This window comes from Peribacillus muralis (assembly GCF_001439925.1).
Taxonomy (GTDB): Bacteria; Bacillota; Bacilli; order Bacillales; family DSM-1321; genus Peribacillus; species Peribacillus muralis.
In genome coordinates, this window is the sequence record NZ_LMBV01000007.1 from 1 (window position 1) to 57,671 (window position 57,671).

At 39.1% G+C, this 57,671-nt stretch carries 56 protein-coding genes, 1 pseudogene and 1 riboswitch (1 of these 58 running past the window's edge); of the genes and pseudogenes, 41 read left to right on the plus strand and 16 right to left on the minus strand.

The annotated features are described in order from the left end of the window. Positions 1-1,076: 1,076 nt before the first annotated feature. Positions 1,077-2,309, minus strand: a complete 1,233-nt coding sequence (locus ASU00_RS10965) for a Gfo/Idh/MocA family protein (protein WP_057913516.1) — start codon at positions 2,307-2,309, stop codon at positions 1,077-1,079. 576 nt (positions 2,310-2,885) lie between these two features. On the opposite strand from ASU00_RS10965, the gene ASU00_RS10970 reads away from it, so the two are divergent. The 8 genes from ASU00_RS10970 to ASU00_RS11005 all read left to right on the plus strand — a co-directional run bounded on the left by ASU00_RS10970 (position 2,886) and on the right by ASU00_RS11005 (position 12,793). Next, positions 2,886-4,283, plus strand: a complete 1,398-nt coding sequence (locus ASU00_RS10970) for an MFS transporter (protein ID WP_057913517.1) — start codon at positions 2,886-2,888, stop codon at positions 4,281-4,283. Between the two features lie 247 nt (positions 4,284-4,530). After that, complete coding sequence (locus tag ASU00_RS10975) at positions 4,531-5,211, plus strand: transaldolase family protein (RefSeq protein WP_057913518.1); 681 nt, start codon at positions 4,531-4,533, stop codon at positions 5,209-5,211. A 75-nt stretch (positions 5,212-5,286) separates the two neighbouring features. Further along, positions 5,287-5,988 carry a DUF4867 family protein gene (locus ASU00_RS10980; protein ID WP_413783517.1) on the plus strand — a complete coding sequence of 234 codons (702 nt, stop codon included), beginning with the start codon at positions 5,287-5,289 and terminating at the stop codon, positions 5,986-5,988. A 321-nt stretch (positions 5,989-6,309) separates the two neighbouring features. Further along, positions 6,310-7,440: a DNA alkylation repair protein gene (locus ASU00_RS10985; RefSeq protein WP_057913520.1), complete on the plus strand. Its 1,131-nt coding sequence runs from the start codon at positions 6,310-6,312 to the stop codon at positions 7,438-7,440. Positions 7,441-7,640: 200 nt separating this feature from the next. Further along, the gene (gene treP, locus ASU00_RS10990; protein WP_057913521.1) at positions 7,641-9,092 is read left to right on the plus strand and encodes a PTS system trehalose-specific EIIBC component; all 1,452 of its coding nucleotides are present in this window, start codon (positions 7,641-7,643) and stop codon (positions 9,090-9,092) included. A 77-nt stretch (positions 9,093-9,169) separates the two neighbouring features. After that, positions 9,170-10,831 (plus strand): alpha,alpha-phosphotrehalase, encoded by a 1,662-nt coding sequence (gene treC / locus ASU00_RS10995; protein WP_057913522.1) that lies wholly within the window; start codon positions 9,170-9,172, stop codon positions 10,829-10,831. Positions 10,832-10,861: 30 nt separating this feature from the next. Continuing rightward, positions 10,862-11,575, plus strand: a complete 714-nt coding sequence (gene treR / locus ASU00_RS11000; RefSeq protein WP_057913523.1) for a trehalose operon repressor — start codon at positions 10,862-10,864, stop codon at positions 11,573-11,575. Between the two features lie 207 nt (positions 11,576-11,782). Continuing rightward, positions 11,783-12,793: a phosphotransferase family protein gene (locus ASU00_RS11005; protein WP_057913524.1), complete on the plus strand. Its 1,011-nt coding sequence runs from the start codon at positions 11,783-11,785 to the stop codon at positions 12,791-12,793. Between the two features lie 71 nt (positions 12,794-12,864). Here the strand turns inward: ASU00_RS11005 and ASU00_RS11010 are convergent, their stop codons facing one another. The 4 genes from ASU00_RS11010 to ASU00_RS11020 all read right to left on the minus strand — a co-directional run bounded on the left by ASU00_RS11010 (position 12,865) and on the right by ASU00_RS11020 (position 16,042). Beyond that, positions 12,865-13,212: a DMT family transporter gene (locus tag ASU00_RS11010; RefSeq protein ID WP_057913525.1), complete on the minus strand. Its 348-nt coding sequence runs from the start codon at positions 13,210-13,212 to the stop codon at positions 12,865-12,867. 25 nt (positions 13,213-13,237) lie between these two features. Continuing rightward, positions 13,238-13,567: a DMT family transporter gene (locus tag ASU00_RS11015; RefSeq protein ID WP_057913526.1), complete on the minus strand. Its 330-nt coding sequence runs from the start codon at positions 13,565-13,567 to the stop codon at positions 13,238-13,240. Positions 13,568-14,704: 1,137 nt separating this feature from the next. Next, positions 14,705-14,998, minus strand: coding sequence for a CotD family spore coat protein (locus ASU00_RS24455; protein WP_161809723.1), 294 nt, complete (start codon positions 14,996-14,998; stop codon positions 14,705-14,707). Positions 14,999-15,115: 117 nt separating this feature from the next. Continuing rightward, positions 15,116-16,042 carry a phosphotransferase family protein gene (locus ASU00_RS11020; protein WP_057913527.1) on the minus strand — a complete coding sequence of 309 codons (927 nt, stop codon included), beginning with the start codon at positions 16,040-16,042 and terminating at the stop codon, positions 15,116-15,118. Between the two features lie 368 nt (positions 16,043-16,410). Between ASU00_RS11020 and ASU00_RS11025 the strand changes: the two genes are divergently transcribed. Then, positions 16,411-17,100, plus strand: coding sequence for an N-acetylmuramoyl-L-alanine amidase (locus tag ASU00_RS11025; protein ID WP_057913698.1), 690 nt, complete (start codon positions 16,411-16,413; stop codon positions 17,098-17,100). A 1,353-nt stretch (positions 17,101-18,453) separates the two neighbouring features. Here the strand turns inward: ASU00_RS11025 and ASU00_RS11030 are convergent. Next, positions 18,454-19,092, minus strand: a complete 639-nt coding sequence (locus ASU00_RS11030; RefSeq protein ID WP_057913528.1) for a LexA family protein — start codon at positions 19,090-19,092, stop codon at positions 18,454-18,456. Positions 19,093-19,225: 133 nt separating this feature from the next. Between ASU00_RS11030 and ASU00_RS11035 the strand changes: the two genes are divergently transcribed. The 3 genes from ASU00_RS11035 to ASU00_RS11045 all read left to right on the plus strand — a co-directional run bounded on the left by ASU00_RS11035 (position 19,226) and on the right by ASU00_RS11045 (position 21,940). Further along, positions 19,226-19,450: a helix-turn-helix transcriptional regulator gene (locus tag ASU00_RS11035; RefSeq protein WP_057913529.1), complete on the plus strand. Its 225-nt coding sequence runs from the start codon at positions 19,226-19,228 to the stop codon at positions 19,448-19,450. A gap of 141 nt (positions 19,451-19,591) precedes the next feature. Beyond that, positions 19,592-19,798 carry a hypothetical protein gene (locus tag ASU00_RS11040; protein WP_152983735.1) on the plus strand — a complete coding sequence of 69 codons (207 nt, stop codon included), beginning with the start codon at positions 19,592-19,594 and terminating at the stop codon, positions 19,796-19,798. A gap of 606 nt (positions 19,799-20,404) precedes the next feature. Continuing rightward, a complete protein-coding gene (locus ASU00_RS11045) occupies positions 20,405-21,940 on the plus strand; it encodes an esterase/lipase family protein (RefSeq protein ID WP_413783520.1) in 1,536 nt (511 codons plus the stop codon). Between the two features lie 137 nt (positions 21,941-22,077). Here ASU00_RS11045 and ASU00_RS11050 read toward each other — a convergent pair. Then, positions 22,078-22,359, minus strand: a pseudogene (locus tag ASU00_RS11050) (hypothetical protein); the annotation flags it as partial. A gap of 307 nt (positions 22,360-22,666) precedes the next feature. Here ASU00_RS11050 and ASU00_RS11055 point away from each other — a divergent pair. Continuing rightward, a complete protein-coding gene (locus tag ASU00_RS11055; RefSeq protein WP_057913532.1) occupies positions 22,667-23,281 on the plus strand; it encodes a glucosaminidase domain-containing protein in 615 nt (204 codons plus the stop codon). 208 nt (positions 23,282-23,489) lie between these two features. Here ASU00_RS11055 and lexA read toward each other — a convergent pair whose 3' ends face one another. Beyond that, positions 23,490-24,113: a transcriptional repressor LexA gene (lexA, locus tag ASU00_RS11060; RefSeq protein ID WP_057913533.1), complete on the minus strand. Its 624-nt coding sequence runs from the start codon at positions 24,111-24,113 to the stop codon at positions 23,490-23,492. A 157-nt stretch (positions 24,114-24,270) separates the two neighbouring features. Between lexA and yneA the strand changes: the two genes are divergently transcribed. The 3 genes from yneA (at position 24,271) to ASU00_RS11075 (ending at position 28,397) form a co-directional block, all read left to right on the plus strand. Beyond that, positions 24,271-24,585, plus strand: a complete 315-nt coding sequence (gene yneA, locus ASU00_RS11065; protein WP_057913534.1) for a cell division suppressor protein YneA — start codon at positions 24,271-24,273, stop codon at positions 24,583-24,585. A gap of 80 nt (positions 24,586-24,665) precedes the next feature. Then, positions 24,666-25,325 carry a YneB family resolvase-like protein gene (locus ASU00_RS11070; RefSeq protein ID WP_057913535.1) on the plus strand — a complete coding sequence of 220 codons (660 nt, stop codon included), beginning with the start codon at positions 24,666-24,668 and terminating at the stop codon, positions 25,323-25,325. Positions 25,326-26,039: 714 nt separating this feature from the next. Next, positions 26,040-28,397, plus strand: coding sequence for a universal stress protein (locus tag ASU00_RS11075; RefSeq protein ID WP_057913536.1), 2,358 nt, complete (start codon positions 26,040-26,042; stop codon positions 28,395-28,397). Between the two features lie 546 nt (positions 28,398-28,943). Here the strand turns inward: ASU00_RS11075 and ASU00_RS11080 are convergent. Continuing rightward, positions 28,944-29,312, minus strand: coding sequence for a Na-translocating system protein MpsC family protein (locus tag ASU00_RS11080; RefSeq protein ID WP_057913537.1), 369 nt, complete (start codon positions 29,310-29,312; stop codon positions 28,944-28,946). A 662-nt stretch (positions 29,313-29,974) separates the two neighbouring features. Between ASU00_RS11080 and ASU00_RS11085 the strand changes: the two genes are divergently transcribed. The 13 genes from ASU00_RS11085 to ASU00_RS11140 all read left to right on the plus strand — a co-directional run bounded on the left by ASU00_RS11085 (position 29,975) and on the right by ASU00_RS11140 (position 42,029). Beyond that, positions 29,975-30,370, plus strand: a complete 396-nt coding sequence (locus ASU00_RS11085; protein WP_057913538.1) for a hypothetical protein — start codon at positions 29,975-29,977, stop codon at positions 30,368-30,370. 82 nt (positions 30,371-30,452) lie between these two features. After that, on the plus strand, positions 30,453-31,673 hold the full coding sequence (locus tag ASU00_RS11090; RefSeq protein ID WP_057913699.1) for an aspartate kinase: 1,221 nt from the start codon (positions 30,453-30,455) through the stop codon (positions 31,671-31,673). A 328-nt stretch (positions 31,674-32,001) separates the two neighbouring features. Next, a riboswitch (cyclic di-AMP (ydaO/yuaA leader) is annotated at positions 32,002-32,142 on the plus strand. Positions 32,143-32,537: 395 nt separating this feature from the next. Beyond that, on the plus strand, positions 32,538-32,918 hold the full coding sequence (locus tag ASU00_RS11100; protein WP_057913540.1) for a hypothetical protein: 381 nt from the start codon (positions 32,538-32,540) through the stop codon (positions 32,916-32,918). Between the two features lie 170 nt (positions 32,919-33,088). Further along, a complete protein-coding gene (locus ASU00_RS26895) occupies positions 33,089-33,163 on the plus strand; it encodes a potassium-transporting ATPase subunit F (protein WP_082630262.1) in 75 nt (24 codons plus the stop codon). 25 nt (positions 33,164-33,188) lie between these two features. Next, positions 33,189-34,862, plus strand: coding sequence for a potassium-transporting ATPase subunit KdpA (gene kdpA, locus ASU00_RS11105; protein WP_057913541.1), 1,674 nt, complete (start codon positions 33,189-33,191; stop codon positions 34,860-34,862). A 24-nt stretch (positions 34,863-34,886) separates the two neighbouring features. Continuing rightward, entirely contained in the window at positions 34,887-36,926 is a 2,040-nt protein-coding gene (kdpB, locus tag ASU00_RS11110) for a potassium-transporting ATPase subunit KdpB (protein WP_057913542.1), read from the plus strand. A 24-nt stretch (positions 36,927-36,950) separates the two neighbouring features. Then, a complete protein-coding gene (gene kdpC, locus ASU00_RS11115; RefSeq protein ID WP_057913543.1) occupies positions 36,951-37,508 on the plus strand; it encodes a potassium-transporting ATPase subunit KdpC in 558 nt (185 codons plus the stop codon). Positions 37,509-37,834: 326 nt separating this feature from the next. Next, positions 37,835-38,068: a DUF896 domain-containing protein gene (locus ASU00_RS11120; protein ID WP_057913544.1), complete on the plus strand. Its 234-nt coding sequence runs from the start codon at positions 37,835-37,837 to the stop codon at positions 38,066-38,068. 230 nt (positions 38,069-38,298) lie between these two features. Continuing rightward, positions 38,299-40,302 carry a transketolase gene (tkt, locus tag ASU00_RS11125; protein ID WP_057913545.1) on the plus strand — a complete coding sequence of 668 codons (2,004 nt, stop codon included), beginning with the start codon at positions 38,299-38,301 and terminating at the stop codon, positions 40,300-40,302. Between the two features lie 255 nt (positions 40,303-40,557). Continuing rightward, complete coding sequence (sirA, locus tag ASU00_RS11130) at positions 40,558-40,998, plus strand: sporulation inhibitor of replication protein SirA (RefSeq protein ID WP_057913546.1); 441 nt, start codon at positions 40,558-40,560, stop codon at positions 40,996-40,998. 84 nt (positions 40,999-41,082) lie between these two features. Continuing rightward, positions 41,083-41,298, plus strand: coding sequence for a YneF family protein (locus ASU00_RS11135; RefSeq protein WP_034312934.1), 216 nt, complete (start codon positions 41,083-41,085; stop codon positions 41,296-41,298). 169 nt (positions 41,299-41,467) lie between these two features. Then, positions 41,468-41,590, plus strand: coding sequence for a hypothetical protein (locus ASU00_RS26675; RefSeq protein ID WP_269085317.1), 123 nt, complete (start codon positions 41,468-41,470; stop codon positions 41,588-41,590). A 37-nt stretch (positions 41,591-41,627) separates the two neighbouring features. Continuing rightward, on the plus strand, positions 41,628-42,029 hold the full coding sequence (locus tag ASU00_RS11140) for an RDD family protein (RefSeq protein WP_057913547.1): 402 nt from the start codon (positions 41,628-41,630) through the stop codon (positions 42,027-42,029). A gap of 220 nt (positions 42,030-42,249) precedes the next feature. Here the strand turns inward: ASU00_RS11140 and ASU00_RS11145 are convergent, their stop codons facing one another. Continuing rightward, on the minus strand, positions 42,250-43,137 hold the full coding sequence (locus ASU00_RS11145) for a LysR family transcriptional regulator (RefSeq protein ID WP_057913548.1): 888 nt from the start codon (positions 43,135-43,137) through the stop codon (positions 42,250-42,252). A 156-nt stretch (positions 43,138-43,293) separates the two neighbouring features. Between ASU00_RS11145 and thrC the strand changes: the two genes are divergently transcribed. The 5 genes from thrC (at position 43,294) to ASU00_RS11170 (ending at position 47,587) form a co-directional block, all read left to right on the plus strand. Continuing rightward, positions 43,294-44,559 (plus strand): threonine synthase, encoded by a 1,266-nt coding sequence (gene thrC, locus ASU00_RS11150; RefSeq protein ID WP_057913549.1) that lies wholly within the window; start codon positions 43,294-43,296, stop codon positions 44,557-44,559. 598 nt (positions 44,560-45,157) lie between these two features. Next, complete coding sequence (locus tag ASU00_RS11155) at positions 45,158-45,577, plus strand: RrF2 family transcriptional regulator (RefSeq protein ID WP_057913550.1); 420 nt, start codon at positions 45,158-45,160, stop codon at positions 45,575-45,577. Positions 45,578-45,668: 91 nt separating this feature from the next. Next, a complete protein-coding gene (locus ASU00_RS11160) occupies positions 45,669-46,049 on the plus strand; it encodes an IDEAL domain-containing protein (RefSeq protein WP_057913551.1) in 381 nt (126 codons plus the stop codon). 32 nt (positions 46,050-46,081) lie between these two features. Then, positions 46,082-46,396 (plus strand): thioredoxin, encoded by a 315-nt coding sequence (trxA, locus tag ASU00_RS11165; protein WP_057913552.1) that lies wholly within the window; start codon positions 46,082-46,084, stop codon positions 46,394-46,396. A gap of 66 nt (positions 46,397-46,462) precedes the next feature. Further along, positions 46,463-47,587, plus strand: coding sequence for an NADH-dependent flavin oxidoreductase (locus tag ASU00_RS11170; protein ID WP_057913553.1), 1,125 nt, complete (start codon positions 46,463-46,465; stop codon positions 47,585-47,587). Positions 47,588-47,962: 375 nt separating this feature from the next. On the opposite strand, the gene ASU00_RS25400 is transcribed toward ASU00_RS11170, so the two are convergent. From ASU00_RS25400 to ASU00_RS11185, 5 genes are all read right to left on the minus strand, one after another. Continuing rightward, positions 47,963-48,130: a hypothetical protein gene (locus ASU00_RS25400; protein WP_161809724.1), complete on the minus strand. Its 168-nt coding sequence runs from the start codon at positions 48,128-48,130 to the stop codon at positions 47,963-47,965. Between the two features lie 522 nt (positions 48,131-48,652). Next, positions 48,653-49,051, minus strand: coding sequence for a DoxX family protein (locus tag ASU00_RS11175; RefSeq protein ID WP_057913554.1), 399 nt, complete (start codon positions 49,049-49,051; stop codon positions 48,653-48,655). 223 nt (positions 49,052-49,274) lie between these two features. Further along, positions 49,275-49,511 carry a polysaccharide deacetylase family protein gene (locus ASU00_RS26150; RefSeq protein WP_236712703.1) on the minus strand — a complete coding sequence of 79 codons (237 nt, stop codon included), beginning with the start codon at positions 49,509-49,511 and terminating at the stop codon, positions 49,275-49,277. Continuing rightward, on the minus strand, positions 49,496-49,684 hold the full coding sequence (locus ASU00_RS26155) for a polysaccharide deacetylase family protein (protein WP_057913555.1): 189 nt from the start codon (positions 49,682-49,684) through the stop codon (positions 49,496-49,498). Before ASU00_RS26155 ends, ASU00_RS26150 begins: the two co-directional genes overlap by 16 nt. A 183-nt stretch (positions 49,685-49,867) precedes the next feature. Further along, positions 49,868-50,230 carry a DUF4183 domain-containing protein gene (locus tag ASU00_RS11185; RefSeq protein ID WP_082630244.1) on the minus strand — a complete coding sequence of 121 codons (363 nt, stop codon included), beginning with the start codon at positions 50,228-50,230 and terminating at the stop codon, positions 49,868-49,870. A 137-nt stretch (positions 50,231-50,367) separates the two neighbouring features. Here ASU00_RS11185 and ASU00_RS11190 point away from each other — a divergent pair, with 137 nt between their 5' ends. Continuing rightward, the gene (locus ASU00_RS11190) at positions 50,368-50,748 is read left to right on the plus strand and encodes a DUF4183 domain-containing protein (protein WP_057913556.1); all 381 of its coding nucleotides are present in this window, start codon (positions 50,368-50,370) and stop codon (positions 50,746-50,748) included. A gap of 173 nt (positions 50,749-50,921) precedes the next feature. Here the strand turns inward: ASU00_RS11190 and ASU00_RS24465 are convergent, their stop codons facing one another. Then, positions 50,922-51,095, minus strand: coding sequence for an aspartyl-phosphate phosphatase Spo0E family protein (locus ASU00_RS24465; RefSeq protein WP_082630245.1), 174 nt, complete (start codon positions 51,093-51,095; stop codon positions 50,922-50,924). 645 nt (positions 51,096-51,740) lie between these two features. On the opposite strand from ASU00_RS24465, the gene ASU00_RS11195 reads away from it, so the two are divergent. The 6 genes from ASU00_RS11195 to ASU00_RS11220 form a co-directional block, all read left to right on the plus strand. Further along, a complete protein-coding gene (locus tag ASU00_RS11195) occupies positions 51,741-52,100 on the plus strand; it encodes a response regulator (RefSeq protein ID WP_057913557.1) in 360 nt (119 codons plus the stop codon). A 114-nt stretch (positions 52,101-52,214) separates the two neighbouring features. After that, complete coding sequence (locus ASU00_RS11200) at positions 52,215-52,676, plus strand: CcdC family protein (RefSeq protein WP_057913558.1); 462 nt, start codon at positions 52,215-52,217, stop codon at positions 52,674-52,676. Positions 52,677-52,903: 227 nt separating this feature from the next. After that, positions 52,904-53,209, plus strand: coding sequence for a DUF3219 family protein (locus ASU00_RS11205; RefSeq protein ID WP_057913559.1), 306 nt, complete (start codon positions 52,904-52,906; stop codon positions 53,207-53,209). A 77-nt stretch (positions 53,210-53,286) separates the two neighbouring features. Next, positions 53,287-53,715: a DUF2621 domain-containing protein gene (locus tag ASU00_RS11210; protein WP_057913560.1), complete on the plus strand. Its 429-nt coding sequence runs from the start codon at positions 53,287-53,289 to the stop codon at positions 53,713-53,715. A gap of 1,137 nt (positions 53,716-54,852) precedes the next feature. Next, positions 54,853-55,998, plus strand: coding sequence for an exonuclease SbcCD subunit D (locus tag ASU00_RS11215; RefSeq protein ID WP_057913561.1), 1,146 nt, complete (start codon positions 54,853-54,855; stop codon positions 55,996-55,998). Then, positions 55,995-57,671 carry the 5' portion of an AAA family ATPase gene (locus tag ASU00_RS11220; RefSeq protein WP_057913562.1) on the plus strand. Its footprint extends 1,455 nt past the window's final position, so 1,677 of the gene's 3,132 nt are visible here — the first part of the coding sequence; its start codon is at positions 55,995-55,997; the stop codon falls past the right edge of the window. The genes ASU00_RS11215 and ASU00_RS11220 overlap by 4 nt, the downstream gene beginning before the upstream one ends.

Sequence of the window (57,671 nt, forward strand, 5' to 3'; positions counted from 1 at the left end):
GGTCTCACGTAGACACGCATTTCCCGCAGGAGTCTCGTTGCCTTCCGTTTCAATCCACTCAGATTTAACCTTTAAATAGAACTCTAAAGTCTTTATTGTTTTAAAATGGCCGTTTTCTCATATACCAAAATTCGCTGATCACTTAAAGATTCATATATCTACAGCTTAATTAGAGACATACTATTAAACTTAATAGGAAGTCTAGGTTTAAATTAAAATTAAGGTATCGTTGAAAAGTGACGAACCTTTTTTTGTGAGTCTATGGATAAGTCGTGGAATTACTATCAGCAAATAAATAGACATCAAGTTCCCAGTGTTGGAATGTATGACTTTTCTTTACTTCAATTGGGTGTTAATTAATGGAGGTTCATACGCTCACGCCGAGGAGGCTCAACGCACGCCCTCTTGAAAGCTGTACATTGGAGGGGAAGATAACCACACGGCATTACTTAGCGAATAGCAACAAAGTATGCGAAAACAGCCTTAATTTTAGATAACGGACATAATAATACAATTCTTCATTATAAATGAAATTATCTCTAAGAATACAGTATTTTGGATCAACCATTTGGTTAGGAAATTAGAGGCTGCAATTGGTTTACATGTATGACTTGGTGAACGATAGGTATTCGGTAGGAAAACCTTTAGTTAAACTGACATCCATTCAAAAAAATTTTCGTCCCAAACACGTCCTCGAGTATAAGAAGGATTACTTAGCAAACGGTACTTTGTATGGAATGATCTTTAATTGTTTCCTTTGCTAAACGGGAGAGCTATTAAAGCACTTACAAGAATTAAAGGGGGAGTGTGATTCTCGTTCTTTAAAAAGAGGTTCGGAGCGTTAAATTCCGAACCCATTTTGTTTACGAGCTCTTTTATTAGTGCCAGGTTCCTTCTATAATAAAGTTGCTTGTCAGTGGCTTGCTATCTCAGAGTGATGAAAGGGATGGAAAGTGGGGGAAACCAAAATGAGGAGGTAACGGGCCAAGCTTTAAGTTCAATAGCAAGAAATATGAAAAAGGCGGCAATACCCGTAAAAAGGGGATTGCCGCCTTTTTCATGCTTCGCCGATTTAATTAATTTGAGACTGTCGCTTTTCCGTCATGGATGTTCTTTAACAATTCATCAATGTATACTACTTTTCCAGTTTTTATTGATTCTTCTGCTGCGATGCCGACGACAATAGACCAAAAACCTTCTTCTACAGTGGCAGTGGTGGTTGAAACGCCTTCAATATTATCAATAAAGTATTTGTGCTCATAATACGTTCCGCCATTATGTCCACTGCTTTGGATAACAGATGGATAACAAGGAGTGGAGATTCTTGTAGGTTTACTTTCACCACTTAGTACTTCCAAATGTGTATTAGGTCTATTCACTGGTAAAAAGTCATCGTTTTCATAAGCTCTAAGTCTTCCTTCATCTCCACATATCGTAATTTCTTCATAAAACATAGGAGAGAACATGCACAAATTAAAATTCGTGTTCACACCGTTTTCATAAACGATATTGACATTAGCATGATCGATTACATCAGATTTTTGATCTTTATATTCAAAATCGTTAAAATTGACAGCGCTTCCTCCAGTTGCATAAACGAAAGAAGGCTTAGATTGAGCAAATAAGTTTAAAAGGTCAAAATAATGACAACATTTTTCAACGAGAGTTCCGCCTGAATACTTAGAAAATTTATTCCACTGGTTCACTTTATCCAGGAATGGAATTCTATGTTCTACAATGCTAATGGTTTTAATATCACCAATTGATTTTCTCTCGATCGCCTCATGAATCGATTCGTTGTAAATCGCTTTGTAACGATATTGAAGGCCAATTTGAAAAATTCCTTCATAGCCATCAGCAAGTTCCTTAATTTCCAATGCATCTTGTAAATTTGTAGCCATAGGTTTTTCTAGTAAAATATGTTTTCCGGATTTGACAGCCTCTCTCACAATCTCAAGATGGGTATAATTCGGCGTACAAATAATTAGTCCATCTACTTGTGGGTCATGACAAGCATCCTTAAGAGTAGGATAGTCGACTAAATCATGTCCAGAGAAGTTTTCCGAGAACATTCTTTTCGTATTTTCGATACTTTTCTTATCCAAGTCATAAATACCATGAATGGTCGCTCTTCCCTCAAGCATGGTGACTTTAATATGCTCATGACCAATCATACCGGCACCAATCACGTTAAATTTATATTTTTGTTGTTCTTTTTTATAAATGTATTTATCTTCTTCAGATAAGTAATCAACATTTAAAAAGCCTGAGAAAAAATTACTGTTTATTTCTTTTCTTTTTGTACTCATTTCAATAACCTCCATGTAATTTGTTTTTGTCATGTTCCTTCTAAATCTCGATTGCATATCCATAAATATGGGGCTAGTAGTAACTATAGTAAACATAGTTACCTTTAAATAATAATCAGTACCTTTGTTCATTATAAGAATACGTTTACAAAATTACAAGTGAAGAATGAAAAAAACAAAAAAATCCTGAAAACTAAAGAATAGAAGATTACTTCAAAAAAAATCCAGGTGTTGCGAAAAAAGATGAAACGAAGTTTAATAAATGAAAAAATATTTTGAGGGTAAAGAAATTCACAACTAATAAAATTGAATTTTCAAAACAAATGAAAAAATATAAGGAAAAGGCTTGCTATTTTGTATGCGTTTTCATAATATAGTTAAAACATAATAACTTTTTCAAAAAGATAGTAATGTTAGGTGAAAGTATTTCTAAAGCGATGGTAGGAGGAGGTGTGATGATAGATTTTCACCTGTAAGAACGATCTTAGAGTGTGCATTTCTTATGAAGGATTATTGACAATTAGTTATATGGGATTTTCTTAAATTTTAAAATGGGAATTTAAAAGGAGAGAACTTATGGAACAATCAGTCATTCAAAACAATGCTCGTCCAGTTAATACTTCTAAGAAATTGAAGCTTAAGGAAAAAATCGCATACGGAATGGGAGATGTAGGCAATAACTTTTTATTTGATTTAGGTCAAATATATTTGCTTAAGTTTTATACGGACTCGCTCGGATTACCTTCAGCAACAGCAGGATTAATCTTCTTAATTACTAAAATATGGGATGCGTTTGCCGATATTTCGGTAGGTACATGGGTTGATAATCGAAGAAGGATTGGTCCTAAAGGGAAATTCAGACCTTTTATCCTTTATACGACAGTACCGTTAGCACTCATTACAATCGTTAGCTTTACCAATCCAGATTTTTCACTCACCGGAAAGATGATCTGGGCTTATGCAACCTATATGGCTTTTGGGACTATTTATAGCATTTCGAATATTCCTTACGGTTCAATGGTTCCAGCGATGACCAAAGATCCTGTAGAAAGAGCGGAATTAGCTGCGTTCAGGCAAGCAGGATCAAACATGGGCCTACTTATTACTACGGTTGGGTTCATGCCCATCGTGCTTATGTTTAATAGTGAATCGACTGGATACATAGTGGCTGTATCTGTATTTGCTTTTTTAGGTATATTATTTCAGCTATATTGTTATAAGAATGTAAAAGAAAGATATGTATATGAGAAGCCAAAAGAAAGCAAGGTAAAACTGAGTGAGAGTTATAAAGGGTTGCTAAAAAATACTCCTCTTTTGGTGTTATGTTTAGTGAACTTATTTACTTTTTCTGCCTTCAATGTAAAGCTCGCGGTACAAGTATATTATTGCCAATATGTTTTGAAAAATGTTTCAATCGTTCCTTACATGGGTTTTTTTAGCATTGGCTGTGTGTTTATTGGTGTAGCACTAGTTCCGTTCATGGTCAAAAAAATCGGAAAGAAATACACGTATATACTAGGCTGTGCAATTTGGGCAGTTGGCGATTTATTGGCTTATATTTTTGCGGATAACGCCATAATATTTATCATTTTAGCATGTTTTGCCTTCTTTGGAAGCGCATTCGTGAATAGTTTGAATTGGGCATTCGTTTCTGATGCTGTTGAATACGGGGAATGGAAAACAGGCAATAGATCTGAAGGTGTTGTTTATTCATTTTTCACTTTCTGTCGCAAGCTATCTCAGGCTCTCGCGGGATTTATACCGGGAATTGTTTTAGGTTTGGTTGGTTATGTTCCCAATGCTGTGCAAAATGCTAATGTAGTTGAAGGGATTAGAGGACTTATGTTCATATATCCAAGTACTTTAGCCATGGCAACCATTATTGTAATGGCATTCTTTTATAAGCTATCAGATGATAAATACAATAATATCGTAAAAGATCTTAATGAGCGTAAATCAGGTATACCTATGTAAAAAAATCAAGGATATGACTGCCAGATTTAACTGTGATGAATGTAAGTTGAAGAGCCCGTAACGTTGGCATAGTGTAGTTTATTTTACATTAAAAAAACTAACGGGCATCTGGCATAAAAAATAACTTTACTAGAATCTGTAAAGAAAAAGCTTGAAATATAGATATCTTTTTTTTATTATAGAGTTAAAGGTAGTGACATTTATCTAAAACGTAGATATCTTTAAAACACATGAGGAGGAACAAACTATGAAATATTTTTTGGACAGTGCCATTATTAAGGAAGTACGTTATGCATACGAAAATTGGGCAATTGATGGAGTGACAACAAATCCTCGGCACATCATGACCAGTGGTAAACCATTTCTTACCGTGTTAGATGAACTAGGAAGTGAGTTTAAAGGCGTTGAGAACTTTCCTATTTCAGTCGAGATTAATCCTCATTTGGACGATGCCAAAGAAATGGTTGAAGTAGGAACGAAGATTGCACAATTGTCTTCCAATTTCGTCATTAAAATTCCTTGTACGGAACCAGGCTTGATTGCGGCGAGGGAATTTGAAAAAGAAGGAATTCCTACGAATGTAACGCTTGTTTTTTCTCCTTCACAAGCCTTGCAAGCTGGAAGAATTAAGGCTAGCTTCGTATCGCCTTTCGTTGGATGGAAAGAAAATAGCGGAGATGACACGACTCAATACATTAAAGATATCGCAAATATTTATAAAACATATAATTTCGAAACCGAAATTATCGTGGCTGCTTTACGGAACGGCAAACAGATCGTGGATGCAGCGAAAGCCGGGGCTCACATTGTGACTTGTGGATTTGATGTTTACAAGGAAAGCTTCCACCATGCATTTACGGATTATGGCTTGGATAAATTCCGCAATGCTTGGGATAACACGATTACCGAAGCACCCGTATTGAAATAATAATCAATAACCAAGTTGAAAGGTTCCTCATAGATTTTAATTTGAGGGCCTTTTAAAATGGATGAAAGGAGCTGAGTGAGATTGTCAAAATACGAAACTTTAAGAAATTTAAATAAACATATTTCTTTTTTTCATATTGAAGATCGTACCTTTACACCATACGGTAACATAGTCACCGGATATGATTTCCAAGAATTACAAAAATATATGAAAGAAATGGAGATTCCGCAGGATCAAAATATCTATACTCCCTCTGTTGCGGAGATGGAAAATACAACCGTGAAAGAACGGATTCAAACTGCATTTTATGGAGAAATGCCCATTCAAATTGGATATTGTAATGGTCCAAACTCAACGTTGAATGGTTTAGAATACCATAAAGGCAGTGAAATCAACATTGCGGTGACGGATCTTGTGCTCCTATTGGGAAAGGTACAAGACATTCACGACAACAGCTATGATTCTACCAATATAGAGGCATTTTTTATCCCGAAAGGAACGGCTATAGAGTTATATAGTACAACCTTGCATTTTGCCCCGTGCAAAGTAAACGCTGAGGGGTTCAAGACAATCGTTATCTTGCCAGCCGGCACAAATGAGCCATTAAAACAGGACATGGAAAAAACGACACAAGAAGATAAGCTATTATTTATGAAAAATAAATGGCTTCTTGCTCATCCAGAAAGAAAACAATTGATAAGCAAAGGGGCATATGCAGGAATTAAAGGAGACAATATCTCGATTTTCCTTGAAGAAAATACAATAAAGATCAATTAACTAAAATTCATAGCTACAAAAGGTGCGGGAGCTTAATACCGCGCCTTATTTATTTTCGCCGGACTTTCTATATTCTTCCCGGTATGATTCCAAGTTAGGTCGAATTATTGGTGAGTTTGCTCGAATTATCGTCGAAGTAGGTCGAATAAATCCCAATTAGGTTGAATTATCGTCGAAGTACCCTGAATTAATCCCAATTAAGTCGGATTATCGACGAAACCGGCCGAAATATTGCGAAGCCGGGCTTGGTTGTTACATAATGGGGGAAGATGCTATGATTGGTGAATGGGATAAGAAAACACGAGGAAAAGAAGTGAAAAAATGGCTGAACCATTAAAGGATTTATATAGTGCTGCTTTCATACGTGAATTCAGTGAAGAAGTACGACGCGTCCATCCAGCCTTTTCTGCTCAATCTTTTTGTGAAGAAGTGATGAACGACGATTGGAATGAGATGAAATTGAAAGAGCGGATCAGGCATATTTCGATTTCGCTTGGCAGGCATCTTCCAAGTGATTATCAAGAGGCCTTGAACATCTTGTTTCGATTGGAGAAGGATTGTACAGGTTTTAGGTATTTATTTTTTCCGGATTTTGTAGAGGTGCATGGGTTAAATAAAGAAGATTGGCCGTTGTCGCTGGAGGCATTGGAGCGTTTTACTGCAAGCTCTTCCTCTGAATTTGCAGTTCGGGCGTTCATTCTGCTTGAGCCCGCTTTGATGATTTCGAAAATGAAGGAATGGGCCCTGCATGACAATGAGCATGTCCGCAGATTGGCCAGTGAAGGATGTCGACCAAGATTACCTTGGGGTCAATCTTTACCGATGTTCAAAGCAGATCCACAGCCAGTACTGGAATTGCTTGAACTTTTAAAAAACGATCCTTCGCTTTATGTTCGGAAAAGTGTGGCCAATAACTTGAATGATATTGCCAAGGACCATCCCAAGACGGTCATTCAAATTGCCAAGCGCTGGCACGAGAGCGGCGACCCGAATACGAATTGGATCATCCGGCGAGGATGCAGGTCCCTTGTCAGACAAGCGGACCCTGAGGTGCTTGCCATGTTTGGTTACTCCGATGTATTGAATGACACGACAATCGTTTCAGCTGCTTTTATTAAAAATGAGCCAGACTCCATCTTAATTGGAGAAACTAGTGAACTTCATTTTGGCTTTCAGGTGGAAGCCGAAGTGAAGCTACGGATTGAATACGGTATCGATTTTGTGAAGGCGAAACAAAAAACGTCGCGTAAACTGTTTCTTTTAGCAGATCGGATTTTTGCAGCTGGAGAGCGCGTTGACAGGGTAAGAATTCACAATTGGAAAGATTTGACCACGCGCCGTCATTATGAGGGCTTCCATAAAGTAACTCTGCTTGTAAACGGAGTGGAAGTGGCAGAAACGCATGTAACACTTAAACAAACACCGCCATTGCCTGATCACACATTGTCGTGAGAAAAAAAGATGCATGGTCCACCCTTTTCCCAGCAGCAATCGGGGAGAGTTTTTTTTATTTAGTTACTGAATGTTAGGATTGAAAAAAAATTGTTGACATACCTGTACGTACAGGATAATATGAAAGCGTATCCAAATCTTGTACGTACAGGTTTGGGGGAGTTATTATATTTTACTTTCTAAGGAAGGGAAGTACTCAAATGGGTAAATACACTGAACCAGTAAAGGATTTGCTCCAATATGTTGGAGGGAAAGAAAATATTGCCACGGTAACGCATTGTGCGACAAGAATGCGATTTGTACTGAAAGATCCCGCCAAGGCGGACGTAACGAAAATTGAGTCAATTAAACTAGTAAAAGGAACCTTTACACAAGCCGGGCAATTCCAGGTCATCATCGGCAATGAAGTATCATCCTTTTATAATGAGTTCGTTTCCATGGCTGAACTACAGGAAGCGTCAAAAGATGATGTGAAAGAAGCAGCTAAACAGAATATGAGCTGGCTGCAGCGTATGATTGCCCATCTTGCGGATATCTTTACCCCGCTAATTCCAGCGATAGTCGTCGGGGGACTCATTCTTGGATTCCGTAATATCATCGGGGATATTAAAATGTTCGATGATAGCACGAAGACGCTAGTGGAAATTTCCCAATTTTGGGCAGGGGCTCACAGCTTCCTTTGGCTGATAGGCGAAGCTATTTTTCATTTTCTTCCGGTTGGGATTACATGGTCCATCTCGAAGAAAATGGGCACCACGCAAATTCTCGGCATCGTCCTTGGTTTAACGCTAGTGTCTCCACAGCTTCTTAATGCATATGGAGTGGCAGGGACGAAGGCAAGTGACATTCCTTTTTGGGATTTCGGTTTTGCCCAAGTCGATATGATCGGCTACCAGGCCCAAGTTATCCCGGCGATACTGGCCGGCTTTGTTTTGGCATATTTAGAGCGATTCCTAAGAGATAGAGTGCATAATTCCATTTCAATGATCGTCGTTCCGTTTTTTGCACTGCTTCCAACCGTAATCATTGCCCATACCGTTTTAGGGCCAATAGGCTGGAAAATCGGCACAGTCATTTCAACAGTTGTATATTCTGGTCTGACTTCATCCTTTGGCTGGCTATTCGCTGCCGTGTTCGGCTTTGCTTATGCACCGCTTGTCATCACAGGTTTGCATCATATGACAAATGCAATCGATTTGCAGCTTATGAGTGAATTACATGGAACGAACCTTTGGCCGATGATCGCTTTATCCAATATTGCTCAAGGAACGGCTGTACTTGCAATGATTTACATCAATAGAAAGGATGAGGAGGAAAGACAAGTGTCGATTCCAGCTACGATTTCATGTTATCTCGGTGTAACCGAGCCGGCCATGTTCGGCATTAACTTGAAATATGGCTTCCCGTTCCTGGCCGGTATGATTGGTTCTATGTTTGCTGGCATCGTATCCGTCGGATCTGGGGTAATGGCAAACTCAATCGGTGTTGGCGGGATCCCAGGTATCCTTTCCATCCAGGCAAAGCATATGGGAATGTTTGCGTTGGCGATGCTGGTTGCCTTCATCGTACCATTCATTTTGACCATCGTCTTTTCCAAGCGGCCTCGAATGAATTTGAAAACGAGAACGAAACCAACAAAACTAAATGCGTAAACATGCAAGGGGGAGAAGTCTCCCTCTTTTTTTATCATACTAGCAAAATGTCTCGAAACAGCAGAGGAGGATTTTACATGAAGGATTTTAAAAAAAGTACCGTTTATCAAATTTATCCAAAATCATTTAAGGATTCCAACGGGGACGGCATCGGGGATATCAATGGTGTGATTGAAAAAATGGATTATCTCGAATTACTTGGAGTCGATTATATTTGGCTGACGCCATTTTACCGTTCACCGCAAAACGATAATGGCTATGATGTAGCGAATTATACTTCCATCGATCCCGCGTTTGGGACAATGGATGATTTCGATAGATTGGTGAAGGCGGCACATTCGAGGAATATGGAAATCATGCTGGATATGGTATTCAACCACACTTCGACAGAGCATGAATGGTTCCAAAAAGCGTTGGCAGGTGAGAAAGAGTATAAGGATTATTATGTTTTCAAGAAATCGCCCGACGGGGAACCTCCTACGAACTGGATATCGAAATTCGGCGGCCCTGCATGGGAATATGTAGAGGAACTTGATGAGTACTACCTTCACTTGTTCGACCGTACACAAGCTGACCTTAACTGGGAAAACCCGAAAGTAAGACAGGAAATCTATGATGTCGTTACCTTTTGGATGGAAAAAGGTGTAAAAGGATTTCGGCTGGATGTCATCAATCTCATTTCCAAACCCGGGTCATTTTCGAACGATTACGATGGAGACGGGCGTTGTTTTTATACAGATGGCCCAAAGATCCATCAATATCTTAAGGAATTGAATGAAAAAACGTTTGGCAAAGATGAAGAGGTGTTGACGGTAGGGGAAATGTCATCAACGAGTATCGACCATTGCATCAAATATTCATCTCCAAGTGAAAAGGAGCTGTCGATGGTATTCAGTTTCCATCATCTCAAAGTGGATTATAAGGATGGCGAAAAGTGGTCGATTGCAAATTTTGATTTCAAGCAGTTAAAGGAAATCCTAAGCAGCTGGCAATATGGGATGCAGGAAGGAAATGGGTGGAATGCCCTGTTCTGGTGCAACCATGATCAGCCGCGAATACTGTCGAGGTTTGGCAATGATCAAGAATATCAAAAGCAATCGGCCAAGATGCTTGCAACGGCCATCCACATGCTTAGAGGAACCCCTTATATATATCAAGGCGAGGAAATAGGGATGACCAATGCGAAATTCAAGCAAATCACACAATATCGCGATGTGGAATCGATTAATTATTTTAATATTTTAAAAGAAGAAGGGAAAGATGAAGAAGAAATAATGGAAATCCTTCAAGCTAAATCCCGTGACAACGCCCGGACCCCGATGCAGTGGGATAATGGAGAGCATGCAGGCTTTACTGGTGGAAACCCTTGGATTACCGTGCCTGATAATGCAAAGGTCATTAACGTGGAAGAAGCACTCAAAGATCAGGATTCCATATTTTATCATTACAAAAAACTTCTATTATTACGGAAGAAACATGATATCATTGCATATGGGAGCTATCAGGAAATTCTTGGAGACCATGATGAACTATTCGCTTTTGTCCGCAGTTATGAAGATGAGCAGCTTTTGGTCATCAATAACTTTTATGCGAAGGATGCTTCCTTCGAACTTCCCAATAGCCTAACCGGATTCAAGTCAGAGATCCTAGTCTCGAATTATCTCGATTCAAAAGAGCTTTCAGGTGATTTCATCTTGCGTCCGTATGAATCGATTGTTTATTTGTTGAAAAAGGAGTAGCTGACTAACAAAATATATCGTGGTGATGAAATGAACAGTAAATACTTAGTGCTATACAGTGATATCGTTGCAAAAATCGAAGAAGGAATCTTTCGCACTAATTCAAAGCTTCCTTCCGAGAGTAGTTTTATGGAAGAATATCGAATTTCGAGGGATACCGTGAGAAAGTCCTTACATTTGCTTGAACAAAATGGGTATATTCATAAAATCAAAGGCAAGGGCTCCTTCGTGTTGGATTTCAGTAAATTTAATTTTCCTGTCGCTGGATTGATATCATATAAAGAAATGGTGGAAAAGTTGCATCTGCATTCCAAAACGATCATTCATAAGATGGAACTCGAGAAACCTGATTCAAATATGGTTAAGCTTCTTGACTTAAATGAAGCTGAAAAAGTGTGGAAGGTATTCCGAGTTAGGCAAATCAACGGCAAGAAAATCATTTTGGACAAAGACTATTTCAGCAGTAAGTTCGTAACGAACTTGACCAAGGAAATTTGTGAGGATTCAATTTATCGATATATCGAAGGGGAACTGGGGCACAAGATTGGATTTTCCAATAAGGAAATCACCGTGGAGCCATGCAGTGAAGAAGATAAACAGCTATTGGATATAGAAGACTATGATATGGTCGCTGTTGTGAAAAGTACGGTCCATTTAATGGATGGAAGTTTGTTTCAGTATAGTGAATCAAGGCATAGACCAGATAAATTCAAGTTCACCGACTTTGCAAGACGGACTTGGTAACCCCGTGATCAGCATATATCTATGAGAGAAATAACATAACAATTAGAAGAATAAAAGTAATGCATATAGGTTATTAAACAACAAGGCGCACTTAAATAGTTGCGTCTTTTTGTATGGATCCGATTAAAAACAAACAGGAATTCTTGAATGGGTACCGAAGTAATTACTATACTGGAGTTTAGTAAATAAACATAGAGAGGACTTTATATGACTGCAGAAATAATCTTTGCATCCAATAAATTAGGAATAATATATGATGATCAATTACAATTAATGCTTGACAAATATAATTTGGGTAAAATGATTTCATCTAGAAAAACAGCAAATGGAGCTATGGGCCAAACTATGTTCGTGTCATCAACCGAAGGAGATTTCGTTTTTAAAGGAAACCCACTATATAATGGCCAATTCCGTGAGGAAAAGTTCTTTGTGGAAAATCTCAAGAAAAGAACAAATGTGTCTGTGCCAATGCCATATATAGTTGATAACTCGCAAGAAATTTTTGAGTGGAGTTATACCTTAATGCCTCGTCTTCAAGGCGAACACCTAAATTCGGAACATCTAAAAAACAGTCTCGATTTAGATGACAAGTATAGAATAGCTGAATTAATTGCTGAAACATTATCTGAATTTCATACTTGGAAAGCAGATGGATTTGGAGAGCTTAATTTAGAAAAATTCGATATTATTCCTTTTAAGGGTACGTACGCTTCATGGCTTTACAACAGAATAATGTTTTGGTTAGAGGATGCAAAAAAATATTCAAAAATAACGTCTGAAGATTTCGATTGGGTAAATTCTTTATTGTACGATTCGCAAGATGCATTTGTTGATTTCTCCTCTCCCACCTTTGTAATGGGTGATTTTAAGCTTGAGAACTTTTTGATATATTCAGAGGTTAGCAGATGGGAAATAAGTGGTGTATTTGATTTTACGAATTCATATTTTGCAGACCCTATTTCAGATTTAATAAAAATGATTATATTTTATCTAAATAACGATGAATCAGAAATTGCCAAGCATTTAGTTAGCGTGTATTGTAGTGAATCTGAAGAAAAAAAAGACATAAAAAAACGTATTAGAGTACATATGCTTCATCAACGGGTTATAGATTGGGGATGTGCAAAAGCAATGAATATGGTTTCTTGGAACAATGAACTTCCATTTTCCCAATGGGCCAAAACATACACAGATTCAGCGGCAAGTCTATTAGAATAAATGAAAAGCGATTGCTTTAATTAAATAGAGGGAGAGCACATGTTATATATGACTGTGTTCTCCTTTATAGTTCAGGTTAATGATTTCTTTGTTTGCTTCGAAGTATGGGTATCGTTCAATAAAACGACTCCGCCAATAATTAAGATCAACCCAGCCAGTGTAACGAAACTGAATGGCTCGTCCCAGAGCAGTATGCCTATCAATGCCGTTAAAGCGGTGCCGATACCCGACCAAATGGCATAGGCTAAGCTTAACGGAATCGTTTTAAGACATAAAGATAGGCAATAAAACGCCGTTCCAAAGCCTATGATAACGCCAAGCGTTGGGAATAGGCCAGTGAACCCGTCAGATATCTTAAGCATGGTCGTACCAAACACTTCGCTAATGATGGAAATTCCCAAAGCGATGTAACCTTTCATTCTATAACCTCCGATTTGTTAAATGTCATTGAGAGTATCCAGCTGCGAGCTTTAATATGATGACTCCACCGATGATAAGGGCTAAGCCAAAAAAATTTTTTAGATTGAAGCTTTCCTTATAAATGATGACTCCGACTAAAGCAGTCAATGCAGTGCCAATCCCGGACCATATTGCATATGCCGTACCAAGTGGGATGGTTATGAGGGATACGGATAGGCAGTAAAAGGCTAAGCCCATTCCAATTACCACACCTATGGAAGGAAAAAACCGTCTAAAGCCGTTCGATACTTTTAACATGGAGCTGCCAAACACTTCACTTATGATCGCTATTGCCAAAAATGCATATGGATTCAAAATGAATTCCTCCTATTTTCATGAATTGCTCAAATACATCACAAGCATCTTATCAACAATGAGATGTAAAACGGACCTGACTGAAAATTATTCTAAGTTCCATTACCTTATGGATTATGCTAGTGTTCTGCATTCTGCTTAACTGCCTGTACGATCTTCGCAGCCTTGTCTATGCATGTTCCTTCAATTTAAAGTAGCATAATAATGCTCAATACATCACAAATTTTATGTAAAGATTTGATTCATATAATACTAAACTAGCTGGAAGGTCTTTTATATTAGACAATACCGATTGATTTATTGTCAAGCGCATCTGTTAGCTTGTGTGACTGATATGTTCTTCCTGAGAGATGGTTACTAATGTGATGAAAGTTTTCCAATTGAAATTGCATCAGAAAGCTTTCATAAAAGGATAGAGAATTAATCAGGCAAGTTTTTCAATATCCATTTTTTTCAATTTCGCCACTTTGGGTCGAAGTGCTTGAAGTATCTATTATTGGAATAGATGCTGTTTGTGCTTCCTGAACTAAATTCCTTGATAGTACATTCATATATTCAATGCTCTTGAGCGTCCATATTCCACGTGACGTTAACCGGTCTGTGCGCGCTTTGTCGTTGCAATAGAGGTGCAGGTAGTAAACAGGGGCAAAAAAAGGGAAATGGTCACAGATTTATACATTATAAGGATCAGGTACATGTCAAAATAATATAGTATTACGGCCGGAATGTGCACTATAAAAGGCAATTTTCAACCAACTATCACAAGCTTGGTGATAATTTTCATCATTTACAATAAGATCCATGTCGTATACGTTGATATTAGCATCAAACGAGATTTTATGTAGTTCCAATGAGGTAGAGGATTTGCCGGAACCACTAATGCCAGTAACTATAAAAAGAGGGTAAGTTATGATTATCACCTGCCGATATATTAAGGGAATAGTTAACCCCTGAGGATAATTTCAACCTTATGTATTATATGTTGAAGTAGAGTAATCGCATCTTTAAGCCGCCTAGAATATACCTACAGTTCGAACCATGATTATACTGAAAACTTGTGTTTGAACTAACGTAACAACCGGATCGGGAAGTGCGCGCTAAATTCATAATAAAAACCCCGAATGGGGGTTTTAATAATTAATATCCGAATCGGCTCCTCGAAGGTCCACAACTAAAGGCTTGGGGGTAATACCCATTCACGCCGTTGTTCCTTTGTTGGAAATAATGTTTATAAGTGATGACGTGTTTATTTACTGTTGTGATATGCGCGGGGTGAAAAACCGGAATGACAGTGTTAATGATATTGGTTTTAACAAAATGCCTTGTTGGGGAAGTTTGAGACGGATCATACTGAACAGGCATCGCCTGCGGTGGGCAATATTGCGGTGGACGGTGGCCGCCATGTGGATGCCCCCATGGTTTATTATACATTTCAACACCTCCCGTAATTATTTTATTAATCATTATTAGTTTATGAAAATAAACGGCAAAGGGACTAGTATAAATGCCTTTTTAAAAAATATTGTCAGCAAACAAAGCCCATTCATCTTAACTTTTACCAATGATGCTTATCGCTTGATGAACAAATGAACTGTGTCGTTCCCGCATGATATTTTCCTTGCTTTTTTCCAAGCCCCATTCAGGAAATGAAGCTAATCTTAAGGCTGCATATAATTGCCAGAATGGTAAATGGCTCAAATTCAAGCCTGGCATCATCGATATATATTGATGGGTAAAGTCTGCCATTGCTGCCATTCCGAAATGAAAAAGTATTTCAAGCTGACCATTGGCAAGGTCAGCCAAAGGATCGCCTAACGCTGCGTCTTCCCAATCAATTACCGAAGCAAGTTTATTTTCTATAAATAATATATTTCCTGGCCAATAATCTCCGTGAAGGATTACATCCTGATTCAAGGAGGAAAATGGAATGGTGGTTTTTAAGACATCACGGATCAAGCCCTGATTTAAAGTTTCGTCCATATTTACCTTTTTTGCTGCTACCATTTTCACATACTGTTCTTCCTGTCTTGGAAGAAAAGAAAGATCAAGATGTTCACATTCGAAACAGTGGATTTTAACTAGAGTAGCTGCCAGCTGGAAAATATAATCAGTTAAATCGGAAGGGGAAAATTCTGGACTGCCCTCGATATATTCAATAATTAAGCATGGATTAGTAAAAACGGCTCCGCCTTGCTCGAAATAATATGGCCTTGGAGCGGACAAACCTTCGTTTGTCAATATTTCTAAAAGCTTGTACTCATCCGCTGCAATATTGGGGTTCCTTTTCAAATCATTCTCACCATGCTGACGAACGATCACGCGTACGATAGTTCCACTAGGCTGTAATATTTCCAATCCTGTAACCTGTGCAGAAATCCCGCCTTTTATTTCCCAGGCACGAAGGAGCTTGTTTCCTCGATCTAACTTCTGAACCAATTGTTTGAACGGTATAGCTTCATCTGCTCTTAAGTCCATCAATATTACACTCCTTTCCTTGAATTAGTTTAGCGCACCTTGATCTCGTCTTTTTGATGTAAACTCCATTAAAAGAATCTGTCTAGTGAAACGAATATAGGAACATGACCATTTGATAAGATTTTATCAAACTAAAATAAATAATAGAAGGTAGCTTATTCATGATGGGATCGACTGCATAATATAGGGCTGATAAAATCGTAGGTATTAATAAATTAGCAGAGAGAAGAAGACATCATTTGCAAGGGCAACGGAACCGGGTCGAAACAAAAAAAGAAATTCCTGAAATTAGAGATTTTTTTAATCCGTTAGTGTACGTGTACAAGCATTTTTCCTTCCGGTACATAAGATTAATAGAGGTGATTAAAATGGTGAAAATATTTATTGATCCCGGACACGGCGGTACCGATCCTGGCTCGGTCGGAAATGGTTTGAAGGAAAAAGACTTAACATTATCCATCGCGACTCGTATCAAGGACATCTTGATAATCGAATATATGAACGTTTTTGTAAAGATGAGCAGAACATCAGATACCTTTCCATCTTTAAGCGATCGAACCAATCAAGCGAACGCTTGGGGAGCTGATTTATTTCTCTCCATCCATAATAATGCTGGCGGAGGCACTGGGTATGAGGATTACATCTATACGTCCACGAGCAGGGAGACGAAAACCTATCAAGATCATATTCATTCAGAGGTCATGAAACTTATCAACCTCCAAGATAGGGGACAAAAAACAGGGGATTTACATGTACTTCGTGAATCGGACATGCCTGCACTTCTAACGGAAAATGGCTTTGTCGATAATGCCAATGATGCAGCTAAATTAAAAACATCATCCTTTATCGAAGCGCTTGCACGCGGACATGTAAACGGTCTGGTTAAATGCTTTAATCTTAAAAAGAAAAATACAGCAGTATATCACACCGTTGTTAGTGGGGACACCGTATATTCTTTGAGTCTGGCATATGGCAGTACTGTTCAACAAATTAAAGAGTGGAACGACCTTGACAGCCAGTACACCATTGTCGTAAACCAGAAAGTACGAGTGAAGTAATATAGTCCTTTTGCTGACAGGGTGAGATGGATGCAAACTACAAGTGAATGATGCCTTTTTAGATGGAGGATCGGTCTGTAGAATAACTCGCAATAATGGAGTTTGTCTACAGATTTTTCATTTTAATAAGATAGACCGGTACTTTCCCTACAGAAGTTTTGTACCTTCCGTTTCTCTCCACTTTGCGTGAAAACTAAGTTAGTATACTGGATGCCCAGAGTGGGAGAATCTTAATTTGGACGTTTCATTGCACTTCACTTCGCCAGTGGGGTCTCAAGTAGACACGCATTTCCCGCAGGAGTGTCGCCGCATTCCGTTTTATTCCACTCAGTATGAAAATGAAGCTAGACTTCCATTGTCCATAGTTGTAAACAATGGTACTAAGTCCGTTTCATTGCACTGCAGGCACTCGCTTATCCAGAGGCGGTCCTTGATCCTCCTCGGCTTTCAGCCTGCGGGGTCTCAAGTGGACGCGCATTTCCCGCAGGAGTCTCGTTGCCTTCCGTTTCATTCCACACAGTGTGAAAATGAAGCTAGAATTGGAATCTTAGAGACTTTACATATTGCTGATACTGGGTATTCGGGGGGCGTTGTTTAGAATCACATCTGTTTCTTCGCATGATTAGCGGGGCTTGCTTTAACCTAACATTCTTCATTTCTAACTGATTAGTTCTTTTCATTGCATCAGCAAATTTCACTTAAAGAGGCGTTACATGATCTTTTTCTTTAAACGGACCTGCGTTGCGTTAGTGAATGACCTCTTATAATTTGGTGAATGTTCGGCGCTCACGTATAGTCATAATAAAATCTCCATCGCCTACAGTTTTGGATGGTTTAACATTAGGAGCCTTAAATAAGTAAGGCTTGCTTATTTTCATTTGAATAGGGGAGGAGTGTTTGGTGAAAGTCATTCTCCGGCTTGAAGTATGGCTGCTCTTTATATGCCTCTGAAGGGATTCGAACTCGCACTCCTTTCGTAAGCATAGACTAGGGGGGGAACACGCTTCCCTACGGATTTTCACCGACAGGAATTACACCTGACTTAGCTAATTTGCTTTTCGGTGCTTCTGAAACCCTTACCTTGCGACCCGTTGGCTACAATGTTTTCCGCGTTCTTCCCTTCTTGAGCTACAGAGGCAACTATCTATCACTTCATTATACAATTCTTAAAAGTAGCTTTGAACCGGATAATGGAATAAGGCTTGTTATATGAAAAATAAGTGTCAGGGCTGAAATTTATTGTAAGGTATTCTTTTTTAGAAGTGACACAAACGGATTTTTTTTGAAATTAAAAAAGTACAAACCGATGGTGGTCTGTACTCAGTCGATCGTATATGTATGAACAAAATGATATCAATCGTATATTTTAATGGCTTGAACCACTTTTCCTAATATTTTGACGTGATCATTTTTAATATGATAGGTTTTTTTCTCATAAAAAGGGTCTGTGCTACAGGGAGTGAGTGTGATCGTTTCTCCTTCATTTTTCACTAGCTTGACTGTAGCTTCATGACCATTTACCAAGACTACACCAATTTTCCCGTTATCCAGGTAGCTGGTTTTCTCAACAAGGATTAAGGACCCGTCGCTGAACTCTTTGTTCATGCTGTTTCCTTTTACTCGTAGAAAAAAATAATCTTTGTTGTTTTTAAGCATGGAATTCAATGTCGGCATATAGGCTTCTATATATTCATTCGTAAAATTAGGCTCTCCAGCAGGGATATTTCCATATACACCAATTAATCTAACATTCTTTTCGTTCAAATATTCCATGGAAGAATTATTTTTAACGATTGGAGTTCCGTCAACGAGGTGAGATAGCGGTATATCAAAGCATGTGGACATCATGGTCAACTTATCCATTAAAGGTTTGTTCCGGCCGGATTCCCAAGCCGATACTGCCGTCGGGGCCACCTTTAATATCTTTGCCAAATCTTCTTGTGTCATTTTTCTTTCTTTTCTAAATATTTTTATCCGTTCGCCAATGTGCATAATTCTTCACCTCTCATTTGAATATACACCATGAGTGAAAGTGAGTAAACTCATAGTGCGTGAATTTTACAAAAAATTGATGGTAACTATACTTCAAGTGTGATATCATTTTTTAGACAGGAGGTGACAAGATATGACACAGGTTAAATTCACACTTAAGCAAGCGCGGAAGTATAAAGGTTTAACCCAGGATGAAATGGCGAAAGTGCTAAGAATGGCTAAGAGGACCTATATTGACTATGAACAATATAAGATTCCTTTACGAGTCGATAAGGCTTATATGTTTGCTGAATGTGTTGGCTTTTCTATTGACGATATCATTTTTTTCGACCCTGATGTACACTTTAAATGTAGTTGAGTCAACGGAGACGTGTGCTTCTAGAGGAAAGAGAGGGCAAGCCTGGAATGGACAATTTAATCATCAGCACCCCTAATATACCGATGGAATATAAAAATCCATAGTTACGGCGCACGGAGGAACGGGAAGTGGGTGAAACAAGTGGAAAGAGAAATTAAGTCTATTGAAGTGATTGATGGGACTGCCGTTAGTACTTTTGCGATTGGAAATGAAGTTTGTGGTGAAGTGATTGCAGATATCATCAAGTATGACGGAATATTCAAACTTTACAATCGAAAAGACGAGCTAATCACTGAAGTCACTTTACCTGTCGTAGTATCGATTAATGAAATGGTGAAGGGAGATTAAGTGCGTAGCGACACAATATAACCAGTCATTTCAACTTCGCTTTTACAGGTTTTACTTCATCTACCCTCAGAGAAAAGATTTTTAATGGAGAATTAAGATTGAAAATGGACTTTAGGTGTTATCCCATCGATGATAGCCATATAATCGTCAAATTCTTTTGCTGACGGCTTATTTCATGGAGGTTTTATTGAAACACCAAGATTAGGAGCAAATGGAAAATGGCTTATTCGAAGGAACCGGCAGTAAGGATGCTCAATAAGGAAAAGCCCTATATCCTATGCAGGAGAAGGGCTTTTCGTCATGATTGAGCATCTTTATATACATAACCTTTAAATTGGCCTTTATATGAGATGGAAGTATTCATCATACTTTGGCACTATCCAAACGGATTCATCCTGGGTTTTTTTACCCATCTTTCAAGAGAGTGGCAGGTGCTGGATGGGGAATGTGCAATTATTAATAAATGAAAGCGCAAGTCGACCCGTAAAGAGGGTCAGTGTCAGAAGGGATTTCAAAAAAAGCAAGAAATATGGGAGGAGAAAACAATTGAAAAGCATTGTAATCAATCATGTCGTTTTTTTCATCCTCATCGTAACATTTTTGATTATGGCTAAGCCGGACATGACCTCTGCTGGAAAATTAAAACCACCCTCTGAAACATTCCGCCCTGGTGATTGGTTTTTAGGGAGCACTCCTCCCAACCATGACCTAAATAAACCACCGATCGTATTCGTTCAAGGAAAAAATGGCAGTTCTACAAGCTGGTATGGAGAAACGGACTATCATGGAGTCAATGATATGTATACGAAAGCTTATGAAGCTGGCTATCAAACCGTTTTCGTTCAGCTTCATGATTCAGCCGGAAACGGATCTGCGAGTCAATATGCCAATGGAAGGCTGTTAGCCTCCATGCTAGAGGATATCAGTAACCATTTCAATGGTGAAAAGGTTAATATCATTGCACATAGCAAAGGGGGCCCAGATACCCAAGCAGCTCTTGTACACTATGGGGCATACCGATATGTGGGCAGGGTAATCACATTAGCTTCGCCTCACCATGGATCGAACCTCGCTGATTTGGCATATAGCTGGTATGCAGGCTGGCTAGGCTCACTGCTCGGTCAAAAAGATGATGGAACATATTCTTTGCAGGTTGGGAAAATGGCGGAATTTCGTGCTGCCACAGATAACCATATAAACTCCCGAAAAAATATGTATTTCACCGGTGCCGGAATGAATAGAGGCCCAGCGCTGACTGCTTTATCACTTGGAGGAGAGTATTTATCCTCTTATGGAGAAAACGATGGACTAGTGAATGTTTGGAGTAGCCAATTACTTTACGCGAAACATTTATTTTCCGACTCAAATCTCGATCACGATAATATTCGCACCGGGTCAGCCGTATTTTCAAGAATTGAATCGTATTTAAGAAGTGCTTCCATTGCATTTGTTCCTATTATGGACATCCAACATAACCTACAAGCGGAGGAAGATAAGGTCATTACCTCAAGCCTCTCTCAAACCGTTGTCGGAGGCAACCTGCAAAAAAATGCGTGGAATGAACAAAGTTTCGTTGTGGATGAAGCGGTTCCAGGCACTATAACCATATACACAGCCTCAAAAGATGTTGAGATTGAAGTCGTTTCTCCGTCTAATAAAAGGCATTCCCTTTCACCTATTATCCACTCTGGAAAGAATGAAACTTCCTTCTTTCACGGAGCAACCATCCAAACATTTAATAATAGTAAGCTTGAAATTGGTACATGGAAAGTGCGGTTGAAAACGAATACCCCTAAAGACGCATTCCTGTTAACGGCACAATTTAACGAAAAGGATTATATTACGTTGAGCATGCCTGGAAAAGTTAAACAAAAAGATGCCGAGTTTTTCATCAAGAAACCTCTCAATGATAAAAAGGAGTCAGTGCTTACAACCTTTGACGTTCATCTAATAGATGAATTCGGCAGGGAAGTTAGCCCAAAACCCTCCATGTATATAAAGGACAGAGAAAATTTTTCAGGAAAACTTCCGGAGGTACCTAAATCTGGAGTTTATAATGTAACGATAGATGTGAAGGAAAAAAGAGCGAATGGTCCGGAGCGAAAACGTACCCTCATTCGTTCGGTCTATATTGAAAAATAGCAGAAGCGATTGAAGGATGCCTTTTCTTTATTGAAGGCATTTTTTTGTTTGAGAGAGGTGGACAACAGAAATCGAAGTGTTCGAGGCAGAGGATGCATGGGATGAAGTGAGTGAATAATTGGCGACCACTTCCAATCATTCTTTTGATTAGATGACCGATAAGATGTTATGCCAGTTTTGAGAACAGCGTAATTGCCAATGCTTGCATATCCATAAAACCAGCCCATGAAAACGCCCGCAACCAAATGGTGTCTATGGCTAATGAAAATGGAAAGAAATAAACCGAGACCTAATGCAATTGTAGGAATGAATTTATGTGGGATATGAAACGTGAGCTTAAGAAGTTGCGTGACAATCATGATGATGGGTATCGCTATCACAGCATCCCAAAAGTTTGTATGGATGGTTGGAAAGTCCATTCGTGCACCCCCTTAAGCAAGAAGTTTTTCAAGTGTATTTTCACCTTTTACAAACATTTTATACGATTGTTTGCGACTGATCGATCAAGAAGGGAACGATTTAGTTATTATAGATAAATATATAAAGGAAATTTCCATCTGTTTTCACTCACGCCACCAACGTACTTTCCTTAAAAGGATGAACAGCAAACATCACCGATTTTCACCCATTTGGCTGGACAACCTGTAACCTTTCTCATGGCAATGAATACGATATGAATGAAGACCATGCATGAAAGTGGTAAGGACAACTTAGCGGGAGGTTCGAATGAGTAAGGAAACATTCATCAATGAAATAGTACCTTATGCCCTTAGAATTTATGAAGAGTTTAAAATTTTACCTTCCGTCATCATTGCCCAAGCTTGTTTGGAGAGTGGATATGGGACAAGCGCTTTAGCGAAGCAGGGTAAAAATATTTTTGGCACGAAAGGTGAATATAAAGGAGAATTCATCATTTTCCAAACGATCGAATATGTCAACGGAGCACCAGTTCAAGTAAGGAACAAATTCAGAAAGTACCCGACATGGGAGGAGAGTCTTCGCGATCTTGCCAATCTGTATGCATTCGGGACTTCGTGGAATAGAAATTTATATACTTTTGTCATTGGTGAAAAAGATTATAAAAAGGCCCTTAAGGCAATTTTCGACGCGGGCTATGCCACAGATCCGAAATATACGGAAAAACTGGTGAACCTAATTGAAACGAGCAGTTTAACCAAGTACGACGTAATGGCCGAAGAAGTCTATCATATCGTGAAAAAAGGAGATACCGTCTCTGCCCTTGCCAATGCATATGGTTCGACGCAAGTTCAGATTCAGCAATGGAATGGGTTGGCCGATCTTAACCTAATTAAAGTGAACCAAAGATTAAGAGTGAAATGAGCGTAGTGGGAAGGGGTGTTATCACTTCCTTTTTTTGTTGGTCAAACAAGTTCAGTTGGCAAAAATACATAGAAACGAGTACAACGTATGGGGGCATTGCTAGAAAAGGGAAACGAACCTATCAAAAAAAACGAGTCTTACAATATGCATAATGAGAGAGTTCGTTTCATACATTAAAAAACAAACAAAAAAAGCGCGGTTAGCGCTTTTAGTGTATTTGCCTATATAAACCTATCACTTTTCCGAGTATCGATACATCTCGCAAAATGATCGGTTCCATATTTGAGTTCTCAGGCTGTAGCCTTATGTAATCCGGTTCCTTAAAGAATCGTTTTACAGTGGCTTCATCATCTTCAGTCATGGCCACGACGATATCTCCATTATTGGCACTGCTTTGCTGCTTGACGATGACATAATCGCCATCATGAATTCCAGCCTCGATCATGCTTTCACCCATGATTTCAAGCATGAATACATGATCGTCGTGCGGTACCATGCTTTCGGGAAGCGGAAAGTATTCTTCTATATTCTCGATGGCCGTTATGGGCATGCCCGCTGTTACTTTACCTAGTAAAGGAACGTTCACGACATTAGCTTTTGGTATAGTGTTCGCTTCTTCTAAATTCAGGATTTCAATCGCCCTTGGCTTAGTAGGGTCACGTCTGATCAGCCCTTTGCTTTCCAGGCGGGATAGATGTCCATGAACTGTTGAGCTTGATGCAAGTCCTACGGCTTCACCAATTTCCCTTACGGATGGTGGATACCCTTTCAGGCGGACCTCTTGTTTAATGAAATCAAGAATATCTTGCTGCCGTTTTGATAGTTTAGTCATATGTGCACCTCTTCTCCAATTTTCTTTGCTTCATTATAGCATGGAGCCCCAATCTATACAAACATAAGTTCGAATATTGTTGTTGACTGAAACAAGTGTTCGTATTATAATTCAAGTATATCATACGAACGAACATTCGTGTTGGAGGGATTTATTCATGAAAAAATTATACAAAAATTATATTTATACGATTCTATTAGCGGGTTCTGTATTCATCTTTTCAATTTTATTCTCTTGCACATTAAACGATGATCAAAAAAAGGATTTCCTTTCTATAGAAGTAAGTGAAGGCGACACCTTATGGGGAATCTCCGACGAATATGAAGCAACTGATTTGACAAAGAAGGAATTCATTGGTTGGATAGAAGAGCATAATGGCATCAGTGCAGATTCGATTAAACCTGGGCAGGTTATCGTCATTCCGGTTAAAGGGGAAGAGCTTGTTGGCCAGTCAAGAATAAGCGATGATTAACTTTATACAGCTCCTTGGGTTTTTTCTTGTAATTCATCCTTTTATAGAAAAGCTCTAAATAATTAAGTGGAGGACGGAATTTGAAAGCGATTATTTATTGCCGTGTCAGTACGGAAAAGAACACCCAAGATACATCATTAAAACGACAAAAGGAAGAACTTGAAAATATCGCAAATCATTATAGATTCGATGTGTTAAAAATTATCGAAGAAAGACATAGTGGATTTGATGTGGAACGAGATGGAATTGTTGAAGCTTTAGCACTATTTAAGGAAAAGCAAGCAGATGTTTTACTTATACAGGATGATACCCGATTAGGAAGGGGACATTCAAAAATTGCACTTATACATGAACTGCGAAAAATGAATATAAAAGTTTTTACGATACAAGATCATGGAGAGATTTTTTTATCAGATGCGGATCTAATGGTATTGGAAATATTAAGTTCTGTTGAAGAGTTTCAGAATAGAATTGCAAAATATAAGATTAGCAGAGGTATGGAGAGGGCTATCAAGAATGGTTACGAACCTCATAAGAATTTATCCAATATACACTTGGGAGGCAGGGAGAAAAAAGAGGTGCCTATCAATGAAATAATTAATCTTCGAAAAAAGAACCTTACCTTTCAAGAAATTGCCGCAACATTAAGAGGATTAGGATTTGATGTTAGTAAGGCGACAGTCCATAGGAGATATAAAGAATATTATGAGGAAATAGATCGCCATTCCACTATCCAATAAACATATGCGGTGATTTGAAAATATAAATTCATTTACAATATGTATTTGTAAACGTACAATAGACAAAATATTACATGTTTAAATGCAGGAAAGAAATCATGGGGGGCAGAACGCAAAGGAGCTATGAAGCTTAATGGGCGTTAAGTAGACCAATGGGTACTTTTTCCTTCAATTTGAATGACAAGGTTACATGCATCAACTCTTTTTATTGTTTAGGGAGTAGAGTGCACTTGTGTTCAACATTGGGGAAAGAGAGCCATTGGTCTTTTTTTAGGCTCTTTTCTTAAAGCTTGCCGTTTTAAAACATTGCGAGACTCCTGCCGAAGCAGCGGGACAGGTGAAACCCCACAGGCTTTCCGCCTTGAAGGATCACCGCCGCCCTCTGAATAGCTGAGCATTGGAGGGGAAATCAACACATAGTTGGTGAATAGCAACAACGTATGCCAAAAGCTTAATGGTCGTAATGAGTAGGTGGTTATTGTCTAAGTTAGTCAGGGCAAATAATTAGTATAAGAAAAAGGGGATTAAAAGATAAAATGCGAAATCATTAACAGGATGCTTACTGCCTGCTTCTTTATCGGTTTAGAAAGGGAAGCATAATAGCCTAGCCGGATTAAGTGCAAAAATATTTATAACGACTTGTCTTTTTGTTTTATTGGAGGAGGGTAGTAAGCTCTCCTTTTCACATAGTTTTAAAGAGAAGGGGCGAAAAGAATGGGAGAGAAGTTTCGGCGAAAATCACCAGAAGAATTTTTACGATCACTTTATAAAGTTCACCGTGGACGTTTAAAAATCGTTCTCGGTGCTGTGTCTGGCTCTGGGAAGACTTATCATATGCTATTGGAAGGAAATGCATTAAAGAAGAAATCGATTGATGTTGTGGTAGGCACAGTGCGTGCCTCCGATCGTCCCAAAACCATTGAACAAATAGGCACGTTAGAAAGAATTTTACCCATTGAGTGGATGGAGAATGGGTTACTTAAACAAGATTTGGATATTGACGCCATTATTGAACGGAATGCTGAAGTCGTTCTTGTGGATGCTCTGGCACATCGCAACCGGCCAGAGGCTCCAAATAAGACTAGATTGGAAGATGTGCTAACGTTAATGAGCTACAACATTAGCGTTATAACAACCATTAACATCTATGAATTGGAGGGTGTCAAAGAGGTTGCTGAAAGACTTTTGGGAGTGCAGGTACAAGTTGATCATTGCGTTCCCGATAATACGCTGGCAATGGCAGATGAGGTGAAGCTTTTGGATGTTACTCCTGAACAAATTCTTAATCGCCTTCAAGAAGATCCCACTAAACATGAATATGATGCAAATAGAAAGAGTCAAAAATTATTCAGAAGAGATAATTTGGCAGTATTACGGGAGCTTTCCCTTCGTTTTTTAGCGGGAGAGGTTAACGATGAATTAGATGATTATCGTGAACAGCAGGGACTGATAGGGCCATCAGGTGCTTCAGAACGGGTCCTTGTTTCCGTCCAATACCATTGGAATGGATCGATTCTCATACGGCGGGGACAACAAATTGCCAAACGTCTCGGCGGGGAGTTATATGTAGTTTGTCTTTACTCCCCCATTAAAAAATTATCAAAGGAAGAAGAAACGTTCAGAAGATCCATTAAGAAGCTAGTACATAAAATAGGTGGGAAATTTGAAGAACGTCCTCTTGCAGGAGAAGATGTTGCCGAAGAAATTGTAAATTATGCCACCGAGAATAATGTAACAAGAATCGTAATCGGCCAATCGAAGCGAAGCCGTTGGGAGGAAATCATTCACGGATCGATCATCAATAGGATCCTGCGAAAAACCCGGAATATAGATGTTTTTATTGTCGCTGACAGAACTGAAAAAAATGGGGAAAGGGTTATCCCGGCAAAGTGGAAGGAAGAAAATAATCTGAATCCATACCGCCGGCTTTCAAATGAAGAGGTAGTTGAACATATTGATAGAATCCGGCAGGGACAATTAAAGGTATATATCGGTGCTGCACCTGGTGTTGGCAAGACTTATACGATGCTGCGTGAGGCAAACGAACTAAAAAGTAAAGGGATAGATATAATAATCGGGTTGCTTGAAACGCATGGAAGAGTGGATACGTTTGAACAAATCGGTAGATTGGATTTAATTCCGAGGCAAAAAATACAATATAAAAATGTCGTATTGGAAGAAATGGATACAGACGCCATTATTAAACGAAATCCAGAGGTTGTTCTTGTTGATGAATTGGCTCATACAAACGTCCCGGGAAGTATATGTAAAAAACGATACGAGGATGTCGAAAAAATTCTGAAAGCGGGCATTTCAGTTATATCCACTATGAACATTCAACATCTTGAAAGCTTAAATGATAGTGTCGAACAAATTACGGGCGTCCGTGTCCGCGAAACCGTACCAGATCATGTCCTGCGTATGGCAGAGGAGATTGAACTTATTGATCTTTCACCAAATAGCCTGCAGCAACGAATGCTGGAGGGGAATATTTATGCCAAGGATAAGATTGATCAAGCTCTTAACAATTTTTTTAAAACGGGCAATTTAATTGCTCTGCGCGAATTGGCTTTGCGCGAGGTAGCTGATGATGTGGATGAAAGGCTTGAGTCATGGGAAAGGAAGCGGACTTTAAGGGGACCTTGGCGAAAACAGGAGGTTATCTTTGTTTGTGTTAATTTGCGTCCTGATAGTGAACGTCTAATCCGGCGCGGGTTTCGTATCGCTTATCGGTTAAAAGCTCAATGGTATGTCGTTTACGTTCAAGACCATACACCTCTATCTGAGGAGGACAAAAAAACGATAGAAAAACTCCGTTTATTGACGGAACGCCTCGGGGGACATTTCGAAATGTATGAAACCCACCATAGACGAAAAGTAGTTGGGGCGGTTGTTCAACAATTACATGAAAAAAACGCAACTCAGGTGATTATCGGACAATCTGCCCGTAAAAGGCTCGAAGAAATTCTTAAAGGATCTGTTGTACAAAAATTACTTCGTGCGGTTCGTCATTTGGATGTATTGGTGGTTGCCGATCATAAACCGGAAATGATGGAAGATACTAAAGAATGACTATAAAACCGATCGGATTATAACAATGGAGAATCCTTCTCAAATCTGAACCGATAATGCATGGCTACTTCGTGATGAGAAGCTAAATAAAAATCAGGTTTATTTATGGACAAAAGCCACTAATGGATGAACCGTTGCACCTTCGGAGATGATAGATTGTAAGAGTTACATGCTTCAAATTCCGGACAGATTAAAGATGTAAAAGCTCGACGCTATGTTTCACGAAAAAGCCCTTCTCCTAATTTTCGAATGAAAGAGCTTGCGAAAAAAGATCTTCTCGCAAGCTTTATGCACAAGTAAAGATTATGTGCATAAACAGACAAAGATCAACGCTTTCAAGGTAGGCAGCGACATGGGGAGGTAAGACTTGTCTTTCCTAAAAAGATGGCTTAACCCCCATAAAGAATTGAATTTGTTAAAATCTCAATTAATTTGTCGAAAAGTGAAAAACATCTACTAAATCATCTAGTTGGAATTGACTGTTTTTCGTGCGTTTAGTTTTGGGTACTTTGATTTTTTTCCTCGTTCGGACAAATAAACTCTATTTTACGATTCCAAAAATTTCTCTAAATTTCTATCAACGATAAACACTTCCAGTCGTTCCTCCATTTTCGTGCTGATATCACTATGACTGGAAAGTACATTGCAGTTTGTCAGTCGTTGCACAATTTCCTCAAAATCCTCACTGTACATTTCCCTTAGCACTTGCCTCATTTCTTTGACAAGCTTGCGCCCCGTTTCTTGGGAAACAAGGTGTTTTTCTTCTACAGTCAGAACTCCCTTAAAACGGGTAATGACCATATCCTGAACAATGTATGTTTTCGCCTCTCGAGGGCCCCGGCCCATTAGTTCTCGCTGAAATGTTATAAGTGCTGCACTTATTTCAGCTTCTAATTTCTTTTTTGGATTTACCATATTGCCTCCTTGATTTTCTCCAAATTTATGCAACTTATCATAATGTCCGAGCTTAGTTCTTGTCAATCCTATCTGAAAAAAATATTAATAGCTTGAAATAATAAGTATTTTGAAGCAATATAGTGATTTAGTAGATGAAATAATTGGAAATGAATGAATATGGGTGATTTTGAGCTTATTTAAGATTCACTAGGGGTTTACAAGTCAATATGGATAAGTGTAGAATGAGTCCCAGAAAATACAAATTAATTTCGGTCAAAACTCACACAGTTGAGATGGAGTAACCATTATTTTGGGGTTAATTCTGCATATGCAGAGAGGATGAGAGACTCTATCCCCATCCTACCCTAGGGCTGTTATGTTGCTTTTATGTAGCAAAATAGCCTGCTACTAAAATAGGTTTTTTATTATGCCTATAAACTGAATAAATCATGGAAGACAGAACGCAAAGAGAGTGTAAAGCTTGCTGGGCGTTAAGTAGACCAATGAGTGCTTTTCTCTACCTGTTGCTATTGTAAAACATCCAAAGTTCCGATGTGTGAATCAACACACGGACAGGACGGGTTACTGTGCGACATACAAGGGGGAAAGTAAGCATTGGTCTATTTCTGTTTGTTTTCAACAAGTAACCTATGTAAGCGAAAAGCGTGGTGGGGTGATTTATGGAAACGGTATTGCTTGTTGGAAAAGGAAAACTATTCAAAGCTGTTGAGGGTAGCCTGTATGCAAGCCACACGGATACAAGTAACGTCCAAATTTTGGACTATGAAGAAGAGTGGTGTAAACCTCTAAGTAACCTGGGAGAATGCTATGAATTAATCGGTAATAAAATAGCGAACTATAAGATTGTATATCTTTTCCCTGATTCTCCATCAGATGGAATTAGCCTTATGGAAATATTTTCAATGTTCAAACCGTTTAGGCTGTTTGTTGTCACTCTTGATCAGCAATATTCTAGTTTGTATAAAAAATTGGGAGCCGATCTTGTCATCTTTAGTAAAGCGGATTGTTACAGCTATAATTGGCTTTTAACAAGTGATGAAGTCTTTTCAATGTGAATAGGGGATATCGAAACTTCAGTATCGCATTCGATCGGTTAAGGGTCAGCCCTAGAAATAATAGTTGGAGGGGAAGATGGATATGTCACTTATTGTGCAAAAATTTGGCGGTACTTCAGTTGGCAGCGTTGAAAGAATTTCGCACGTAGCCGAACGGATAATCGAGGCTAAGAACGAGGGAAAGGATGTCGTTGTCGTGGTTTCGGCAATGGGAAATTCGACCGATTCATTAGTTGACATGGCCAAGCAATTGTCACAGCACCCACCTGATAGAGAATTGGATATGCTGTTGGCCTCCGGTGAGCAGATTTCCATGTCCTTACTTGCTATGGCTTTGGTTAGCAAAGGCTACCCTGCCGTTTCTTTAACGGGATGGCAAGCTGGAATCATGACTGAATCCGTTCACACTAAAGCGAGAATCGTCCGAATTGACACCGATAGAATAGTAAATCTCGTTAATAAAGGGATCATTGTCATTGTCGCAGGGTTTCAGGGAATTACGGAAGACGGGGAAGTGACTACCCTTGGCCGGGGTGGTTCGGATACGACATCGGTTGCACTGGCTGCCAGCATGAAGGCTGATATGTGCGAAATATATACAGATGTTTCCGGAGTCTATTCGGCCGATCCGCGTGTTGTTCCAACGGTTAGGAAATTAGTTAGGATATCTTTTGATGAAATGTTGGAACTGGCGACATTAGGAGCAGCGGTCCTGCATTCCCGTGCGGTGGAGTGTGCGAAAAAAAATAATGTCCGGTTGATGGTAAGATCTAGTTTCACTAATGAAGCGGGAACGATTATTGAGGGGGATGTGGATATGGAAGAAAAGGTAGTATGCGGGGTGACTCATAAAAATAATATTGTGAAAATTACAATAAAACGATTTGACGCATTAGCATCTTTATTCTCGATCCTGGTAAAATCTCATATTGACGTTGATATGATCACCCAATGTTCAAATGAATCGTTAACTGACGTTTCCTTTACTATTTCGATAGCTGATTTGGGATGCACACTGGACTTACTCAAGGCCAATAAGACAAGACTAGCGTTTGAGGAAATCGTTACGGAAGTAGGATTAGCTAAGGTTTCCATCGTTGGAGCTGGGCTGGTTTCAAATCCAGAGGCGGCAGCGAAGGTGTTTACAGCCTTGGCTGCAGAGTATATTGCAATCAAAATGGTCAGCAATTCGGAAATGAAGGTTTCCTGCATTATTCCGGAAAGCATTACAGAGAGGGCAGTCCGGACTCTTCACAGTGTTTTTGGTTTTGATGTCCAGCAAATGGCTGGTGCTGTGCATTAGTCGAAAACAAAACAAATCAAGCCTACAACCGAACTGAATCTAGAACGAACCCTCAGTTACAGAGGGTTTTCTTTGCGTTTCGTTGCAGTGAATCAAGGTGGAAAGTCAGCTGGACTACCAAACCATGGAAACGTGAAATTGAAAAATGGTAGGATATAGCCAATAATGCAAACGGAAAAAGTTACAAAAAAAGAGATATCATAAGGAAACAATAGGAATGAGGAGAATATATTAAAAAAAGTATCTAAAACGAACTTATTCAACGGAAAATGCCAATTTACAAGGAGTAGTCCACCGGCATAAAATAACATCATATTCAACACCAACAATTGAAATTCGGCTTAGTCCTGAGTAATCAGGAACGGAGGAACCAATTTTTTGGGGTTAATTCTGCATCTGCAGAAAGGATGAGAGACTCTTTCGCCATCCTACCCGTCAGCTAACTTCGTCGGCTAAAGCGAAGGAGGTCATGAGACCGCCTTGATCAAGGGGCTTTTTTGTTGTGTAAAAACGGCAAAAGGCAACTTGAATGACAAAGTAGGTCTTTTTAATTTGCCTATTTTCATATGAAAAAGGATCATGGAAGACAGAACGCAAAGAAAGCACATGCTGACTGGGCGTTAAGTAGACCAATGGGTACTTTTTCTCCAATTTTTATATGTTTGTTTTGCAATGCATCCAATAACCGTTGTGTGAATCAATTTGATTAGCACTCGGTTATGGATAGCTACTGCATGGCTGCATACATGGGGAAGAAGTAAGCATTGGTCTATTTTTTTTATGTTTCCAACAGGCAGGCTTCTCTTTCCCAGCAAGTATGCAAAATGAAAAAGAATACGAAAAAGCACGTATGAGGTGGAGTGTATGGGAAAAGTACTGCTTGTTGGAAAAGGAAAATTATATAAATCCGTAAAGGACAGTATCCGGGCGATCCATACGGATATAAGGAACGTAGAAACTGTGGACTATGATGAAGAATGGTTTAAGCCAACAAGAAACCAAAATGTTTTTTATGAAAAGATTCGTGATCCGCGCCAGTATAACAGTGTTTATCTATTCCCTCATTCTCTGTTGGATGGAATGAAACTTGTTAAATTATTTTCACAGTTCAAACCGTTTAGATTGTTTGTTGTTACATGTAATCACCAAAATTCCAATCTATATAAAAAAATGGGAGCGGATTTTGTCATCTTCAGTAAACCAGATGGATACAGCTATAACTGGCTGCTAACAAGCGAATCCTAGTACACCTTAAGGGGGTGAGTGCTGTTACTTAATTAAGATAGTAGAAGGTTGGAAGGAGAGTTGTTAATGGATCTTTTATCGATTTCGCTTACAGTTTTTTCATTCTTGTTATTTTTTGGATTTATCCATTTTTGTTCTAAGGTTATCGAAGAAAAAGGAGAGTAGAAACAATGTTCTTATTATGTATTGTTGGAGCACTTTCGTTGTATTTAATTCATGCCTTGATTTACCCGGAAAAATATTAATAGTTACAAAACGGAGGAAATGCAAATGGATTTTTTACAAATCGGTCTGGTATTGGCACTCGTTATTATTTTGGCCATACCGCTGGCGAAATACTTAGTTAATGTTTATTCCCTAGAATCAACAAAACAAGATCGAATGTTTGGGGGATTAGAACGGGGAATTTATAAATTATCTGGTATTCATACCGGTGATATGAACTGGAAGCAATATGCCAAGGCACTACTTTTAAGTAATATAGTCATGTTTTTTATTTCGTACTTGATACTTCGCTTTCAAGGAGTTTTACCAGGTAATCCTAGTAATATAGGCAATATGGATCCATTATTGGCATTCAATACTGCTGCAAGCTTCCTTACAAATACCAATTTGCAGCACTACAGCGGGGAATCGGGACTTTCTTATTTATCGCAAATGGTCGTCATCATGTTTTTGATGTTCACGACACCGGCTACCGGCCTTTCGCTCTGTATGGCCTTTTTCAGAGGCCTGACCGGGCAGCGCAGTATGGGGAATTTTTATGTGGATTTAATCCGTTCCATCACCAGGGTGCTTTTGCCGTTATCCATTTTAATCGGGCTTGTACTAGTATCCCAAGGGGTGCCGCAAACCCTTGATCCTACCGCCGTTGCCACTACATTGGAAGGTGCGAAGCAGAATATCGCGCGCGGGCCGGTTGCTGCGTTGGAGTCGATTAAACATTTAGGGACAAATGGAGGTGGATTCTTTGGGGTCAACTCGGCACATCCCTTTGAGAATCCTAATGGTTTCACCAATATATTAGAGATTTTATCCATGTTTTTAATACCTGTCGCTCTCCCGTTAACGTTTGGGTATATGGCAAAAAACAAGAAACTGGGCTGGATTCTTTTTTCGGCCATGGGATTAATGTTCCTTGTATTCTTAAGTGTTACGTATTTCAGTGAATTAAATGGAAATCCTTCATTAGAGAAAATGGGCATTTCTCAAGAGAATGGAAGTATGGAAGGCAAGGAGGTGCGGTTTGGAATCGCACAGAGTGCCCTTTTTACAGCCGTTACGACAGCCGCTACGACAGGTACGGTCAATAATATGCATGATACGCTTACTCCACTTGGCGGATTAGTGCCATTGGCAGAAATGATGCTGAACTGTGTGTTCGGCGGTGATGGAGTAGGGACGGTTAACATCATTATGTACGCAATAATGGCCGTTTTCATTGCCGGGCTAATGGTTGGACGAACGCCGGAGTTTTTAGGGAAGAAAATTGAAGGCAGGGAAATGAAACTAATAGCCCTTACCATTCTTCTTCATCCGCTAATCATACTAGTTCCGTCAGCCATTGCTTTAGCTACACAAATGGGCACATCGGCTATATCCAATCCAGGGTTTCATGGAATTACGCAAGTGGTTTACGAGTTTACCTCTTCGGCAGCCAATAATGGCTCCGGGTTCGAGGGTTTAGGAGATAACACTCCATTTTGGAATATATCCACCGGTTTAGTCATGCTGTTTGGCCGCTACTTTTCCATGATTGCACTAATCGCTGTCGCAGGATCTTTACTTACTAAGAAACGAGTTCCCGAGACGATTGGAACGTTCAAGACAGATAATAGCACATTCCTAGTCATTCTCTTGGCGACGGTATTAGTTATTGGGGCATTGACGTTCTTCCCTGTCATTGCACTCGGACCAGTAGCAGAATGGCTCACAATTAGATAAACGAAGAAAAGGAGTATTCTAAAAATGAGTACAAAGCGTAAAGGGACTCTCAATAAGGAAATAATCGGGCAAGCGATAATAGATGCCTGTAAAAAGTTAGATCCAAGAATAATGGCTCGAAATCCTGTTATGTTCGTAGTGGAAATAGGATTTATTATTACTCTATTACTCTCCATATTCCCAACCCTTTTTGGAGGTACATCAGATAGAGGGTATAACATGGCTGTGAGCGTCATATTGCTCGTAACGATCCTCTTTGCTAACTTTGCGGAAGCATTGGCAGAAGGGCGGGGGAAAGCGCAAGCCGATAGTCTGAAAAAAACGAAACAGGATACGAAGGCAAAGTTATTCCAAAAAGACGGTTCCATTAAAATAGTGGATGCCACGGAACTTCGCAAAGGCGATATTGTCTTGGTGGAAACCAATGATTTAATCCCGACCGATGGTGACGTAATCGAGGGAGTGGCGGCTGTAGATGAGTCCGCCATCACTGGCGAATCAGCTCCCGTGATTAAAGAATCCGGAGGGGACTTCTGTTCGGTAACTGGAGGAACGAAAGTCATCAGTGACTTTATCAAAATCATCGTCACTTCAGACCCAGGTGAATCCTTCCTTGATCGCATGATTAATCTCGTTGAAGGAGCAAAAAGACAAAAAACACCTAACGAAATTGCCCTGAGCACCCTGCTTGTCAGTTTGACCCTTATCTTTTTGCTTGTTTGCACGACACTTGTACCAATTGCTTCTTATATTAAAGTCACATTACCGATTGCGACTTTAGTGGCATTGCTGGTCTGTTTGATCCCAACGACCATCGGGGGTCTATTGTCTGCCATTGGGATAGCGGGTATGGATAGGGTTACTCAATTTAACGTCATTGCCATGTCGGGAAAAGCTGTCGAAGCAGCTGGTGATATTAATACGATCATCCTTGATAAAACAGGAACCATCACCCATGGGAACCGGATGGCTTCAGCTTTTTTACCGGTTAAGGGGGTAAGCGAAGCTGAATTGAATAAAGTGGCCGTTCATTCATCCTTACACGATGAAACGCCTGAAGGCCGCTCGGTCATCGAACTTGCTAAAAAGTTTGGATTATCCGATGGAGAATTAGATAAAACCGGTACGGAAGGAATTGAGTTTACGGCTGATACACGGATGAGTGGTACAGACTTTTCTGATGGCAGAATAATTAGGAAGGGTGCTGCGGATTCAGTAAGAGAATATATACAGCAGCAAGGAGGAAAAGTTCCTGGCGATTTAGAAAGCATTACGAATAAAGTCGCAACTGCAGGCGGAACTCCACTTGTTGTTGCCGAAGGAAACCGTGTGTTGGGTGTCATCTACTTGAAGGATACGGTAAAAGCAGGCATGAGGGAACGCTTTGATGAATTGCGGAAAATGGGCATAAAAACCGTTATGTGTACCGGTGATAATCCATTAACAGCAGCGACCATTGCAAAAGAAGCCGGAGTAGATGATTATATTGCTGAAGCGAAGCCCGAAGATAAAATTTCCGTCATTAAACAGGAACAAGCACAAGGTAAACTTGTGGCCATGACGGGAGATGGGACGAATGATGCTCCTGCATTGGCCCAGGCAGATGTTGGATTGGCGATGAATACAGGAACCATCGCAGCGAAGGAAGCGGCGAATATGGTGGATTTGGATTCTGACCCTACAAAGATAATCGAAGTAGTGGCAATCGGTAAACAGTTACTCATGACACGGGGAGCCTTGACGACATTCAGCATTGCCAATGATGTCGCCAAATACTTTGCGATTATTCCTGCGATGTTCATGTTGGCGATTCCAGAAATGAAGGCTCTGAATATTATGAACCTGGCTACACCACAAAGCGCCATTTTATCTGCTTTACTATTTAATGCCGTTATTATACCCCTTCTCATCCCATTGGCAATGAAGGGTGTGAAATACGTACCTATGAGTGCTTCAAGATTATTAACCAAAAATTTATTCATATACGGATTGGGCGGCGTGATCGTCCCTTTCATAGGAATTAAACTTATCGATATACTGCTCGTCATGCTACATGTAGCTTAAAATCAAAAGTAAGGGTGGAAATCCATGTTAAAAAATATTCGCTTAAGTTTGGTGTTGCTAGTTATATGTGGAATTGCCTATCCATTGCTAATGACAGGTGTTGCCCAAGTCATTATGCCTGAGAAAGCGGATGGCAGTTTAATTAAAAACGAATCAGGAAAAATCATCGGTTCTGAACTAATAGGGCAATCGTTCAAAGACCCTGCTTACTTTCATGGTCGTGTTTCTTCTATAGAATATGATGCGGCAGGCTCGGGCTCACCCAATTATGCCCCATCCAATCAGGACATGATCAAGCGCACTGAAAAAGACCTAACAACTTTTCTAAAAGAAAATCCAACGGTCAAACAAGAAGAGATACCTGCTGATTTACTGACAAACTCAGGTTCCGGCTTAGATCCAAACATTTCACCAGAAGGAGCGGAAGTGCAGGTGTCACGCATTGCGCTAGAGCGAGGCGTCTCCCAAAAAAGAATATATAATCTTGTCGAGAAACATACTGAATCTCGATCACTGGGGTTATTTGGAGAACCGAAAGTGAACGTATTAAAGTTAAATATGGCATTGGATCAATTGAAATAGTGTAAAAAAGGAGAGTTCAAGCAACTCTCCTTTTTACCCGTTCACCCGGATAAGAGGAAATGATTGGATTTAATGGAGGAAGACAATTGTTCATGCTCTTATGACCATATTTTGTTTTTCATTTATTTAAGTGCAAAATAGTATATAAGCTTCGATAAATTAGCACAGAGATTCCTTAAAGGATTTTAGCTGCCATCCTAAGCTATCCTGAATTGTCGTTATCTCGGGTGCCAGCAAACTGCACAGGAAAGTCAATCATAGAACTTGTATTTTCGCGACTTTTTTAATACTATGACATTATCCGCAGATTATGAAGGAGCGAAATTATGTTATCAAAAGAAAAATTGGCCCGCATAAATGAACTTTCCAAAAAGGCTAAGGAAATTGGCTTGACGGAAGTTGAGGCGAAAGAACAAACGCAATTAAGAAGTGAGTATCTGGAAACATTCAGGCAATCCATGTCAGATACGTTAGAACACGTAAAAGTGGTCGACCCAGAAGGTAACGACGTCACTCCTCAAAAGATCAAAGATATTAAAGAAAAAAGAAACTTACATTAATGCTGGAACTTACCTGATGGGAATATCCCAATGGAAGGTTCTTTTGGCTTTTAGTTTTTAAAAAAGAGAGCGTTCATGTATGTATTCTCCTATTTAGTTTAATCTAAATAGGGGACTTCTCTATTTTGCAAAAAGTATAATATTGGGTTTCAAATAGTGATTTTAGTTGTGATATTAAGCAGGTCACTATAATATAAAGAGGTACATTACAAGAAGGGATGTTTTACGATATGTTAGATAAATTAGATGCACTTTCCATCAACACGATTCGTACTTTATCGATCGATGCCATTGAAAAGGCGAATTCCGGCCACCCAGGGATGCCTATGGGTGCAGCGCCGATGGCATATAAACTATGGACCGATTATATGAATCATAACCCGAAAAATCCAGATTGGTTCAATAGAGACCGCTTTGTTCTTTCAGCAGGACATGGATCGATGCTGTTATACAGCCTTCTTCATCTGTCTGGCTATGGATTATCGATCGATGATTTAAAAGGGTTCCGTCAGTGGGGCAGTAAAACTCCAGGACACCCTGAATTTGGGCATACTGCAGGCGTAGATGCAACAACAGGACCGCTAGGACAAGGGATTGCGATGGCAGTTGGAATGGCAATGGCCGAACGCCACCTGGCAGAAAGCTATAACCGTGATTCTTATAATGTGGTCGATCACTATACATATAGCATTTGCGGAGATGGAGATTTAATGGAGGGCGTATCTGCCGAAGCCGCATCATTAGCTGGGCATCTTCAACTTGGAAGACTTGTTGTTTTATATGATTCCAATGATATTTCACTTGATGGCGACTTAAGTCAGTCATTCAGTGAAAGTGTAGCAGAACGTTTCAAATCCTATAACTGGCAATATATCCGTGTTGAGGATGGAAATGATCTAGAGGAAATTGCTAAAGCGATTGAAGAAGCGAAAACGGATGAAAATCGTCCAACATTAATAGAAGTGAAAACAGTTATTGGTTACGGTTCTCCAAACCGTTCTGGTAAATCTGCTGTTCACGGCGCTCCGCTTGGTGCAGATGAACTGAAGTTGACTAAAGAAGCATATAAATGGACATTCGAAAAGGACTTCCATGTACCAGAAGAAGTGTATTCACACTTCAATGAAACTGTTGTTGATGCAGGAGCTCAAAAAGAGGAAGCTTGGAACGAAATGTTCAAAAATTACAAAGAAGCACATCCTGAATTAGCCGGTCAATTGGAGCTGGCAATCAAGGGTGAACTGCCTGTTGAATGGGATCAGGAAATTCCAGTTTACGAAGAAGGAAAAACATTGGCTTCCCGTGCTTCAAGTGGTGAAGTGTTAAACGCGATTGCCAAAAAGGTTCCTAGCTTCATCGGTGGATCAGCAGATTTAGCTGGATCGAATAATACAGCCATCAAAGGTGAGACAGATTTCTTACCGGGTAACTACAGTGGTCGCAATATTTGGTTTGGTGTACGTGAATTCGCAATGGGAGCGGCTTTGAATGGAATGACGCTTCATGGTGGACTTAAAGTGTACGGAGGAACGTTCTTCGTTTTCTCTGACTACTTGCGTCCTGCCATCAGGATGGCAGCACTGATGGGCCTACCTGTAACCTATGTATTCACTCATGACAGCATTGCTGTTGGGGAAGACGGTCCGACACATGAGCCAATCGAACAATTGGCGTCATTACGTGCGATGCCTAACTTAGGTGTAATCCGTCCAGCTGACGGTAATGAAACGGCAGCGGCTTGGAAAGTGGCTATGGAGTCTACAAATAAACCAACTGCCCTTGTCCTTACACGCCAAGGATTGCCAACAATTAAAGATACTGCACAAAATGCCTATGAAGGTGTTTCAAAAGGGGCGTATGTCATCTCTGCTTCCAAGAAAGCAGATGCCGATGCTTTACTTCTTGCGACTGGTTCCGAAGTGAATCTGGCTGTGGAAGCACAGCAAGCTTTAGCAACAGAAGGCATTGATGTCTCTGTTGTCAGCATGCCTTCATGGGATCGATTTGAAACGCAATCGAAAGAATATAAACAAAGTGTCATCAATCCGGCCGTGAAAAAACGTCTAGCTATTGAAGTGGCTTCTCCGTTTGGTTGGGATCGCTATACAGGTGATGAGGGTGAAATCTTGGCCATCAATCACTTTGGAGCATCTGCACCAGGCAACAAGATCATGGAAGAGTTTGGATTCACAGTAGAAAATGTAGTGGCCCGTGTTAAAGGGTTGCTAAAATAATTGTAATACAAACTGACGCCAACTAGCTTGGTGTCAGTTTTTTTTCATTGGTATGAGAAATCTTCGATTCGACAAAAAAAGAAGAAAATTTCACCAGCAAACAACATATCCTGTTCGTTTGTCAATATATAATGGGAATAATTAATTTTCGTTTAAATGTGTCATTTATAGGGGAAAGTCATCATATATAGTAAATGATGGAAATGGTTGGAGTTGTCCGAGTTACAAAATAGGAATGCTAGGAGGCAAGTGCTGATGAGAACCTATCAAATTTTTTTAATCGAAGATGAATTTGCCCATCATTATTATGGAAGAGAAAAACTATTTTTCAATTTGTTTTTGGAATATATTCATGCAAGGGGCAGACTGAAGAGTATTTTGCAAAAACAAATCGAATTTGTCACCAAAACAGTCCCGATTATCCAATTGCAATTGGCCATCGAACAACGTTTGCCTAGAAAGATGAATTTTTGGACTCAAGATGGCAAATACTATTTAGAAAAAACAAATGGATCAAGTAAAGCCGTTTTGATTATCGAGAACGAATCCATTACGCTAAAAGCTGATGGAGACTACGAAGCAGAAACTGCCTTTTTTGAATGTATTCGAAAATACGAGGCGAGTTTTCTCGCGATAGATTTTGAACACGAAAAATACGGATGGTTAAAACCGATAAAAGAAAGAAAATTTGTCTAAATGGGGGACTTTTCGGCAGCGGGTATTGTATAATAATCTTTGGTCTAGTACACTGATGTTAGACAACACGAAGGAGGAAATAGTATGTGGGTTTACATTCTAGTTGGCGTACTGGCATTGATTGCTGGAGTAGTGCTGGGATTTTTCATCGCTCGTAAATACATGATGGATTACTTAAAGAAAAATCCGCCAATTAACGAACAGATGCTGAAAATGATGATGATGCAAATGGGCATGAAACCATCCCAAAAGAAAATTAATCAAATGATGAGCGCCATGAACAAGCAACAAACAAAATAAATTCGATGGTTCATCCTTTGATTAATCGCAATTATAAGATAAGCAAATCATAAACTACCTTGAAGAGTGAATCTTTCATAATAAATTTCCTTGTTTTTGCTTTATCTTTCAATTACTGATTCGAAACCCCTCTCTCTGTTTGATTCAATCAGGGAGAGGGGTTTTTTGTATGGTAAAGGATGTCCGCAATGAAAAAAGCGGCAGTAAAATTAATAATGATGTTACTGATTTAAATCCTGTTTGTGAATTCCGTAAAAACTCTCGTTACAATAGCTCATATCTGGTAAAATAGTTAATTGTAACTACTACTAACAACAGGAGGTTCATTAATGAACGATTCAGTAGGTTTTTGGAAACGTTTCTTTGCAGGAATTCTGGACGGACTAATAATATCATTACCATTAACATTGATTTTCGGTTGGATAACCGGGGATTGGGAAAATGAAAGTTATTCAACGATTGTGGACTTACTCTACATGCTGATTGTCCCGATAGTATGGTATGGCTATACAGTCGGTAAACGGATTATGGGCATTCGTATCGTAAGGGTCGATGGCAGGAAAGTAGGTCTAGGCACGATGCTGTTAAGAACATTCGTTGCAGGTATAGTCTATATCCTTACTATTGGAATAGGTTTTATTATTAGCGCCTTCATGGTCGGTATAAGAAAAGATCATCGGGCGATCCATGATTTCATAGCTGGTACATATGTGACCTCGGAGAAACCTTGAGAAAAAGATGAGCAGCATTAGCTAAAATCTGATAAGAACATATAGTTAAAGACCTGAGTTCGGTATTCTACCCTGCTCAGGTCTTTTATTTTTATCGGCATCCAGTATTATTTCCCCTTAAAGATGATTTTAAGGAGAAACAAAGCTGCTGGAAATTTTCTTTTTCAATCTAACTAATTTTAAGAATAAAAAGTCTGTCGGAGGATAGGAGCCTACTCGATTAATTTTCTTCTTTTTCAATACTTTGTATGAAATTAAGCGCCGTTTCGGCAAGTGCATCTTTTTTTCTTGTACATAATGAGATGGGATTTTTTAATTGAATTTCATCTACATGTACTGTGTCTACATCTCCACGGGTCATATATTCGTTAACTTCAAGAGATGAAACAAAGGTAACTCCATAACCTTCAATCACAGTTCTAATTGTTTCATTCAATCCATTAATCTGTAAACCAACGATTGGTTTATTTACATTATGGATTTCACATAAAGAAACCAACTTTTCTCGTGAAGAACTCCCTTCTTCTCGAAACACAAAAGGCTCTCTTACCATTTCAGCCAATGTAATATTTTTTGAAGCAAACTTATGATCTTTATGCACGACAAATACCATTTTATCTTCAAGTAATTCCTTACTATGAATGACTGGATTAAACTCTTTTCTTCCACCGATGAAAGCAATTTCCGCTTCATGATTAATTAACTGATTGATTGCACTTCGAGAATTAGTTGTTGTTAATTCTACCTCCACCTCAGGGTACCTTTGTTTGTAAAGCCCAATCCATTTTGGCAATAGAAAATTTGCTGGAAGATATGTTGCGACAATACGGAGCTTTCCAACTGCTCCCTTTTTGAGTTGATCAATATAAGAGTCTATTTCAGTTTCGAGGGAAAATAATCTTTTAGCTTGTTTAGCAAGTTGAATTCCAGCTTGAGTTAATAAGATGCCTCTACCATTAGGAGACAATAAAATTAAACCAAGTTCTTGTTCAAATTTTTTTATTTGTGCTGTTACAGCAGGCTGACTTATATTCAGCTCCTCAGCAGCACGAGTAACATTTCCTTTTTCAGCGACGGTATAAAACAGTCTTAATGCATGTAGGTTCATTATTCACCTCTATAATCATAAATGAAACTTATGAATACTAATAAAAGATATATTATATTTATTGAAATTCTTTCTTTATTATAAGACTATAAAAGTTCCTACTCAAGAAAATCCCTAATTAAAGAGGTGAGAGGGCAGCTAGCATGTCCCTAATAAATGAAACTAGTATGTATCGACTGTGGTCAAGAAATGCCTTCTAACGATTTTATCTACCATTGTACATGTGGCGGACTATTAGATATTGTCCATGATTTTCACAACTATGATGCTGACTTTTTGAAGCATTTATTTAATGAACGTCTTGCTGAACGTATGACACCCTATGCAAGTGGGGTATGGAGGTACAAAGAATTAATCTGTCCTGAGTTACCTGAAGACTGTATTGTTACCAAATATGAAGGAAACACAGGATTATACTCATCTGAGTTGATTCAAAGATATACGGGATTGAATCAAGTTTCTTTAAAGGCGCAAAGTGAAAACCCTAGTGGTTCATTTAAAGACAATGGCATGACTGTTGCGGTTTCTCATGGGAAATCCTTGGGCTATAAAAACTTCACTTGCACTTCAACAGGAAACACATCCTCTTCTTTAGCTATGTATGCCTCGATCGCTCATGCAAATTCTTATGTTTTCGTCCCAAATAAAGATATTTCGATTAATAAAGTATTACAGACAATAGCTTATGGATCACATGTATTTAGTATTTCGGGTACGTATGATGACGGTATTCAGTTTCTAGAGAAGTATAGTAGTGATCTTGGGTTATACGTATGCAATTCAATTAATCCCTTTAGAATAGAGGGACAAAAAAGTATTGTTTATGAAATAGCACAGTATTTAAACTGGGATTTACCTGAATGGATTATTGTACCTGGTGGAGCCTTAAGTAATGCAACTGCTTTAGGTAAAGGATTACATGAGTTATTCACGCTTGGGTTTATAGAGAAGATGCCTCGAGTAGCAATTGTTCAAGCTGATGGTGCCAGCCCATTCCATAAAATGATAGCTCAAGAAAAGAATGAACTTACACCTGAACTTCATCCATTTACTAGAGCTTCTGCAATGAATATCGGAAATCCACCTAGTTGGAAAAAAGCCATGCATATAATAAGACAAACAAATGGAATAACCATATCCGTGACAGATGACGAAATCCTTGATGCAAAAGCTATAATTGATAAAAGTGGAATAGGATGTGAACCTGCTTCGGCAGCTACTGTTGCTGGACTACGAAACTTAGTGTCTCAACAGGTGATTGACAAAGAGGAGTCAGCACTATGTATCTTAACAGGAAATATCTTAAAGGATACAGATGCTCTTAATGAGTATCATTTTGGAGAAAGTAATCATTCAACTTTTAAAAATGCTTTGCATCCGACTAGTTTGGCTTATGATACGATTAAAAAGTATATATTATAGAAATTTATTAAAAGATCATCCCCGACAAGAAGAAACATAAAAAGGCAGGGCAGTGATCGAAAATCCGATTTCAATTGGAGCTCTCTGGCTTAGTCTTTTTTGGAACCTTTTATAGTTGTAATAGTAGATATGATGAAAATAGGACCTGTCAGAATCATAGCAACTCAATATCTTTTCATCTTTGAATGATAAGGCGATGGTCCTTGGGCAAGCTGGACCATGCCTTGTTCACTTCTTCATCCAGAAAACATTAGTTAGTTCTCTGGATAACCACTTGATAATTTTTTTATAACCTATGGTGAGCCGTTTAGTAACTGTTCATTTTGGCGTTTCACCTCGTCTAGTTTGACGGTAGCACCTCTTCAAAGACTCGATAGTGTCTACATATGGAACAGGTTAATCTTTTTTTGGGAATGACCATAACTCACTGCGTTATTTGAACAATTTCCAGTACGCGACATGCACGTTTTTGATTTTTTTCCATATCGATTCCGTTTAGTGTGGCAAAATGGTGGGAAAAATCATAAAGTGGTGAGAGTTGACTTTAGCAACTGTAACGTTTAAGATTACAGTAATCTTCTTGAGGAGGATGCCAAAAGTGAATAGTGATTTTACAATAGCTGTGCATAGTTTGGTGTATTTGGCTTATTTGCCAGATCGTATGGCAAGCAGTGAGTCTATCGCAGAAAACGTTTGTACTAACTCGGCAAGAATCAGGAAAATGATGAGCAGCTTACGGAACAAAGGATATGTCAAGACTAAAGAAGGTGTTGGCGGTGGCTATATCCTCGTTTGTAACCCTGAAGAGGTAACTTTGGCGGATATATATATAACCGTCTCACACGGGACATTAAAGCCGAATTGGTGTACAGGTGACCCGGACAGAAAGTGTGTCATATCTTCCAATACACAGCTGGTTATGGATCAAATACTCGATGAAGCTGAACTATATTTTGAAAAATATTTAGAGAATATTACCCTGAGTGCATTTTTGGAGAAAATTAAGCAATGTCCTTGATATTGATTTAGTTTTTTCTTTTATAGTTACTGTATATTTTATTTTTACAGTTTATTGTTGTTTTTTTAATGAAAATAAAGGGGTGTCTTTTATGGCAGGAAATAAGCAGTTTGAAAACGGTGATTGGGTACAAGGAAGGTCGAGGGAGGGAGAACTTATACACGGATTCATCGAAACCTTAAGCAGGAATCAAGATATCATTAAAGTGAATGTTGTGGAAAGCGATAATGAAAAGGCAATTGGTAAAGCGATTTGGATTCCAAGTAAATGGACTGAAAAGCTGCCGGACTTAGAAATTAGTAACGAAAGTGATCTATTGGCATTAATTGATTTAGCGTTGCTTTCCAAAGATGAGACGTGGTTTATGGAGTTATCTGGTAAATTGGGAACGATTAAGATCCATCCCACATTAAAGGATAAAAAATCCGATTTCATTTTGGAAGGCAATAGAATTGCTAAACTTGATTTTTAATGAGTTGGTGATAAAACGAGGAGGATATGATCATGACTATTGAGCATGTAACGGATGATAATTTTGCGGCTGTAGTTAAAGAAGGTCTTGTGCTAGTTGATTTTTGGGCACCATGGTGCGGTCCATGTAAAATGATAGCACCAGTCCTTAATGAATTGGATGCTGAAATGGGTGAACAGGTTAAAATCGTTAAACTCAATGTTGATGAAAATACAGCGACGACACAACAATACGGGATAATGGGAATACCAGCACTTATTCTTTTCAAAGATGGTGAAAAGGTCGATCAGGCAGTTGGATTGCAGCCTAAAGAAGCAATTTCGGCCTTAATCACTAAGCATGCATGATAATTCAATGACAACCGTTACTTATTCGGTTGGTGGTAATTTACTTATAAAATGGAGGACTTGCAAATGAATTCTAAATATACACCGTTATTCGAATCATTCAACTTAGGGAAAGGGATGAAACTGAAAAATCGTCTGGTGATGGCGCCGATGACCAATTTCTCTTCAAATCCTGACGGGACTGTAACTGATGAAGAAGTAAACTATTATGAGCGCCGTTCAAGCGGGGTAGGCATGGTGATAACGGCCTGCACGAATGTAACGGCAAATGGTAAAGGATTTCATGGGGAGTTTGGCGGTGATACGGACGAAATGATTCCTAGCCTAAGTCGTTTAGCTTCGGCGATAAAAGCGAAAGGCGCAAAAGCAATCCTCCAGATTTTTCATGGCGGCCGCGAGGTACCACCTGAATTAGTGCCTAATGGCGATGTTGTAAGCGCAGGTGATATCCCATCAGTTGGCGAAGGGAAAGCGATTCCTCGTCCACTGACAGAGAAGGAAATCGAATCGATCATTCTCGATTTTGGTGAAACGACTCGACGTGCCATAGAAGCTGGATATGATGGTGTCGAAATTCACGGTGCCAATGGTTACCTGATTCAGCAGTTCTTTTCACCACACTCGAACCGTCGCGAAGACAAGTGGGGCGGATCACTTGAAAAGCGCCTGAGTTTTCCGTTAGCGGTGGTGGATGAAGTGCAAAAAGCAGTTGCAAAACATGCCAAAGCTCCGTTCGTCGTAGGCTATCGCTTTTCCCCTGAAGAGCCTGAAACACCGGGAATCACGATGGATGACACACTGGCATTAATTGATGGACTTGCGAGTAAGGATCTGGATTATCTTCATGTTTCATTAATGGAATTCTGGTCAAAAGCAAGAAGGGGAGCAGATGCTGACCGAGCACGGATCGAAATCATAAAAGAACGTGTCGGAGACCAAGTTCCTGTCATCGGCGTTGGCTCAATTTATACTGCTGATGATGCAATCTCTGCACTGCAATCTGGCGTTCCGCTACTCGCAATAGGCCGCGAACTGATCATCGATCCTGAATGGGTACAAAAAGTGGAACAAGGAAGAGAATCGGAAATCATCACAAAAATAAACAAAAATCATCAACAGCAATTAGATATTCCTGATCCATTATGGCAAGCCATCATCCATTCTCCAGGATGGTTTCCGGGGATTGAATAGGAAGTAGACGCTTCTCTGGATTGTACAATGAATCATAGGTGAAATTGAACGTGAAATATTTTTAAGGAAAAGAACTCACGCATTATTGAGTGAAACCCCTGACATCGGACACACATGAAACAGTGCCCGATGTCAGGGGTTTTTTTAATGTTGGATTTGACTCATAAATAATCGTGTATAGATGACCTTTACCAGCATTAGTACCTTCATCTTTGTCTTTGTTCAGATGCTTCGCATAATTCTATTTTAGGGATTATAACCTTAATGAGTGCAGATGTTATCATGCTGAATGTGGACTGTTTGCTTTTAAGTCAGAGTCTGTACATGTCCTTAGGAGCACTAGAAGAGCAACCATTAATCGTTGCTCCTCTATTGTTATTTTCTTTTTAATAGAAGAGCTAATATCAAAGATACTTGCAAAGAAATGATAAGTAAAAGAGACAAGAGATATTCACTATCCATTGATGCATCAAAGCTTAGGGTGAAAAATACAAGAACTGAAATCACTACAATGATAACGAAAATAAAAATGGTTTGCGCCATACCCCGCCCTCCTTTCGAACAATAGGGCATTTAGACAGAGTTAACTCATATGTTTTTGAATTTTTACTTATGCTCACACTACTATAGTATAATTTTTCTTTTTTTGGGTTTTTGTTTTTAGACGGGATATTCCATAATTGATACAAGTCCAAGTACTTATCCGGCCACTCAATTTTGAGATTTCGATCGACTTCAGCCATTTGTTTAAGGTGATTTTCCATCTTAAGGGTCGTACCCGTTTAATATGTACAGTTGAGGAGCAAAAAAGCTGAAGGAAAAACCAATCCATTTTTAACCGGGCGATTTTATTATTGAAACGATTTATTTCATATTTGGTACAGCGAATGTTTTTATATAGGTGAGGTCGTGAATCCGAGATCAATGATGCTTGATTTTAAGTCATGATATTAAATGCTTTTCCCAAATCATTTAAGTCTGAAAACCATTCAAGAGGGAGGGTGGAAAACAAAAAAATACGGAGTGGATGAATCCAGCTCCGTGTCTTCCATAATCAAATATACCTTAAAAAAGAATAGAATCAAGTGAGTAAGGGCCAGCTCCAGTTAACGCTACACCGATCGCCACTGCAAGGATGGCAAGGTTGTATTCATACCCGTTCTGGGTCGCCCAGTAGCCATTTGCTCCGTGAACCTTAACAATCGCAGCAAGCATGGTAAGGGCAATCAATATCCCAGCCAGAGGTGTAAGCAGACCTAAAGCGAATAAGGCACCGCCAATAAGCTCTGATAAACCAGCAAATAGGGCCATCATAACACCCGGCTTCATACCGATTGAATCAAACCAGCCGCCAGTACCTTTTAAACCATGACCTCCAAACCACCCAAACAGTTTTTGAGCGCCATGACCAACGAACGATAAACCGATAACTACTCGTATAACTAGTAAACCTAAACCAATCATATATAATTCCTCCTGAAATTTATATTATATTAAGATATCTTTATATCGAGATATTAGTGTAAAAAAATAAGCGGTTATTATCTCGAATTAAATTATCTTTAATTAAAGATAATACATTGTAAGTGATTTGTCAAATGAATTTAGGATTGAAATAATAAATCAGATACCGTGACGCACATATAGCCGATTTTATATAGATAATTCAAGGTTGGTTCAAAGACCGTTACCGATTGAGGAGAGCGCATATTTTATCCGGTGCCGGCCGTTTCGAGTCTTGGATATGAAGCCACCATAAGACAACTTTAAATCCTGTTTGTACTGCTGAATTAATGATTATATCGTTATGAAGTCCACCTACAGGCCGATATAATGTCGGCTTGTATTTAGCAATATCCCAAAACACTTTATCGGTTTTATCCAATTCAGAAGATAATAACTCAGCTGTCATCTGCCGTAACAATGATGATACGTCTGGTTTGCAATTTCATACCCTACTTTTATTTCTCTTTTGATGATGCAAGGATTGCTTTTCACTTTATTGCCTAAAACAAAAAACGCGGCTTTGGAATTATATTTAGCTAATATATCGAGAATTTTGGGTGTATAGGAAGGATGTGGTCCATCGTTTGCCATTACGTTTCGCGTTTTCGCATATATCTCCTGCTGGATGTTATCGCATCGATATGGTTAGTCAAAGAAGAAAATAAGGAACAAAATGGACGCAGTCATCGTTTGGGTCTTCAAAAAAGTCCCTCCTGAAACATGTATATAAGGCAGTATGTGAAGCGCCATTTAATTTTTTAGTGGGTTACCCTTTTAAACAATGAACATTTGCAATATGATGGGTGTTCCTTGGATGGGGGTATCAATCGTGTTCAATGTAAGCTTTCCTGGTTCAACGGTATAATTTTCATGAGGCTGCAAAACGCCATTTATGAATAAATTCATATACGATACTTTTGAAGGATCTGGTATGACCTGTTTTCCAATGTCCGTTATTCCATCTTGTTCATCAAAAACTCGTTGACAGCCTTTTGCGACAGCATAAAACTCAAAAGCCACGATTCTTTTCGGAATTTTCGTGCGAACTTCCGTGAAAGAGCATGTAGGGAAAAACAACAAAGGTTTAGGGATTTTTTCATCATCCTCTTTGATGAAACGGCAATATTTATTGTCCATTTTCTTAAATTTCCCCCTTTTTTTATCTCCTATTATATTTTATATAAAATGCGGATTATCGTGATGACCATTTTTGGAAGCTGTCTATACACTTCCGTCTTTGATGTCATAGCTTATAGGGAAGAGAGGTGAATATATTGCCGTTAAAGATAATGAAATTGGCGATTGCGGCTACTTCGCTGATTACTGTAAATCCATTGATCACCCGTTTATTTTATGAGGTGCCTGCTACATCGGATGGTCCAACCACTCTGACGATCGATGCTGCAAGCTTTATGACGGACACTGGTGGTCCTGCCACGGTGCTGCCTGTATTAAATGCGGAAAATAGCTCATATGAAGTGTTTATTAATGGTGTGCTGCAAATGGAGGATATATCCACATACACTCCAGGTGCTACTGGTGTAGGAAGGCTTGTGCTGACAATTCCGGATGATTCATCCGTATTGGCAGGGTCTCCTGTCGTACTAGTCGTGACAAACTACGCACCAACCTCAGATGTTGATATTGTAACGTAACCAAATCCGCGCCTCTTAAACGAAAACAAGAAAACAGGCAGCGCCGAAAGTGCTGCCTGTTTTTAATAGGGTAAATCCATAAAGGCAAGGAAATAAAAAAGAGGTTCGAATGTCAAAAAAAGCATAGTGCCAGGAGTAAATGCTAATGGAGATGAAATGGAAAGAATACATATTTAAAATTCTGGACCGGTTTTATAAAAAAGTTCATTATATTTATTCAGTAATTGATCAAGTTGCTGGCTATACTCGACGGCAACATGTGAGTTCAAACCATCTTCAGCGACAACTTTTATAAGCTCTTTCCGCTTTGATTCAATCTGTTCGAGATATTCATTCTTTTTAGCCATTATATTTCCTTTCTGGCCCCAGCATTATATTAAGGTACCCTTTAATGAGTTTTAGTTGTAAAATCTGTATGAATATAACAATTATATCGGCTTGGACCAGTGAATTCAAATATGTGCTGACACCGATAATTAAATAGCATCTAATCAGCTATGGTTATCAAATCTTCGCCGCTTCATAGATGTTTTTTAGGTGGACACCGTGTGCAGGCCCATCTTTAGGGGCTGTCATATCTTTAGCTGCCACGAATACCAATGCTGCCATGAAGTATATGGCTGGTTATAAATTAGGGTTTGCCGGCCCATTTTCATATTATCCTTATTTCTCGGAAAGAAGGTTGGAGGATACCAGATGATTGTAATGGGTATGTTCTTGTATTTTAATTGGATGACCTCAATAATTGCAGTCCTGTCTAAACTATTCGGTTGCTTCATTAGATTTTAGTCTATAAAAATCTAATTTTTCAAAAATATTCAAATCAACTAAGTATTATTAGGTCATATTACCCTGAATAAGCGATTTGCATACTTGGAACCGGGTTGAAAATTCTTGATTTTAGGTCTAAAGTTTTATATCCTATACATACTACATAAATCATACATTTTCTAACCCAGGATTATTGTTGTTGGAAATGAGGAGGAACGAACATGGCCCGAATATTAATTGTTGATGATGCTAAGTTTATGAGAATGACGCTTTCAAATATTTTATTAAAAGCGGGACATGAAGTGATTGGTGAAGGAGAGAATGGCAAAGAAGCGATCGACTTGTATCGACACCTTCAACCTGATTTGGTGACCATGGATATTACGATGCCACTCATGAGCGGGCTGGAGGCAGTTAAAGAAATCAAGAAGGAATTTCGGGCTGCAAAGGTTATAATGTGCTCTGCGATGGGGCAGCAAAAAATGGTTGTCGAAGCCATAGAAGCTGGTGCAAAGGATTTTATCGTCAAGCCTTTTGACGAGAGCAGGGTAGTGGATGCCCTCAGTAGGGTGCTTAATTAAACGCACTCTCCTTGTTTATCTTAAATAGGTAATATATACTTTGTTTATGAATTGAAGTCATATATAATTTTTTATTGTACTTACCTATTTTTAGTTAAAAGGGATGGTTAAGAGATGATATATATAACAACAGGTATAGCAATCGTGATGGCTATAGGTGTTTTCATGTTTCGGATGAAGGAAACGAAAAAACCAGTGAATGAAAAAAAAATCATCTTGCCGCCGCTATTCATGAGTACCGGCGCTTTGATGTTTATATTCCCGATGTTTAGGGTGACTCGATACGAATTTTTGGAAGCTCTTGTAGCAGGGATGATATTTTCCATTTTGCTAATTAAAACTTCAAAATTTGAAGTGAGAGATGAAAAAATTTATATTCTGCGCTCCAAAGCGTTCATATTCATCTTGATCGGCCTTATGGTGATTCGACTGGTGGCAAAACTGATGCTTGGAAGCACGATTGAAATTGGTGTTTTGAGCGGTATGTTTTTCTTACTTGCTTTAGCGATGATCGTTCCATGGAGAATTGCAATGCTTTATCAATACAAAAAGGTTAAGGCAGCTAGTTTCAGCTAAATGGCTGTAAGCTTGAATTCAACTAATAAAAGTTATTGAGACCTGAGTCGAGCTTAAAAAGACTTAGGTTTTTTCCCGTTTGGCAAAGCGTAAATGCAAATTGATTTTTAAAAGCATGCGAAAGGTTCCTATCCACGTTTTTTTTTCATTTTCAAGACGGAATCGTTGGCTCATGCCACTTCTAGTGATAACATAATTTTAACCAAATTTAAGGAGATGTTGATAAAATGGTGGATGAAGTCGTTTTAAATGATGTTCGACTGCATGTTGCTGATTTTCTAGCTGAAAATGTAGAAGGCTCTGAAGGGGTAAAAATCAGAAAAATCCGTTTTAATTTCGAGGTTACGAATAAGGAGTACCATGATATTACAACACTGCTTTATCAAATGATTTTTGATGTGAAGATTCCACAGCTAAACGAAGAATTTCGAGCAGAGATCCATAATTACGCAACGTCCGTTACAAATTTATATGAAGAAAATGCCGTGGGGGATTTCTCACTTGTTTTACTAGAGGTGAACGAGTTAGAATGATTACTTTGCCAGTCTTGTAAAGATATGGGTTACTGTCTATAATAATAGTGACGATTCTATACATATGAGGTGATACTTTGCTTAGTGGCTGGTTTTTATGGTTTATTCTATTTTGGGTAATCCTTTTAATTTCATTGATGAGCATTGGCGGCTTTTTCATGTTTCGAAAATTCCTGAAAAGATTTCCTAAAGAAGACGGGAAGTCGGATATGGATTGGGAAGAATACTACTTAGATCAAACCAAACACTTATGGACAAAGCAGCAAAAGGAGTTACTTGAAGATTTAGTGAGCCCTGTACCAGAACTTTTCCGGGATGTTGCTCGGCATAAAATTGCCGGGAAAATCGGTGAGTTGGCCATAAAGGAAAAAGCGGGGGATATTACGGAGGATCTTGTGATACGAGGCTATATCATCGCGACACCAAAGCGTGACCATAAATTCTTGCAAAAAAAGTTGGCTGAACGAGAAGTGAATATGAGTCCATATGAACATTTATTCAGTTAATGTTAATGAGGAAAAGGGCCGACTGCAGGCAAACTCGAACTGCCCGGTATATGTTAGACACCAGACTCACATGTACCGGGTGTTTTTATGGCTAATTTTACAGATATGGGACTATCAATTGGGACCGACCAACAAATAATATAAAAGAAAAATTTTTAGTCAAATAAATAATGAAACTTAAAGTTCCATACTTAACAACTAATGTTATTGAAGAAATACAAAACATAATGATTATTTTTATATGAAATGTTATTCGAGTAATTGTATTGAGTTTGAGGTAATTTCGTAGATAAAAAAGCAGTTTTGGTAGATAAATCTCGAATTTCGTAGATAAATCTCAAATATCGTAGATAAAAAAGCAGTTTTGATAGATAAATCACAAAATTCGTAGATAAAAAAGCAGTTTTGGTAGATAAATCTCGAATTTCGTAGATAAAGAAGCAGTTTTCGTAGATAAATCTCAAATATCGTAGATAAAAAAGCAGTTTTGCTAGATAAATCCCAAATATCGTAGATAAAGAAGCAGTTTTGGCAGATAAATCACAAATTTCGTAGAAAAAAAGCAGTTTAGGTAGATAAATCACAAAATTCGCAGATAAAAAAGCAGTTTTGGTAGATAAATCCTGAATTTCGTAAAAAAAAGCAGTTTAGATTTTTATCATAGAGATTATTGTTCGGAGCATTCTATGATTTTTTCTAGGGTATGCCTCTAATACTTATCCGCATTAATTTATACGTGCGTCTCTCCGCAGTCATGAGCTACCATGAAGAACGATATTTTCTTACCTAACGGATGTATTAGAAAAAGTGGACAGTAAAATAAATGAGCTTGGAGATACATTTCCAAGTTCATTTTAATGTGAAAACATTGATAAATATTTCTAAGTCTTAATGTATCTGCGATTTCCTAAGTTCCAGGAACATTTGATGAAATAAGCATAAGCTTCTTTCTTTACATATTTTTACTTAACTAAACAATCAACAAGGGTTTCGGGTTTTCTCATTCCGAAACTCTTCTTTCATTTGTACAGCAGATTTGAAAGTATGGTAAAAATTAGAACATTTGTACCCAAACCATGCTATTCTATGAATTTTTGCTATAATAATAGTAAGTAAAAATGAGGACGGAGTGAAACTATGAAATTTATTCATACGGCTGATTGGCATTTAGGGAAAATTGTTCACGGTGTACATATGACAGAGGATCAAAGGTATGCACTGCAGCAATTCATAAATATAGTCGAGGAAGAAAAACCGGATGCGGTCGTGATTGCAGGGGACTTATATGATCGTTCGGTTCCCCCCATTGAGGCCGTGGATCTTCTTGATGAAATCCTTTATACAATTAATGTGAAAATGAACATACCGATCGTTGCTATATCTGGAAACCATGATTCGGCACAACGGCTTTCCTTCGGTTCATCCTGGTATCGTCATAGTCAGTTATATATTCAGGGAAAATTGACGAAAACATGTGAGCCGGTTCGCATCAAGGGTGTGAATTTTTATTGCGTCCCATATGCGGAACCAGGGACGGTTCGCCACCTTTTTGAAGATGATAGCATCCATACCCATCAAGACGCCATGAAGCGGATAACAGGTAAGATTGCGGAGAATTTCAATAAGGATGAACCGAATGTCTTTGTGGGACATGCCTTTGTTTTAGGCGGCAAAACGAGTGATTCGGAGCGTGTTTTGTCAGTTGGCGGTTCCGGCTGTGTTACCTCGGATCTATTCGATGCGTTCGATTATACGGCGCTAGGGCATCTGCATAGTCCAGATGCGATTCGCCACCCTAAAGTGTTTTACTCTGGATCACTTATGAAATACTCGTTCTCTGAGGCTAAACAAAAAAAATCGCTCTCCATCGTCGAGATGAAAGAGGATGGGAGTTTTGAACTAAGCTATCGATCTTTGGCACCAAAGCTGGATATGAGGGAAATAGCAGGGACGATGGAGGAACTGCTTGATCCCGCCTTTTATCAATTGCAAAAACAGGATGACTACTTGAAAATAACCCTGAATGATGAGGGCTCGCTCATCGATCCGATTAATCGCTTACGCCAAATATATCCGAATGTACTTCACCTTGAGCGAAAATGGGATTTGACCGATCTGAGAAGAAAAAAAGCCTTTTCCGCCATTAAGGATGAACAGAAATCGGAATTGGATCTGTTTGAATCGTTTTATCAAGAAATGACGGATCGAAATTTCGATTCCCAAAAACAGGATTTGATGGTTTCGGTAATTGAAGCCGTTAAGAAAGAGGAGGCCTTGAAATGAGACCGGATATTTTAACGATGCAGGCATTCGGGCCTTATGCAGGAAGGGAAATTATTGATTTCAATTCCCTTGGGGAGCGGACGATGTTTGTCATTTCTGGTAAGACAGGTGCAGGTAAAACGACTATATTTGATGGAATTAGTTTTGCGATATATGGAAAGGCAAGCGGTGAAGACCGAAGCGGGCAGGATCTGCGGAGTCAATTTGCCGAAGATGATAGGTTGACGGAGGTCTCGCTGCAATTCACTTTGCGTGGAAAAACCTATTTGGTGATCCGGTCACCACAGCAGGAACGGAAGAAAAAGGCTGGAGAGGGAACGACAACAGTCGGGGCAAAAGCTGAGTTATATGAAATAGTGGCTGGTGGAAATAAATTGCTCGGCGCAAATGTCCGTGAGGTGGAAGAGAGAATCAAATCACTCATTGGGCTTGATGCCAATCAATTCCGGCAAATCCTGATGATTCCGCAAAATGAATTCCGCAAACTGTTAACTTCCGATAGCAAAGATAAGGAACAAATTCTTCAGAAGTTATTTCATACAGAACTTTATAAACGGATAGAAGAAAAATTAAAAGAAGAAGCATCCGTACTTAAGCGGGAAAGTGAAAAAAGTGCGCAGCGACGAATCGAATTGATGAAGGCGATTAAAGCTGGCAATCATGAAGAACTGCAAACACAACTGCAAGCTGAAGAGCCTAACGAACAGGAAGTCCTTCCGCTATTACAGGATGTCATATCGGCTGCCAGAGAAAGAGGTAAACAGTTAAAAGAACAAATTCAGGAAAAGCAGCAGGCTCGTGATTTAGTAAATCAAGAGCTTTCAAAAGCGGCAGATTTGCTGGATAAGTTTTCTGATAAAGAGAAATTGCGAAAAGAGAAGGAGCACCTTGAAGCAAGGCAGCCGGAAATGGAATTAGTGAAGCAACGGATTAAAATGGCACACAAAGCGGCTTCGCTTGAAAAGCAGGAACAATATTATTTGCGAATTGGCAAGCAGGTGCATGATGCGAATGAGGAGCTGCAAAAGCTGGGCGAGCAAGCGGAAAAGCTGCAAGCGGAGCGCAAGGAGAAGCAGGATACCTACGAACAGGAAATGTTGAAGGGAAATGAAAGGGAGCAGGCCATACGTAATGTGCATCAGCTTGAGCAGGTAAAAGGGGCGGTCATGACTTTTGCCAGCTTAACAGCCCAAGTTACTTTGGATGAAAAAGAATGGCGGAACAGTAAAGAGCTTCGTGAAAAAAATGTCGCTCAGCATCAGCAAGTTGAAGAAGATGCCGAGAAGATGGCACTCGAAAAAAGCGAAGCGGAAAAAGCGGCAGTCCTGCATCGTGAGAAAGAATTGGAAGCAGAAAAAGTGAAACAATCGTTAACGAAAATGAAAAAGCTCCAAGAAGTATTTTCCGAGATTCAACATACTAAGCGGGTTATGGATGATAAGAATAAACGGTTCCAAGAAATTCAAGAAATTCAAGGGTTGGAAAAGGAGAAACTGGAAGCACTCAATCATAGGTGGAGATCAGGTCAGGCGGGCATGCTTGCTTCGATGTTGCACTCCGGGGAAGATTGTCCGGTGTGCGGCTCGGAAAACCACCCAAAACCGGCACAAATGCATGAGGATATGCCGACGGATATGGAATTGAAGGAGCAAGAAAACAAGCTGGTAATGGCA

What these genes read in the sequence shown, in the direction of transcription:
- ASU00_RS10965 (WP_057913516.1), bottom strand. Translation starts at nt 2,309, where the DNA reads ATGAGTACAAAAAGAAAAGAAATAAACAGTAATTTTTTCTCAGGCTTT.
- ASU00_RS10970 (WP_057913517.1), top strand. Translation starts at nt 2,886, where the DNA reads ATGGAACAATCAGTCATTCAAAACAATGCTCGTCCAGTTAATACTTCT.
- ASU00_RS10975 (WP_057913518.1), top strand. Translation starts at nt 4,531, where the DNA reads ATGAAATATTTTTTGGACAGTGCCATTATTAAGGAAGTACGTTATGCA.
- ASU00_RS10985 (WP_057913520.1), top strand. Translation starts at nt 6,310, where the DNA reads ATGGCTGAACCATTAAAGGATTTATATAGTGCTGCTTTCATACGTGAA.
- treP (WP_057913521.1), top strand. Translation starts at nt 7,641, where the DNA reads ATGGGTAAATACACTGAACCAGTAAAGGATTTGCTCCAATATGTTGGA.
- treC (WP_057913522.1), top strand. Translation starts at nt 9,170, where the DNA reads ATGAAGGATTTTAAAAAAAGTACCGTTTATCAAATTTATCCAAAATCA.
- treR (WP_057913523.1), top strand. Translation starts at nt 10,862, where the DNA reads ATGAACAGTAAATACTTAGTGCTATACAGTGATATCGTTGCAAAAATC.
- ASU00_RS11005 (WP_057913524.1), top strand. Translation starts at nt 11,783, where the DNA reads ATGACTGCAGAAATAATCTTTGCATCCAATAAATTAGGAATAATATAT.
- ASU00_RS11010 (WP_057913525.1), bottom strand. Translation starts at nt 13,212, where the DNA reads ATGAAAGGTTACATCGCTTTGGGAATTTCCATCATTAGCGAAGTGTTT.
- ASU00_RS24455 (WP_161809723.1), bottom strand. Translation starts at nt 14,998, where the DNA reads ATGTATAATAAACCATGGGGGCATCCACATGGCGGCCACCGTCCACCG.
- ASU00_RS11020 (WP_057913527.1), bottom strand. Translation starts at nt 16,042, where the DNA reads ATGGACTTAAGAGCAGATGAAGCTATACCGTTCAAACAATTGGTTCAG.
- ASU00_RS11025 (WP_057913698.1), top strand. Translation starts at nt 16,411, where the DNA reads ATGGTGAAAATATTTATTGATCCCGGACACGGCGGTACCGATCCTGGC.
- ASU00_RS11030 (WP_057913528.1), bottom strand. Translation starts at nt 19,092, where the DNA reads ATGCACATTGGCGAACGGATAAAAATATTTAGAAAAGAAAGAAAAATG.
- ASU00_RS11035 (WP_057913529.1), top strand. Translation starts at nt 19,226, where the DNA reads ATGACACAGGTTAAATTCACACTTAAGCAAGCGCGGAAGTATAAAGGT.
- ASU00_RS11045 (WP_413783520.1), top strand. Translation starts at nt 20,405, where the DNA reads ATGGCTAAGCCGGACATGACCTCTGCTGGAAAATTAAAACCACCCTCT.
- ASU00_RS11055 (WP_057913532.1), top strand. Translation starts at nt 22,667, where the DNA reads ATGAGTAAGGAAACATTCATCAATGAAATAGTACCTTATGCCCTTAGA.
- lexA (WP_057913533.1), bottom strand. Translation starts at nt 24,113, where the DNA reads ATGACTAAACTATCAAAACGGCAGCAAGATATTCTTGATTTCATTAAA.
- yneA (WP_057913534.1), top strand. Translation starts at nt 24,271, where the DNA reads ATGAAAAAATTATACAAAAATTATATTTATACGATTCTATTAGCGGGT.
- ASU00_RS11075 (WP_057913536.1), top strand. Translation starts at nt 26,040, where the DNA reads ATGGGAGAGAAGTTTCGGCGAAAATCACCAGAAGAATTTTTACGATCA.
- ASU00_RS11080 (WP_057913537.1), bottom strand. Translation starts at nt 29,312, where the DNA reads ATGGTAAATCCAAAAAAGAAATTAGAAGCTGAAATAAGTGCAGCACTT.
- ASU00_RS11085 (WP_057913538.1), top strand. Translation starts at nt 29,975, where the DNA reads ATGGAAACGGTATTGCTTGTTGGAAAAGGAAAACTATTCAAAGCTGTT.
- ASU00_RS11090 (WP_057913699.1), top strand. Translation starts at nt 30,453, where the DNA reads ATGTCACTTATTGTGCAAAAATTTGGCGGTACTTCAGTTGGCAGCGTT.
- ASU00_RS11100 (WP_057913540.1), top strand. Translation starts at nt 32,538, where the DNA reads ATGGGAAAAGTACTGCTTGTTGGAAAAGGAAAATTATATAAATCCGTA.
- kdpA (WP_057913541.1), top strand. Translation starts at nt 33,189, where the DNA reads ATGGATTTTTTACAAATCGGTCTGGTATTGGCACTCGTTATTATTTTG.
- kdpB (WP_057913542.1), top strand. Translation starts at nt 34,887, where the DNA reads ATGAGTACAAAGCGTAAAGGGACTCTCAATAAGGAAATAATCGGGCAA.
- kdpC (WP_057913543.1), top strand. Translation starts at nt 36,951, where the DNA reads ATGTTAAAAAATATTCGCTTAAGTTTGGTGTTGCTAGTTATATGTGGA.
- ASU00_RS11120 (WP_057913544.1), top strand. Translation starts at nt 37,835, where the DNA reads ATGTTATCAAAAGAAAAATTGGCCCGCATAAATGAACTTTCCAAAAAG.
- tkt (WP_057913545.1), top strand. Translation starts at nt 38,299, where the DNA reads ATGTTAGATAAATTAGATGCACTTTCCATCAACACGATTCGTACTTTA.
- sirA (WP_057913546.1), top strand. Translation starts at nt 40,558, where the DNA reads ATGAGAACCTATCAAATTTTTTTAATCGAAGATGAATTTGCCCATCAT.
- ASU00_RS11135 (WP_034312934.1), top strand. Translation starts at nt 41,083, where the DNA reads ATGTGGGTTTACATTCTAGTTGGCGTACTGGCATTGATTGCTGGAGTA.
- ASU00_RS26675 (WP_269085317.1), top strand. Translation starts at nt 41,468, where the DNA reads ATGGTAAAGGATGTCCGCAATGAAAAAAGCGGCAGTAAAATTAATAAT.
- ASU00_RS11140 (WP_057913547.1), top strand. Translation starts at nt 41,628, where the DNA reads ATGAACGATTCAGTAGGTTTTTGGAAACGTTTCTTTGCAGGAATTCTG.
- ASU00_RS11145 (WP_057913548.1), bottom strand. Translation starts at nt 43,137, where the DNA reads ATGAACCTACATGCATTAAGACTGTTTTATACCGTCGCTGAAAAAGGA.
- thrC (WP_057913549.1), top strand. Translation starts at nt 43,294, where the DNA reads ATGAAACTAGTATGTATCGACTGTGGTCAAGAAATGCCTTCTAACGAT.
- ASU00_RS11160 (WP_057913551.1), top strand. Translation starts at nt 45,669, where the DNA reads ATGGCAGGAAATAAGCAGTTTGAAAACGGTGATTGGGTACAAGGAAGG.
- trxA (WP_057913552.1), top strand. Translation starts at nt 46,082, where the DNA reads ATGACTATTGAGCATGTAACGGATGATAATTTTGCGGCTGTAGTTAAA.
- ASU00_RS11170 (WP_057913553.1), top strand. Translation starts at nt 46,463, where the DNA reads ATGAATTCTAAATATACACCGTTATTCGAATCATTCAACTTAGGGAAA.
- ASU00_RS25400 (WP_161809724.1), bottom strand. Translation starts at nt 48,130, where the DNA reads ATGGCGCAAACCATTTTTATTTTCGTTATCATTGTAGTGATTTCAGTT.
- ASU00_RS11175 (WP_057913554.1), bottom strand. Translation starts at nt 49,051, where the DNA reads ATGATTGGTTTAGGTTTACTAGTTATACGAGTAGTTATCGGTTTATCG.
- ASU00_RS26155 (WP_057913555.1), bottom strand. Translation starts at nt 49,684, where the DNA reads ATGGCAAACGATGGACCACATCCTTCCTATACACCCAAAATTCTCGAT.
- ASU00_RS11185 (WP_082630244.1), bottom strand. Translation starts at nt 50,230, where the DNA reads ATGGACAATAAATATTGCCGTTTCATCAAAGAGGATGATGAAAAAATC.
- ASU00_RS24465 (WP_082630245.1), bottom strand. Translation starts at nt 51,095, where the DNA reads ATGGCTAAAAAGAATGAATATCTCGAACAGATTGAATCAAAGCGGAAA.
- ASU00_RS11195 (WP_057913557.1), top strand. Translation starts at nt 51,741, where the DNA reads ATGGCCCGAATATTAATTGTTGATGATGCTAAGTTTATGAGAATGACG.
- ASU00_RS11200 (WP_057913558.1), top strand. Translation starts at nt 52,215, where the DNA reads ATGATATATATAACAACAGGTATAGCAATCGTGATGGCTATAGGTGTT.
- ASU00_RS11205 (WP_057913559.1), top strand. Translation starts at nt 52,904, where the DNA reads ATGGTGGATGAAGTCGTTTTAAATGATGTTCGACTGCATGTTGCTGAT.
- ASU00_RS11215 (WP_057913561.1), top strand. Translation starts at nt 54,853, where the DNA reads ATGAAATTTATTCATACGGCTGATTGGCATTTAGGGAAAATTGTTCAC.